45 protein-coding genes and 5 pseudogenes (1 of these 50 running past the window's edge) are annotated in these 57671 nt (G+C 51.6%); 22 read left to right on the forward strand and 28 right to left on the reverse strand.

Translation table 11 applies throughout. From position 1 onward, the window contains the following. Positions 1-82: 82 nt before the first annotated feature. The 6 genes and pseudogenes from JCM12308_RS13075 to JCM12308_RS13100 form a co-directional block, all read right to left on the reverse strand. Complete coding sequence (locus JCM12308_RS13075) at positions 83-1144, reverse strand: LacI family DNA-binding transcriptional regulator (protein ID WP_054784019.1); 1062 nt, start codon at positions 1142-1144, stop codon at positions 83-85. A gap of 5 nt (positions 1145-1149) precedes the next feature. Then, complete coding sequence (locus JCM12308_RS29880) at positions 1150-2154, reverse strand: ABC transporter ATP-binding protein (RefSeq protein WP_244271897.1); 1005 nt, start codon at positions 2152-2154, stop codon at positions 1150-1152. Positions 2155-2189: 35 nt separating this feature from the next. Continuing rightward, positions 2190-3251, reverse strand: a complete 1062-nt coding sequence (locus JCM12308_RS29885) for an ABC transporter ATP-binding protein (protein ID WP_054784021.1) — start codon at positions 3249-3251, stop codon at positions 2190-2192. A gap of 11 nt (positions 3252-3262) precedes the next feature. Further along, positions 3263-4386, reverse strand: a pseudogene (locus tag JCM12308_RS13090) (ABC transporter permease). 27 nt (positions 4387-4413) lie between these two features. Next, positions 4414-5391: pseudogene (locus JCM12308_RS13095) on the reverse strand (ABC transporter permease); the annotation flags it as partial. A 72-nt stretch (positions 5392-5463) separates the two neighbouring features. After that, positions 5464-7419, reverse strand: a complete 1956-nt coding sequence (locus JCM12308_RS13100; RefSeq protein ID WP_054784022.1) for an ABC transporter substrate-binding protein — start codon at positions 7417-7419, stop codon at positions 5464-5466. A 393-nt stretch (positions 7420-7812) separates the two neighbouring features. Here JCM12308_RS13100 and JCM12308_RS13105 point away from each other — a divergent pair, with 393 nt between their 5' ends. From JCM12308_RS13105 to JCM12308_RS13125, 7 genes and pseudogenes are all read left to right on the forward strand, one after another. After that, entirely contained in the window at positions 7813-8841 is a 1029-nt protein-coding gene (locus tag JCM12308_RS13105; protein ID WP_054784023.1) for a LacI family DNA-binding transcriptional regulator, read from the forward strand. Between the two features lie 10 nt (positions 8842-8851). After that, positions 8852-10294, forward strand: a complete 1443-nt coding sequence (locus JCM12308_RS29890; protein WP_208978546.1) for a glycoside hydrolase family 95 protein — start codon at positions 8852-8854, stop codon at positions 10292-10294. 13 nt (positions 10295-10307) lie between these two features. Then, positions 10308-10910: pseudogene (locus JCM12308_RS29895) on the forward strand (glycosyl hydrolase family 95 catalytic domain-containing protein); the annotation flags it as partial. 13 nt (positions 10911-10923) lie between these two features. Then, complete coding sequence (locus JCM12308_RS29900; protein ID WP_208978548.1) at positions 10924-11355, forward strand: glycoside hydrolase family 95-like protein; 432 nt, start codon at positions 10924-10926, stop codon at positions 11353-11355. A 326-nt stretch (positions 11356-11681) separates the two neighbouring features. Further along, the gene (locus JCM12308_RS13115; RefSeq protein WP_054784024.1) at positions 11682-12464 is read left to right on the forward strand and encodes a ThuA domain-containing protein; all 783 of its coding nucleotides are present in this window, start codon (positions 11682-11684) and stop codon (positions 12462-12464) included. Then, positions 12464-13534 (forward strand): Gfo/Idh/MocA family protein, encoded by a 1071-nt coding sequence (locus JCM12308_RS13120; RefSeq protein WP_054784025.1) that lies wholly within the window; start codon positions 12464-12466, stop codon positions 13532-13534. Before JCM12308_RS13115 ends, JCM12308_RS13120 begins: the two co-directional genes overlap by 1 nt. 434 nt (positions 13535-13968) lie before the next feature. Continuing rightward, on the forward strand, positions 13969-15657 hold the full coding sequence (locus JCM12308_RS13125) for a putative bifunctional diguanylate cyclase/phosphodiesterase (protein ID WP_054784026.1): 1689 nt from the start codon (positions 13969-13971) through the stop codon (positions 15655-15657). Here the strand turns inward: JCM12308_RS13125 and JCM12308_RS13130 are convergent. Both JCM12308_RS13130 and JCM12308_RS13135 read right to left on the reverse strand, forming a co-directional pair. Then, positions 15654-16388, reverse strand: a complete 735-nt coding sequence (locus JCM12308_RS13130) for an MBL fold metallo-hydrolase (protein ID WP_054784027.1) — start codon at positions 16386-16388, stop codon at positions 15654-15656. The genes JCM12308_RS13125 and JCM12308_RS13130 overlap by 4 nt on opposite strands. A gap of 82 nt (positions 16389-16470) precedes the next feature. Continuing rightward, positions 16471-17361 carry a DMT family transporter gene (locus JCM12308_RS13135; RefSeq protein ID WP_054784028.1) on the reverse strand — a complete coding sequence of 297 codons (891 nt, stop codon included), beginning with the start codon at positions 17359-17361 and terminating at the stop codon, positions 16471-16473. A gap of 416 nt (positions 17362-17777) precedes the next feature. On the opposite strand from JCM12308_RS13135, the gene JCM12308_RS13140 reads away from it, so the two are divergent. Together JCM12308_RS13140 and JCM12308_RS13145 are read left to right on the forward strand one after the other, a co-directional pair. Continuing rightward, positions 17778-18128 carry an ArsR/SmtB family transcription factor gene (locus JCM12308_RS13140; RefSeq protein ID WP_014290357.1) on the forward strand — a complete coding sequence of 117 codons (351 nt, stop codon included), beginning with the start codon at positions 17778-17780 and terminating at the stop codon, positions 18126-18128. Further along, positions 18112-18573 (forward strand): SRPBCC family protein, encoded by a 462-nt coding sequence (locus tag JCM12308_RS13145; protein ID WP_208609151.1) that lies wholly within the window; start codon positions 18112-18114, stop codon positions 18571-18573. Before JCM12308_RS13140 ends, JCM12308_RS13145 begins: the two co-directional genes overlap by 17 nt. Positions 18574-18632: 59 nt before the next feature. Here the strand turns inward: JCM12308_RS13145 and JCM12308_RS13150 are convergent, their stop codons facing one another. Beyond that, entirely contained in the window at positions 18633-19481 is an 849-nt protein-coding gene (locus tag JCM12308_RS13150; RefSeq protein WP_208978549.1) for an alpha/beta hydrolase, read from the reverse strand. 107 nt (positions 19482-19588) lie between these two features. Continuing rightward, positions 19589-20365 (reverse strand): alpha/beta hydrolase family protein, encoded by a 777-nt coding sequence (locus JCM12308_RS13155; RefSeq protein ID WP_208609150.1) that lies wholly within the window; start codon positions 20363-20365, stop codon positions 19589-19591. Between the two features lie 19 nt (positions 20366-20384). Between JCM12308_RS13155 and JCM12308_RS28320 the strand changes: the two genes are divergently transcribed. Next, a complete protein-coding gene (locus tag JCM12308_RS28320; protein ID WP_164845296.1) occupies positions 20385-20624 on the forward strand; it encodes a hypothetical protein in 240 nt (79 codons plus the stop codon). Between the two features lie 42 nt (positions 20625-20666). Then, positions 20667-22286, forward strand: coding sequence for an alkaline phosphatase family protein (locus JCM12308_RS13160; RefSeq protein ID WP_054784031.1), 1620 nt, complete (start codon positions 20667-20669; stop codon positions 22284-22286). Positions 22287-22319: 33 nt separating this feature from the next. On the opposite strand, the gene JCM12308_RS13165 is transcribed toward JCM12308_RS13160, so the two are convergent. From JCM12308_RS13165 to JCM12308_RS13200, 8 genes and pseudogenes are all read right to left on the reverse strand, one after another. Continuing rightward, positions 22320-23339, reverse strand: a complete 1020-nt coding sequence (locus JCM12308_RS13165) for an alpha/beta hydrolase family protein (protein ID WP_054784032.1) — start codon at positions 23337-23339, stop codon at positions 22320-22322. Positions 23340-23448: 109 nt separating this feature from the next. After that, positions 23449-24774, reverse strand: a complete 1326-nt coding sequence (locus tag JCM12308_RS13170) for a methyl-accepting chemotaxis protein (protein WP_054784085.1) — start codon at positions 24772-24774, stop codon at positions 23449-23451. After that, positions 24752-25276, reverse strand: coding sequence for a PAS domain-containing protein (locus JCM12308_RS13175; protein WP_054784033.1), 525 nt, complete (start codon positions 25274-25276; stop codon positions 24752-24754). Before JCM12308_RS13175 ends, JCM12308_RS13170 begins: the two co-directional genes overlap by 23 nt. A 366-nt stretch (positions 25277-25642) precedes the next feature. Beyond that, a complete protein-coding gene (locus JCM12308_RS13180; RefSeq protein ID WP_208609149.1) occupies positions 25643-28081 on the reverse strand; it encodes a methyl-accepting chemotaxis protein in 2439 nt (812 codons plus the stop codon). A 186-nt stretch (positions 28082-28267) separates the two neighbouring features. Beyond that, positions 28268-28726 carry an acyl-CoA thioesterase gene (locus tag JCM12308_RS13185; RefSeq protein ID WP_054784035.1) on the reverse strand — a complete coding sequence of 153 codons (459 nt, stop codon included), beginning with the start codon at positions 28724-28726 and terminating at the stop codon, positions 28268-28270. Positions 28727-28744: 18 nt separating this feature from the next. Continuing rightward, positions 28745-29901 (reverse strand): annotated as a pseudogene (locus JCM12308_RS13190) (iron-containing alcohol dehydrogenase). A 112-nt stretch (positions 29902-30013) separates the two neighbouring features. Then, the gene (locus tag JCM12308_RS13195) at positions 30014-31300 is read right to left on the reverse strand and encodes an MFS transporter (protein WP_054784036.1); all 1287 of its coding nucleotides are present in this window, start codon (positions 31298-31300) and stop codon (positions 30014-30016) included. Between the two features lie 213 nt (positions 31301-31513). Further along, positions 31514-32281: a protein kinase family protein gene (locus JCM12308_RS13200; protein WP_208609148.1), complete on the reverse strand. Its 768-nt coding sequence runs from the start codon at positions 32279-32281 to the stop codon at positions 31514-31516. Positions 32282-32403: 122 nt separating this feature from the next. On the opposite strand from JCM12308_RS13200, the gene JCM12308_RS13205 reads away from it, so the two are divergent. Further along, entirely contained in the window at positions 32404-33927 is a 1524-nt protein-coding gene (locus tag JCM12308_RS13205; protein WP_054784038.1) for an acyl CoA:acetate/3-ketoacid CoA transferase, read from the forward strand. 89 nt (positions 33928-34016) lie between these two features. Here JCM12308_RS13205 and JCM12308_RS13210 read toward each other — a convergent pair whose 3' ends face one another. From JCM12308_RS13210 to gmd, 3 genes are all read right to left on the reverse strand, one after another. Beyond that, on the reverse strand, positions 34017-34361 hold the full coding sequence (locus tag JCM12308_RS13210; protein WP_054784039.1) for a RidA family protein: 345 nt from the start codon (positions 34359-34361) through the stop codon (positions 34017-34019). A 146-nt stretch (positions 34362-34507) separates the two neighbouring features. Further along, the gene (fcl, locus tag JCM12308_RS13215) at positions 34508-35476 is read right to left on the reverse strand and encodes a GDP-L-fucose synthase (RefSeq protein WP_054784040.1); all 969 of its coding nucleotides are present in this window, start codon (positions 35474-35476) and stop codon (positions 34508-34510) included. Further along, positions 35469-36536 carry a GDP-mannose 4,6-dehydratase gene (gene gmd, locus JCM12308_RS13220; protein WP_054784041.1) on the reverse strand — a complete coding sequence of 356 codons (1068 nt, stop codon included), beginning with the start codon at positions 36534-36536 and terminating at the stop codon, positions 35469-35471. Before gmd ends, fcl begins: the two co-directional genes overlap by 8 nt. Before the next feature lie 313 nt (positions 36537-36849). Between gmd and JCM12308_RS13225 the strand changes: the two genes are divergently transcribed. Continuing rightward, positions 36850-38106 (forward strand): Hsp70 family protein, encoded by a 1257-nt coding sequence (locus JCM12308_RS13225; RefSeq protein ID WP_054784042.1) that lies wholly within the window; start codon positions 36850-36852, stop codon positions 38104-38106. A gap of 2 nt (positions 38107-38108) precedes the next feature. Here JCM12308_RS13225 and JCM12308_RS27810 read toward each other — a convergent pair whose 3' ends face one another. Further along, positions 38109-38876, reverse strand: a complete 768-nt coding sequence (locus tag JCM12308_RS27810; protein WP_128647397.1) for a glycosyltransferase — start codon at positions 38874-38876, stop codon at positions 38109-38111. 750 nt (positions 38877-39626) lie between these two features. Here JCM12308_RS27810 and JCM12308_RS13240 point away from each other — a divergent pair. The 7 genes from JCM12308_RS13240 (at position 39627) to JCM12308_RS13265 (ending at position 48683) form a co-directional block, all read left to right on the forward strand. Beyond that, positions 39627-40424, forward strand: a complete 798-nt coding sequence (locus JCM12308_RS13240) for a hypothetical protein (protein WP_208978550.1) — start codon at positions 39627-39629, stop codon at positions 40422-40424. Between the two features lie 35 nt (positions 40425-40459). Then, positions 40460-42391, forward strand: coding sequence for a DUF5801 repeats-in-toxin domain-containing protein (locus JCM12308_RS29905; RefSeq protein ID WP_208978551.1), 1932 nt, complete (start codon positions 40460-40462; stop codon positions 42389-42391). Between the two features lie 455 nt (positions 42392-42846). Continuing rightward, a complete protein-coding gene (locus JCM12308_RS29910) occupies positions 42847-45195 on the forward strand; it encodes an Ig-like domain-containing protein (RefSeq protein ID WP_208978552.1) in 2349 nt (782 codons plus the stop codon). A 132-nt stretch (positions 45196-45327) separates the two neighbouring features. Then, positions 45328-46242, forward strand: a complete 915-nt coding sequence (locus JCM12308_RS13250; protein WP_054784046.1) for an alpha/beta fold hydrolase — start codon at positions 45328-45330, stop codon at positions 46240-46242. Between the two features lie 61 nt (positions 46243-46303). Further along, positions 46304-47317, forward strand: coding sequence for a glutathione S-transferase N-terminal domain-containing protein (locus JCM12308_RS13255; protein WP_054784047.1), 1014 nt, complete (start codon positions 46304-46306; stop codon positions 47315-47317). Positions 47318-47652: 335 nt separating this feature from the next. Next, positions 47653-48045: a hypothetical protein gene (locus tag JCM12308_RS13260; protein ID WP_054784048.1), complete on the forward strand. Its 393-nt coding sequence runs from the start codon at positions 47653-47655 to the stop codon at positions 48043-48045. Between the two features lie 254 nt (positions 48046-48299). Continuing rightward, on the forward strand, positions 48300-48683 hold the full coding sequence (locus tag JCM12308_RS13265) for an LTXXQ motif family protein (protein WP_008550772.1): 384 nt from the start codon (positions 48300-48302) through the stop codon (positions 48681-48683). A 48-nt stretch (positions 48684-48731) separates the two neighbouring features. Here the strand turns inward: JCM12308_RS13265 and JCM12308_RS13270 are convergent, their stop codons facing one another. From JCM12308_RS13270 to repA, 6 genes and pseudogenes are all read right to left on the reverse strand, one after another. Then, on the reverse strand, positions 48732-49493 hold the full coding sequence (locus tag JCM12308_RS13270) for an isocitrate lyase/PEP mutase family protein (RefSeq protein WP_054784049.1): 762 nt from the start codon (positions 49491-49493) through the stop codon (positions 48732-48734). Beyond that, positions 49480-50559, reverse strand: a complete 1080-nt coding sequence (locus JCM12308_RS13275; RefSeq protein ID WP_054784050.1) for a bifunctional transcriptional activator/DNA repair enzyme AdaA — start codon at positions 50557-50559, stop codon at positions 49480-49482. The genes JCM12308_RS13270 and JCM12308_RS13275 overlap by 14 nt, the downstream gene beginning before the upstream one ends. A gap of 163 nt (positions 50560-50722) precedes the next feature. After that, positions 50723-51256, reverse strand: a complete 534-nt coding sequence (locus JCM12308_RS13280) for a GNAT family N-acetyltransferase (protein ID WP_054784051.1) — start codon at positions 51254-51256, stop codon at positions 50723-50725. A gap of 52 nt (positions 51257-51308) precedes the next feature. Continuing rightward, positions 51309-52676, reverse strand: a complete 1368-nt coding sequence (gene repC / locus JCM12308_RS13285; RefSeq protein WP_054784052.1) for a plasmid replication protein RepC — start codon at positions 52674-52676, stop codon at positions 51309-51311. 282 nt (positions 52677-52958) lie between these two features. Next, entirely contained in the window at positions 52959-53660 is a 702-nt protein-coding gene (gene repB, locus JCM12308_RS13290) for a plasmid partitioning protein RepB (RefSeq protein ID WP_208978554.1), read from the reverse strand. A gap of 340 nt (positions 53661-54000) precedes the next feature. After that, positions 54001-55208 (reverse strand): annotated as a pseudogene (gene repA, locus JCM12308_RS13295) (plasmid partitioning protein RepA). A gap of 533 nt (positions 55209-55741) precedes the next feature. Between repA and JCM12308_RS13300 the strand changes: the two are divergent. Together JCM12308_RS13300 and JCM12308_RS13305 are read left to right on the forward strand one after the other, a co-directional pair. Then, positions 55742-57082, forward strand: a complete 1341-nt coding sequence (locus JCM12308_RS13300) for a YheC/YheD family endospore coat-associated protein (RefSeq protein ID WP_054784053.1) — start codon at positions 55742-55744, stop codon at positions 57080-57082. Between the two features lie 181 nt (positions 57083-57263). Next, positions 57264-57671, forward strand: the 5' portion of a protein-coding gene (locus JCM12308_RS13305) for an SDR family NAD(P)-dependent oxidoreductase (protein WP_054784054.1). It continues 369 nt past the right edge of the window; the window shows 408 of its 777 coding nt (coding positions 1-408); it begins with the start codon at positions 57264-57266; the stop codon falls past the right edge of the window.

Raw genomic sequence — 57671 nt, forward strand, 5'->3', positions numbered from 1 at the left:
TGCCTCAGAAAAAGACAGAGGGGCTGCGGAAATATTCAATTGAAACTCCTTGTTCTTCTTGTCTGGGAAGAAGGCTGGCGCTTTATGCAGCGCTTGTAGAAAGAGGAAGGGATCCCTTGCGAGGATGGGAAACGGAACGCCGTTGTTTTAGCTCAACGGGCTTGGTCTCATGCAGGCGCTTGCTAGAAGGATTGCGTATCTTTTCAATGATATAGCGGGCCGCCGATGCTCCCATCTCAGCAATCGGCTGCTGGATGGTGGAGAGCTGCGGCGAGGTGATGCTGCTGATCGGGATGCCATCATACCCAAGGATGGAGACATCCTCCGGCACGCGCAAACCCCGGTCAAAACACGCATGCATCGCACCAATGGCTGCCGTATCCGTTATCGCAAAAAGCGCTGTTATTTCAGGGTTCTGATCCAGCAGTTCGTTGGCTGTCGCATACCCCAGATCATACCGTTTGCGCTCATTGGGTTCCGGCAGATACACCGACTTTTCAATCTGGTATTCGCGGGCAACTTCCAGCAGCCCCCGCATGCGCAGGTTGCCAACACTCTCCCGACGCGGGTCATGGTCTGCCTTGGTGGCAAGCACGCCGATATGTTTATGCCCCAACGCCACTAGGTAGCGCATGCCAATGCGCCCACCTTCAGTGTTGTCGCAAACCACAAAGGATTCGGAGCGCCGACCGGGCAGAATATCGACATAGACCGTCGGAATATCGTTCGCTTGCAAGCGTTTAACATTCTTCAGCGTTTCAGCTGCTGAGTTGGAGGGGCGTACGATTGCCCCTGCCACCTGCATCTCGATCATGGTCTGCGTGTACTTGCGTTCACGCTCCGCTTCTCCCCGTGTGCAACAGGAGAGGACTTTGAAGCCTTCCTCATGCAGGGTCTTTTCGATGGACGCATAGAGCATGGTCGCAAACGGGGATTTCTGGTTTTCCAGAAACAGCGCAACCAGGTTGGAATCCTGCCGGCGCAAGGACGTGGCCAGACGGTTGGGGCGATACCCCAACTCGTCAATCACAGCCTGAATCTTGGCGCGGGTTTCTTCCTTCACCCGCTCGTCCTTATTCAACACCCGGGAAACGGTTGCCGTTGAAACGCCTGCCTTTTCTGCCACATCACGGATACTTGCCATCGGTGCTACCCCGCCATCACTTCCAATTGGTCCGCGGGCGTATTTTGCACCACATCAGGGTGATGGCAAGCAAGCATATGGTCCGTGCTGATCTCACCAAGTGATGGATCAGAATCCTCACAAATGCTTGTGGCATAACGACATCTCGGCGCAAACGGACAGCCCTTCGGCAAGTTTGCCGGGTCTGGCACATTGCCTTCCAATCGGATGCGCGTGTCATCCGCATGGGCATTTGGCACTGGTTCCAGAATCGCACTCATCAACGCTTCGGTATAAGGATGCCGCGGGGCATTAAAGATCGCCTCAGTGTCCGCCAGCTCCACAATCCGACCCGCATACATAACCGCAACACGGTCACTGATATGCGCCACCACGCTCAGGTCATGACTGATGAACAGGTACGTGAGGTTCAGCTCTTCTTGCAGATCTTTCAAGAGGTTAAGGATCTGCGCCTGTACGGAAACATCCAGCGCAGATACCGCTTCATCAGCAATGATCACCTTTGGATACGGCGCCAGAGCGCGGGCGATGCCGATGCGCTGACGCTGGCCACCACTGAAGGCATGAGGATAACGTTTCAGGAATTCTTTTGAGAACCCGATCTTATCCATCACCTCAAGCACGCGCTTTTCAATGTCTTTGGTGCTCTTCAGCTCCTGCCCGACACGCAGCACTTCGGCTATGATGTCGTAGACCGCCATGCGCGGGTTGAGCGAGGAGTTTGGATCCTGAAACACCATACGGATATCCGCCCAGTAAGGCCGCAGCTGGCTATCCGTTTTACCGGTCAGCTCAACCTCTTCCTCCTCAGGGCGGAACATCACCTTGCCATTCGTTGCCTTGTGCAAACCGATAATGGTCTGCCCCAATGTGGACTTGCCACAGCCAGATTCTCCAACAAGACCAAGGGTTTCCCCGCGCCAAATTTTCAGTGACACATCATTAAGCGAGCGCACCGTTCCGGTCTGGCGGTTGAAGAAGCCAGAACGGATCGGGAAGTGCTTGCTCACATTTTGCAGTTCCAGAATAGGCGCTTGCGAGCGGTCTACCGGGTTTGGAGCATGCAGCAGTCATCAACTTGGGAGGTCGACGTATGTAGTGGGACAAGATCCGCCTGCGCCCCAAACCCGTGACAGCGGACGCTTTGAACGCCACTGATCGCAGTAAGCTCCGGTAGTTTCTCGTTACAAAGGCCGGCGACAAAGTGGTCACAACGGTCCTGAAACGGACAGCCTTTGGGTCTGTTCTGAAGGCTTGGGACCACACCCGGAATGGCATTCAAACGCGCGCGTCGTTTCCCGTCCGTATGTGGCAGAGAAGCCAAAAGCCCTTTTGTATAAGGGTGTTGCGGGTTGGTCAGGATCTGTTCAACCGGCCCCTGCTCCACCACGTTACCCAGATACATGATCACCACTTCATCAGCGATATCAGCCACCACGCCCAGATCATGGGTGATGAACAACATGGACATGTTGCGCGTCTTTTGTAACTCGCGCATCAGGTCCAGAATAATCGCCTGCGTGGTCACATCCAGCGCTGTGGTCGGTTCATCGGCTATCAGCAGGCGCGGATTACAGATCAACGCCATCGCAATCATGGCCCGCTGGCGCATCCCGCCGGAAAGCTCAAAGGTGTAGCTGTCAAACCGATCTGCAGCAGATGGAATCCCCACCAGCCGAAGCATCTCAATGGCCTGGAACTTGGCTTCTTCAAAACTCAGGTTTGTATGCCAGCGCAGTACTTCAACGATCTGGTTGCCAATGGTGTAGAGCGGAGACAGCGATGTCATCGGCTCCTGATAGATCATGGAGATCTCGTTGCCCTGAATGGCACGAATATGCTTTGCTTTTGCAGGGCCTTGGGCAAGGTCCATCAGATCTCCATCGGCGCGCTGGTATTCTATCCTGCCGCTTTCAATGGCAGCATGATTGTCCAGAATACGCAGCAGCGCCTTTGCGGTGACGGACTTGCCGCAACCGGATTCCCCCACCAGACACACCGTTTTCCCTTCGGGAATGGAAAAACTGATGTTGTCCAGCGCGGTTACCTTCCCATCATCACCTGAGAAGGAAACGCTGAGATCCGTGACGTTAATCAAGGGTTTCATGGTCTCGTTCCTCACTTGGAATAAGGGTCGGCAGCATCACGCAAGCCGTCACCGAAAAAGTTGAGTGCAAGCACAGCGATCACGACCATCACACCCGGCCAGAACAGCATGGAGCGTTGGCGATGGAGCGGATGTTCTGTGCTTCCTGAAGCAGAACACCCCAGCTGACCACGGGCTGGCGCAGGCCGATGCCAAGGAAAGACAGAGAGGTTTCAGCCACGATCATGCCCGGAATGGCGAGCGTCACTACTGCAATGATATGACTGATGAAACTCGGCACCATATGGCGTACCAGAACGCGCGGCACCGAACATCCGTCCAACCTTGCAGCTTTTACGAAGTCCTCCGATTTGAGGGAAATAAATTTGCCGCGCACCACACGGGCCAGCCCCGTCCAGCCGATGATCGACAGGATAACCGTGATCAGCAGATAGGTTTGCAGAGGCGGCGTATCTGGCGGAATAGCAGCGGCCAGACCAATCCAGAGCGGGATACTTGGCAGGGATTGCAGGAACTCGACAACACGCTGCGTGACCGTATCCACCCAGCCGCCGAAGTAGCCCGAAAGCCCGCCAATCAGCACGCCAAGCACAAGGCTCAGCGCCACACCAACAAGGCCGATGGTCATGGACACACGGGTGCCATGGATCGTGCGGCTCAGCACATCGCGGCCAAGACGGTCTGCCCCTAGAAGGAACATGCGGTCACGCTTCTTGACTGGCGCAAACAGGCGGCGTTCTGCGGGAATAAAGCCAAACAGCTTGTAAGGTTTGCCTTTGACGAAGAAGCCTAGCTTCACAACACGGCGCGGATCTTCCACGAAGGTGCGGCGTCCGGAGTTGTAGTCGATCTTGGACCGATACCCCAGCACATGGGGTTGGAACACAGTGCCTTCTTTTGTCTCCAGAAACCAGTTGATGCTTTGCGGCGGCGCGTAGGTGTTGCGCACGCTGAAGTCATTGGGATCATGGGGTGCAAGAAACTCTACAAAAGCGGCGATCAGGTAGATCAGCAGTGTGATGATACCACCCAGCATGCCCAGCTTGTGTTTGCGGAAACGGCGCCACATCAGGCGCCACTGGCCCTCATAAGCTCTTGAGTTTGCCGGAACTCCGGCCACGTCTACAGCACTCATCACCAGCCCCCCATTGTTGAACTGGCGGCGGATACGCGGATCAAGCCAGGCAAGTAGAATGTCAGAGAACAACGTTCCAAGAACCGTAAGGAAGCTTAGGAACATGATGAGAGCTGCTGCCAGATACATATCTTCCTGACGCAGCGCATCAAACAGCAGTGGGCCGGTGGTCTGCAGACCCAACACGATGGAAACAATGGTAGAGCCAGACACGATCTGCACAAACAGTTCGTTGAGGCTGGAAACAAATGGGTTCAGCGCATGGCGAACCGGGTACTTGGCCAGTACCCAATGTTCCGGCATGCCTTTGGCGCGGGCTGTCACAACATAAGGACGGTGCAGCTCATCCAGCAGGTTGGCGCGGATCGTACGGATCACGCTGGCCGTTCCAGCAGTGCCAAGCACGATCATCGGGATCCAGATATGGCTCATCAAGTCGCCAATACGGGCGAACGACCACGATGCGTTGACATACTCAGGTGAGAACAAGCCCCCCACACTCTGCCCGAAATAGCGGAAAGAAACATACATCAGTACGAGCGCCAGCAGGAAGTTAGGCACCGCAAGGCCGATGAAGCCGAGGAACGTGGCGATGTAATCGCCGAAGGAATATTTGCGAACGGCAGAGAAAATGCCAACTGGAATAGCAACGGTCCAGATGAAAACCATAGAGCAGATGGAGAGCAAGGTGGTCATGCCCAACCGATCCCAGATCAGCTCTTCCACAGGCAGCTCATAGCTGAAAGAGCGCCCTAAATCTCCATGAACAACCATATTCCAGACCCAGTCAAAATACTGAGCCATAACGGATTTATCCAAACCGTATATCTTCCGCAAACCGTCGGCTTCAGCAGCGGTGATGTAGTCACCATCCAACGATGCTTCCAAAACCAATCGGTCGATATAGTCTCCGGGTGGCAGCGTGATCACCAAAAACGCGACGAGCGAAATCGCGAGCAAGGTTGGGATCATCAGCAGGACCCGTTTGACAACAAACATTCCCATTTAAAGCAGATATCCTAGTTGCAAGGCTCTGCCCCTCCTCGCAGGAAGGGGCAGATTGGTTCAGGCGATCGATTACTTCTTGTAAGGATCGATGTAGAAGCTGGAGAAGTTCACCGGAGCAGGGCCCGGATACAGCCAGCCTTCCAACAGTGTGTCCGGCACGTTGCGCAGCTTGTTGCTGATGGAGCGGAAACCGCCGCCCGGTAACGCAATACCCATGGACAGGAAGTTGTCTGCAGAAAGCTGCATGAACTCTTCCATCAGCGCCGTTTGCTCATCACCCACCTTGGTTGGCACCAGATCAGCAATTTCGTACATGCGCTTCACGCCTGCTGGCGGCTCAGTTGGCACAACGCCCTCACGAACGGTCGCGTTGGCATCCTTCTTCAGATCATGCCAGGCATCCCAGCCTTCCCAGTTGCCGTGTTCTTTGAAGTTGGTCAGGCGCTCAAGGTTCACCAGTGGGAACTGGCCGCAGCCGTTCTCACCTACCCAGATGGTGATCTCTTTATCGGCACGACCCAGTGTGGCCATGTGGATCTCATCACTGGCCACGCTCACCACCACATCAAGCCCCAGCTCCTGCCAGTCTTTTGCGATGATCTGCATCATATCCACCCAGTCTGGGCGGAAGCCTTCGTTGACATGAACAATGAACTTGAACGGTTTGCCGTCAGGGCCAACACGTTTGCCATCCGGTCCCATAGGCAGGATCTTGTCCAGATGCTCAGCGGCAAGGTCAGGATCAAACTCGGTGTACTGACGGGCCAGCTGATCGTTGTAGTAAGGAGATTCAGGACGTGGGCTGACCTGATATGGCTCTCCCTGCCCCAGATACACAGCATCGATGATCAGATCCCGATCCATGCCAAGCGACAGACCAATGCGGAAGTCCTTACTCTGGAACACCTGCGCCTTGACCGGATCAGGATGGTTCATGGCGAACATGAACTGCGCGTTGTTGTAGTTACAGCTGTTTGCTGTCACGAGACGGTAGTTGCCGCGCTCTTTGTTGTCGAAGAACACTGCACGGTTTGGAGGCGTGGAGATGTTGCGCGGAGAAATGTCGATCTCACCCTGAACAGTCTTCAGCAACGCAACTTCCGGATCTTTCGCCAGTACCCAGGTGCGTTTGTCGATGTAAGGCAGCTGGTTACAGGAGCTGTCGACCTTCCAGTAGTATGGGTTGCGCTCAAAGGTGAAACGCTCTTTACCCAGAACAGCTTCGGTCGGACGCCATGCGAGCATGGTTGGACGATCAGGGTCATTGTGCTCGGCGTTTTTGCCGTAAGTGCCGATGCGACCCAGCCACCATTTACCGAAGTCAGCTTCACCCGCATCTGCCATCATCTTGGCAACACCATCCGGGTTCAGTTCTTTCATGAAGTCTTTGACGTAGTGCTCAGCAAACTGAACCACGCGCTGGCCGTATGGAGACGCCATATCCAGCAGGAAGACGCCGTTTGGCTGGCTCCAGGAGAAGCGGATGGTTGTGTCATCCAGCGCTTCAACCTTCGCTTCTTCACCATTAACGATGAACATCTTGCGAGGCCCTTTGGGGTTGATCTCGCGGTTGGTTTCAATGTGGTCCCACCAGAACTGGATGTCCTTGGCGGTGAATGGTTTGCCGTCTGACCACTTCAACCCTTCACGCAGTTTGAAGGTGTAGGTGGTTGCATCCTCTGAGATGTCCCAGCTCTCAGCGATGTTTGGCAGAACCTCGGAGCCATCCGGGCTCCAGCGTACCAGCGGGTCATATCCATAACGACGATAATCACCGATACGGGTACCCGCATAAACGTCGGTCATCTCACCGCCGTAAGTACCGATACCCTCAATCCCTTCAACAACGAGTGGATTAACCGGCAGACGATCCGCGACAGCTGGCAGACCGGACATCTGATCAAGAAGTGGTGCCTGATTATATGCTGAACATTGATTGGCAGAAGCTGCAGCTGTGGCTGCCACAAGGGCCAGCGCGCTTACTGCTCCGGCGAAAACCACCTGCCGACTACGTTTCAAACTCATTGCAAAATTCCTCCGCAAGCTTTGTGTAAAGACTACCAGCAATTGGAATCACTGTAATCCTTTTCACTTTTTTGCTTCTACACATGACACTCATATGACGAATCGGCGTCTTATATTGAAGCTTGCCAGCAGGTCTCCTCCCATACCGACATCCTTAGGTGAGCTATATAATTCGCAGAATTGCAACAGTTATGAGTTTCAATTTCACTTGTTACGCCCCGAAAATTAGTATAAACCCATAAATAGCAGCCGTGAAATATCAAAGTGTAACGTTTACATGTTTTTGATCGTATTTTTACATGACTGTTTTATGAAACTCTGATTCATCGAGACCCGCTCCCACACTTCTATGAGTGTTGCATAATAATATATTTTCGCGAGGACTTTTTTGGCATGACCGATATTCGTCGTGTAGCAGAAGTAGCAGGTGTATCCACGGCCACCGTGTCGCGGGTCATCAACAACACTGGCCCTGTAAACGCCAAAACTCGCGAAAAGGTGCAGCAGGCAATTATTGAGCTTGATTATCGCCCGAACAAACTGGCGAGCAGCCTGCGGCAGAAAGAAACCCGCATCGTCGGCATTCTTCAGACCGATCACAGCACGCATTTCAGCTCCATCTTCGCAGATGCTGCCGAAGACACGCTCTTCAATCATGGCTTCACCACGATCATGAGTAACACCTACGGCGAGCGAATGATGGAAGAAGAGCAGATTGAGTTTCTGCTGGATATGCGCGTTGGCGGCATTCTACTACGTCCATTCAAAGACACCTCGCACATCCCTTCCCTCATCCAACGTCTGGAGAAGGCAAATGTGGCCTGCGTGCTAGTGGAGAGCTATCCGGTTGATCCGCTGCAGTTTCATGCCAACCTCAACAATGTGCAGGGCGGGCACATTGCCATTCAGCATCTTCTGGAACAGGGCCATCGTTCCATCGGCATGCTGCTGCCGTTTGAACCGTGGCACACGGAAGGCCCACATGATCTGCGTTTGGCAGCTGTGCAGCACGCAATTGCCAAGTTCCCAGAGCCTGTTGAGCTGCACATCAAGCGGCACAACGCAAAGGATCAGGTCGCCTTTGGCTTTGAAGCAACGCGTTCCTTGCTGGAGGCCTCTCCTGAAATCACTGCAATCTTTGGAACCACAGACCTGCTGGCCGCAGGCGCTCTCCACGCCGCTCAGGAGATGAACCTTTCGGTGCCGACCGATCTTTCGATCATCGGATACGACGACAGCTATGTCGCCTCTTCCATGCACCCTCGCCTGACCACAGTTTCCCAACCCATCACCGCTCTCGGAGAAGCCACCGGAAAACTTCTGCTTTCCATCATAGAAGACCCGGCAATCCCACCTCGCTCCGTTTCCATTTCCAACATTTTAAAGGTTCGGGACAGCACCGGACCTGCCCGAACTTCTTAGGATAGTCATCGTGATTACAGATTTCTTCCCAAACGCCGATCCGGCACACATGCTCTGGTACGACACCCCCGCAGCTCATTGGAATGAAGCCTTACCCCTTGGAAACGGTCGCTTGGGGGCGATGGTCTACGGCAATCCGCTGAGCGCACGCATTCACCTTAATGAAGACACGCTCTACTCAGGCGAACCGACCCGCATCTATCCAGTGCCCGAAATCGCGCATCAGATTGATCACGTGGAGGCTCTGCTAAAAGACGACAAGCTGTTTGAAGCTCAGGAATTTGTGCGGCAAAACTGGACGGGTCGGCAAGGGCAGGCCTATCAGCCGGTTGGCAACCTGTTCATCACCATGGCCGATGACAGTCCCGTTTCGAACTACCGCCGGGCGCTGGACATCCGCTACTCCCTGCATCATGAGAGCTATGAGCAGAACGGCGCGACGTTCGAGCGCACCAGTTTTGCAAGTTTCCCGGACAACGTCATTGTTGTGCGACTGACAGCAGACAAACCCGGCACCCTTTCCTTCAGCCTGCGCTACGACAGCCCACACCCAACCTGCCGCACCACGCACGAAGCGGAGAATTCCCGCCTGCACCTTCGCGGGCAGGCTCCGGCCTTCACCAGCAGCCGTGTGATTGAACGTATCGAACATGATCTGGAACAACACAGAAATCCGGAGATCTTTGGCGCTGACGGCAAACTCCGCCCCTTTGCCGAAAACGAGCAGGACGGACATCGCGGAGGTATCGTCTACAGCGAGGATGGCCTCGGCGAAGGCACTTACTTTGAAGCAGGCCTTTCGGTTGAACTGGAAGGCGGACGCATTCGCCCGGAACGGGGCGAGCTGCACATTGAAGGCGCGACAGCAGTTACCCTCCGTATCGCAATGGCGACCAGCTTCAACGGGCCAGACAAGAGCCCAAGCCGGGAAGGAAAAGATCCGGCGCCGATCGTGAAAAGCGCTTTGGATACAGCAAGCTCTGTTTCCTACGAGGATATGCTGCAAAAACACAGTGAAGACGTGTTAAGACTGTTTGACCGCGTCTCGCTCAAACTGGGCAATGATGCCATCCCTGATCTGCCAACCAGTACGCGATTGGAACAGTTTCAGGAAAAAGGCGATCCTGCCCTCGCTGCGTTACAGTTCCAGTATGGCCGTTACCTGTTGATTGCCTCCTCTCGTGCAGGCAGCCAGCCGCCCAACCTGCAGGGCATCTGGAACAATCTGCGCCGCCCGCAGTGGTCCTCCAATTACACCATGAACATCAATCTGGAGATGAACTACTGGCCTGCGGAAATCACCGGTCTTTCAGACCTGCATGAACCCCTTTTCATGCTGATCGAGGAACTTGCTGTATCCGGCGCTCGAACAGCCAAGAAGATGTTCAACGCACCCGCTGGTGCGCCTTCCACAACACGACCATCTGGCGCGATAGCTCCCCTCTCCATGTGACCCTGCCTCTGCCTTCTGGCCAATGGCGGCAGGATGGCTGCTCTCTCATATGTGGGAGCACTTCCTTTATACGGGCGACAAGGAGTTCCTGAAGAACCGCGCGTATCCGCTGATGAAGTCCGCTGCAGAGTTTTACGAATGGTGGCTTTGTGAGAACAAGGATGGCTATCTGGTGCCAAAGGTCAGCACCAGCCCGGAAAACCGATATCTGGATGAAGACGGCCATGTCATCACGGTCGATCAAGGCAGCACCATGGACTGCGCCATCATCCGTGAGACCTTCGCCAACACAGCAGCCGCCGCGAAACTGCTGGGACTTGATGCTGAACTGGCAAATGCATTGGAAGCGAAGGCTGCACGGTTATTGCCTTATCAGATCGGAGCGCAAGGTCAGGTGCAGGAATGGTCTCAGGACTTCAAGGAGTTCATGCCGACTCACCGCCACCTCTCCCATCTTTACGGCCTGTTCCCGTGCGATCAGATCGGCAAAGACACGCCAGATCTGCTGAAGGCGTCCGTTCGCTCTCTGGAGATCCGCGGCGATTTGGCGACGGGCTGGAGCATGGGCTGGAAGATCTGCCTTTGGGCACGTGTGGTGATGGCGACCATGCTATAAGATCATCCATAACATGTTCAACCGGGTGGAAAATGAAGCGCCAAAGAGTGAAGATGGCGGCCTTTATGGCAACCTCATGATCGCCCATCCTCCGTTCCAGATTGACGGCAACTTCGGTTACACACGCGGTGTTGCCGAAATGCTGATGAACACCACACACAACGGCATCGAACTTCTGCCCGCCTTGCCAAGCGTTTGGCCTGAGGGTGAAGTGCGGGGTCTGCGGACGAGAGGTGGGTTTGAAGTTGACCTGAACTGGCAGCACGGCAAACCAACTCAGGCCAAGATTGTCAGCCATCATGGCGGCGAGCTTAAGGTGCTTTGCAAACTGCCGTTTGCTGGGTCTAGCTTCGATGCAACCCTGCAACTTAATGTGGCAACGCAAAATACTGTCGCGGGGGAAACGTTGACGCTTACCTTTGATGAAGCTTTGGTGAACTCCTAGTCCGTAAAACCTTCTAGAAAATGAGGTGACTAGCTATGGAATCCCCGTAAAACTTGAGGTTACTTAGAGGGGTTCCATAGTGCGCAGTAAATCGGTTGCACTGCAACAAATGTTTCGGTGAATTTCTTGATATTTCATTGGCATTTCATACCAAGGTTGAAGCAGAGTTGAAGTCAACCGCGTTCTGCGGTCCCAAGACGCGATAGCATCGCACCTACACAAATGAACAATTCCGCAGTCTTTCTCGCAATGAGGAAGGCCCTTTTCCATATGGCCGTTTTGTCTGGTCCTCAGGCAAGACACTCCACATTTATCGGAATACGCCAATGATTAAGACCATTGTCTGGGGCGAAAACGTCCACGAGCAAAAGAACAAAATTGTTGCAGACATCTATCCGGATGGCATGCACAATCACATCGCTGCTGCTTTGAACAATGATCCAGAAATTTCTGCCACAACCGCCGTTCTTCAGGACCCGGAACACGGCCTGACCGAAGAGCGCCTTGCAGACACAGATGTATTGATCTGGTGGGGCCATGCGGCACACGGCGATGTGTCTGACGAGATTGTTGAGCGTGTGTGCGAGCGCGTCTGGTCCGGCATGGGCATGATCTTCCTGCACTCCGCGCACTTTGCAAAACCATTCAAACGCCTGATGGGCGCACCTTGTAACCTGACATGGCGTGAAGCTGGCGAGCGTGAGCGTCTTTGGGTGACATCCCGCAACCACCCGATCACTACAGGCATTCCGGACAGCTTTGAGCTGGAAAACGAAGAAATGTACGGCGAGCCATTTGGTGTGCCGGAGCCGCTTGAAACTGTCTTCATCAGCTGGTTCCAGGGCGGCGAAGTGTTCCGCTCCGGCCTGACCTACAAGCGCGGTGCGGGTAACATCTTCTACTTCCGCCCGGGTCACGAGACCTATCCAACCTATCACAATGAAACCGTTCAGCGCGTTATCGCCAATGGCGTGAAGTGGGCCTACAACCCGCAGCCACGCGTGGCAGACCCAAATGCAGCTCCAAACGTTCCGGTCGATCAGGCTCCTGAAAAGATCGAAGAACGCGGCCCACGTCTGCATAAAGCTGGCGAGGAAGGTTACCGGTAATGCGTCTGGTCATTGTAGGAACTGGCGGCATGGCAAACAGCCATGCCAAGAAGTTCGGCGAAATTGAAGGCGTAGACATCGTCGGCGGTGTCGACCGCAACGAAGAGCGTCTGACTGCGTTTTGCGATGAACATAACATCGAGAAGCGCTTCACCTCATTGGAAGATGCTCTTGCATGGGGTGAGTTTGATGCGGTGGCAAACGTGACACCGGATGCCGTGCACCACCCAACCACTATGCCGCTTCTGGCTGCTGGCAAGCACGTCTTCTGCGAAAAGCCGTTGGCAAGCAACTTCGCTGATGCAGATGAGATGGCAACTGCGGCAGATCAGGCTGGTTTGATCAACATGGTCAACCTATCCTATCGCGACGTGTCCGCGCTTCAAAAAGCTCATGACCTGATTGCTGCTGGCGAGATTGGTGAGATCCGTCACTTCGAGGCTTCTTACCTGCAAAGCTGGTTGACCCAGCCTGCGTGGGGCCATTGGGACAAAGAAGAAAAGTGGCTCTGGCGCCTGTCTGAATCCCACGGTTCACTTGGCGTTTTGGGGGATGTGGGCATTCACATCCTCGACTTTGCTGGCTTTGCCATCGGTGCACCGTATCAGTCTGTCTCTTGTCATCTGAAGACCTTCGACAAAGCACCGGGCAATCAGATTGGCGAGTACAAGCTGGATGCCAATGACAGCTTCACCATGATGGCTGAAACAGCATCGGGTGCTGTTGGTGTCGTTCACGCCAGCCGCTTTGCCTCTGGCCACATGAACGATCTGCACCTTCAGATTCATGGCACAAAGGGCGGCATCAAAGTCACCAACACGGGTGACTTGGGTGAGCTGTTCGTTTGTTCTGGCCCTAATCTGGAAAAGGCAGAGTGGGAGCAGGTTGAACTGAGCCCGACGCCAAACAACTACCGCAAGTTTGCAGAAGCGGTGAAATCCGGCGTCAACGGACACCCGACATTCCGCCATGCAGCGAATCTTCAGCAGGTGCTGGACCTTGCGGTTGAGAGCAGCAAGGCTGGCGGACGCAAGGATATACCGTTATCCACGCAACTGCAGGATGCATAAGAAACCAAGGGGGAGCCTCGGCTCCCCTTTTTTTATGTGCAACCTACTCTTGTATTGTCCGGACAATTCATGGACAAAAAACAGAATTTACCCTCTATTTATAAATGTAATGGTCAATATTCTTTTCCAGCTGATCAAATAAAGCCCGTTCTTATGTTGAACCCTTGTTCTATTTTCTAAAAAACGACCGCCTACACTTAATCACCAACCTAGCCAGACCATTTAGTACTAATATTTCAAAATTATCTAAAATATAAACACATAATAATACTTGAATATACTGGGGTGTTTAGACTTCATTATTCCTAAATGAAATATTAAAGACAATTAAAACTAAATCTTTCCCTTAATTATCTGCGATGAACCATTGCGCTTATCTTTCACTTTAATTATTCAGTGCATGCAATTTAGTTTAAAGTCTTGCCGAGGATATTGTGCTCGTACCTCCTGAGCTTCTGTCAGTTGCAGTAGAACAGTGTGCTGAAACCATCATGGTTGCAGATCATGAAGGTACAATTGTCTATGTAAACTCTCAGTTTGAGAAGACCACAGGGTACTCCGCAGACTACGCCGTTGGCCGCAATCTGGATTTTCTCCGCTCCGGCAAAACCCCTCCTGAAACCTTTGAAGATCTCTGGTCCACTTTGGGCAAAGGAGAACCATGGGAAGGCGAGTTCATCAACCGTCGGCAGGATGGAACAGAGTACGTTGAGCACTCCAAAATCTCCCCGATTGAATGGGAAAGTGGCAGCGCCAACAAGAACTACTATCTGGCCATCAAAAAAGACATCACCGAGAAGAAGCAAAGCGAAGTCGAGCTCTCCAAACTTGCCTATACTGATGCGCTGACTGGGTTGCCGAACCGCGCGCACTTTCTGCAAGAGCTGGATAAGGCCGTTGAGGATACCAAACGCGGTGAGAGCCAATGTGCCGTTATCTATATGGATCTGGACCGCTTCAAGGAAATCAACGACACCCTGGGCCACGATGCCGGTGATGAGTTTCTGGTTGAAGCTGCAAAGCGCTTTGAAGGTGTTCTGAACGAGAACGGCCTGCTCTCCCGCCTGGGCGGCGACGAGTTTGTGATCCTGCTGCGCGAGACGTCCAACGCAGAAGCGGAGATGACCGTTCATCGGCTACAAACAGCGATGGTAGCCCCGATTGATCTTGGCGAGCAGTCACCGATCCTTTCAGCCAGCATTGGCGTAGCCGTAAGCCAGTTAGCCAGCGCGTCCAGCAGCACCATGCTGAAGCAAGCTGATATCGCCATGTACCATTCCAAGTATAACAATCTCGGCTTCAGCTTCTACACCTGCCAGATGGAAGAAGCCGTTGTCCGTAAGGTGCTGATTTCAGAAAAGCTCACAACGGCAATCGACGAAGGTAATCTGCGTCTAAATTATCAGCCAATTGTTGAGCTAAAGAACGACGAGCTTTCCGGCGTGGAAGCCTTGATGCGTTGGGAAGACCCGGACCTTGGTCCGATCTCACCATCTGAGTTCATCCCGATCGCTGAATGTCAGAATATGATCGATGATATCTCGGACTGGCTTTTCCGCGAAACCGCCTGTCAGTATCGCAAGTGGATTTCAGAAGGCTTTGAGTTCACCGGACGTATTGCCATCAATATCTCAGAGCGTGAACTGGCAAAGCCAAACCGTGTGACAGAAATCCTCGCGCTTCTGGAAAGCTTGGGCGTTCCGCCGGAGACCTATGAAATCGAGCTGAGCGAGTCTGCTTTCGTCAACGATACCGGCCATACGCAGGAAAATCTGGATGCCTTGGCCAACGCGGGCATGATTATCGCCATTGATGACTTTGGCACCGGCCATTCCGCCCTCTGGCAGCTGCGCACGCAGAAACTGGACAAACTCAAGATCGATCACAGCTTCGTTCAGCGCATGGAATCAGATCAGGCCACCCGTGATATCGTCGAGGCGATCACGGCGATGGCGAGCCTGCTGGACCTGAAAGTTATTGCAGAAGGCGTCGAGAACCTGACCCAAGTCGACATTTTAAGAGACATCAAATGCTGCTATGCGCAGGGCTATCACTTCGCCAAGCCGCTCACAGCAGATATCTTCGCTTCTGATTGGCTGGAGAAAGCTCAGGCGGTCGCCTAAGCCTTCACTCCGGTGAGTTCGAACTCGCGGCCGTCTTCTCCCAGAGAAAATTCAGGATACTCTTTGATCGCTTCAGCCACCGCTGGTCTGGAGGCATCATCGATGTGATAGAGCACCCAACGGCTTCCCGCTTTGCGCTGCAAGCCTTTTACATCCGCCCATGATCCATGCCCATTGGCAGCAGTCATGTACTCGCATTCGATAAAGGCCAGATCTGCCTGCGCCGCCAGTTCTTCACCTTTTGGAGAAAGCAGGCCATCTCCTGAATAGAACAGAACCTCACTGTCGCTCTTCAGCTGCAGGCTGCGGTTTGGTACAGAGTGGTTGCTTGGCGTCGTTTCTGCGCGCCATGGACCAAATTCAGTCAGCTCTTCCGAGTCTTGCCAATAAAGATCAAAGCCCAGATCTTTTTCCGGCCAATAAGCAAACTCCATCAAACGATAAAGCGCCTGATGCTGGGATGCCTGACGACAGATGGTCAGCGGTTTGGATCGCTTGAAGGACTTCATGTAGTTCAACAGCGTTGTCAGACCAAGGCAATGGTCCGGATGACAATGTGAGATGTAGATGCAGCTGATATCGTCAGCTTTCATCCCATAGGCAAACAAAGCCTGAGGCACGGTTGGGCCGCAATCGATAAGCAGTTTGAAATCACCCTCTGAGATCAGCAGAGATGAATTCGTTTTTTGCGCATCATACGCGTCGCCACAACCCAGCATTTTTACATGCATAATGTTCCCCCTCACAGTGATCCCCAGTTTTAGAGCAGAGAGATTTAACAAGCAAAACATTATGTAGTTGTAAGCGCATAATCTATGCGGCTGTTCCCAAAACTTTTTCCCGATGCCACATGTAGATGGCCGACCCAAAAATGATGGCTGCACCAGCCAGTGTCAGAGTATCCGGAAACTCACCGAAGAACATAAGGCCAATCAACATGGCCCAGATGAGACTGCTGTAGCTGAACGGCGCAATGGTGGACGCTTCCCCAAACGAGAAAGCCTTCACAATGGCATAGTGGCCCAGACCAGACACGGCACCAATCAAAGCCAGCAGCGCCCAGCCTTCCATGTCCGGTGCTTGCCAGAAGTACGGCGTGAACAGTGTAGTAACCACCGCTCCCAGCAGGGCCGTATGGAACAGCACGGTTGATGGCGCATCAAACTTGCTCGCGTATCGCGCAACGATGTGTCCGGCGGAGTAAACAACAATGGTCGCCACTGCGATCAGCGCGCCCAGATCAAGCACATCAGCGCCCGGCTTCACAATCAAAAGCGCGCCAACAAACGCAACCAGAATGGATGTCCAGCGACGAAGGCCAACCTTTTCGCCCAGAATCGGCACAGACATGGCCGTCACCATCATGGGAGAAAGCAAAGCGATCGCGTGCAGCGTCGCAACCGGGATCAACTGGGCCGCAGCAACAGACCCGATGGTCATCACCAAAACAAGAACCGCGCGCAGATAAACAACGGAACCATTGTTCGGCACCATCATGGTCTTCACCCGCGGCGCCATAAAGATCAGCATGAACAGCAGATGGAAGAACATCCGCCCCCAAACCACTTGCAGAACCGGATAGGACAAAGACAGGTATTTGCCCACACTATCGACAATGACGAACATAAACATGGCTGCCACCATCCAGAGGATGCCATACTTAACGTTGCCCTGAGCCGGGGCATGGGAAACCATCTCACTCATAACAAGCCTGCAATATCCGGGTTCATGCCGTTCGTCTCGCGGGATTGAAATCCGCGAGTGACACACCGTTCGGTTTTGAGGAAAGGCACTGAAGCTTGTGTTTCAGCGCCAAAGATTACTTGCCACCTAACTCAGTTTTTTACGTTTTTCTATTCGTTTCTATGGCGTGAGGTAGAATTAATTTTCGTCTTTGGCATCTCAATTATTTTCAACGGATTTGTTGCTGTTTATTGCCAAGATGCCGCGCAGATATATTTGAAAATTACTCAGCCTGTGAGCAACTTTTTCCTCCGGTGACGCGACAGGACCATGCATTCCATAAGGGAAGGACAAGCCAACTTGAGATGAGTCTGCAGGACTGCTTGACCGGTTGTGATTCTTCATTTAACTTTTTTATTAATTAATGAGATGGTGAAATGAATACACAAACCAACTTGCCGGAAGTTTTTGGAGCCTTAGCAGACCCGACACGGTTTGCCATCGTTGAGCGACTTTTGAAGGAAGGTGACTTGCCCGTCGGGCAACTCGCCGAGCCATTTAAAATGTCAGCTCCTGCCATCTCCCGGCATATCAAACTGCTTGAAAACGCTGGCCTCATCGAACGACGCATTGAAAAGCAATGGAGGGTTTGTGCATTGAAGAAAGACCGATTTGCAGACCTGCATCAATGGATCGAGCGCTACCGCACTTTCTGGAACACCAGTTTTGACCGACTGGAAGCACTGCTCGACAAACAGCAAGGGGAAGATGATGACAGCAGCCGATAGCATGACACAGGAAGAAACCACTCTGCGGATCACCCGCGACTTCAAAGCCTCACCTGAAAAGGTCTATGATGCCTGGACCAATCCTGAAATGCTCGTTCAGTGGTGGGGACCAGAAGGCATGACCACCCCAGAATGTGAAATGGATGTGAGCGCAGGCGGCCATTGGAAAACTACCATGACTTCGACCAAGGAAGGCGGCGCTTACACGGTCTCCGGCATCTACAAAGTTCTGGAACGCCCAAACCGCCTCTGTTTCTCGTGGGGCTGGATCAACGATGGTGTTCGCGGTCATGAAACCGACGTGGACCTCACCTTTGAAGCTATTGAGGGCGGAACACGCATGACCATGGTGCAAAAGGTCTTCGCCGATCCAGAGCAGACTAAAAACCACGATCAAGGCTGGAGCAGCAGTTTCAACGACCTGCAACGCTTCGTCGAAGCCTAAACTCCATCCCCCGGCAGCTCCCGGCCTGCGAACTTGCTTCGCGGGTTGGGCACCTCTCCCTAAAAACTACTCACCAGCCAGTTCAACAGTGCTGGCATCAACTGATGATCAAACTCATCGGGCCCTTCCAGAACTCCGAAGACATGGTCTGTTTCGAGCACTGTCAGTTGCTTCGCCCCAAGATGTCGGCGAAGCCAGATTTCGCTGGAGGTTGGTTGAGGGAAGATGACCCGGTCATGCCGCGCAGCAACCACCAGCATGGGACTGACAAACCCTGACCGTTCCAAAACCGGAGGAACTTCAGGCAAATCCTGAAAGAAACGGGCTTTGATCTGAACTTTGGTGCCCCAGGGAAATTCTGCGGAAACCAAATGATCCGGGTCTACAAGCGCGGCACATGTGCGGACCTTCTCTCCAACCAGATGGCGAAAAGTCTTTCGTGGGTGGACAGTTGGTGCCAGCAAGGCAATGCCATCAAGATCAGGCCGCTTAATCGCAGCACATCCAGCGATATATCCGCCCTGACTCCAGCCAACCAGAATGAGTTTGGAGAACGATAGGTTTCTTTGAGATCTGACCCAATCAACAACGGCGATCGCATCCTCAGTCTGGCTTTCAAAAGTGTTGTCTTCCCAAGCGCCGTCGCTGTCTCCTGACCCGCGAAAATCTATCCGTAAAGTGGCATAGCCAACCTCCGCAAGAACGCGGGCCATGCGAGAGAAGAGGCCTTCACTGGTCCCGGCAATCTCCAGCTCGTCGCGGCTTCCGTGAAAGCCGTGAAGGAGGATCAGAAGGGGCGCGCCAACACTGGTAGAGCCTGCAAGTGTTCCGATAATCTTCTGGTCACCAACCGGAATGGCAACCACCTGCTCTTTTTGCTTTACATCCAGCACCTTGCTTGCCCTCAACTCCCCCTACGTGAAGCTGTAAAGCTAAGTCGAAAGCTGGCACAAAAATACTGAAAGTTCTTCAGGAGCAGCCACCCTCAATCGACTGACTGCTCCAACAGCAACTGTTAAAGCTGCTCCTCAAACCATTCAAGAATGGCAGGTACAACCTGCTCATCAATCATCTTTGGTCCTTCAAACGCACTCCAGACATGATCCGTATCGAGCACCAGCAGTTTTTCTTCGCCACTGTGGTACCTCATCCAAGCCTCACCAATGGCAGGCTGCGGTGTGATCAGGGCATCTTTCTGAGCCATGATCACCATCAGCGGCCCATCATACTGCACAGCTGCTGCAAGCGGGCTTGTTATCGGCAGCTCCTGATAGAAGCGAGCCTTCAGCGTTGTCTCCACGCCCCAAGGCAGACTAGCCGTGATTGGTGTTTCCGGATCAGAGGACATGGCCTTCTCGACGAGCTCTTTGCCGAAGAGGCCAGTGAAGGTTATGAGGGGATTAGTCGCGGGAGCCATCAACACAACACTGTCGACATCTGATCTCGCAGCTGCTGCATGACTTGCGACCAAACCACCCTGGCTCCAACCGATCAACGCAAGTTTACCCCCTTTAAACGCATCTTGCGCACGAATCCACGCAATCGCGGTTACGGCATCTTTAATCTGGCTGGAGAAGGTCGTGTCCTCCCATTTGCCGTCACTTTCGCCAGATCCACGGAAGTCGATCCGCAAAGATGAAACGCCCTGCTCAGCCAAAAGGCGGGCCATGCGAGAGAACACGCCCTCATCCGTTTCATTCACCGGCAGCTCATCCCGCGTTCCCGTAAAACCATGTAATAGTATGGCGATAGGCGCGTTTTCTTGTGAGGCTGTTTCAAGCGTGGCAACCATGTTTTGATCGCCAACTGGTATGGAAACAATCCTCTCTTCAGCAGTGGCGCTTTGGACCAAAGAAAAGCCCAAAAGGCTGACCGCACCAAAGCTCAACCCAATTAATTTCTTCGATAAATGCATCTCAACAATTTCCCCCAAAACTCTAATTTTAAAAACACGCAATAGTATAATCAGCCAGATTTGCTCATCAATGATTGAAAAAGCCAGAGCCTATGAGGTCAAGTTAAACACTGCCCTCCCCTTGCTAATCCTGTGACAAATAAGGGAATATACCCATCAATCTGGGGAGGTGTATGAGATGGCAAATGGGCGCAATGTGCTTTGGATCATGTGTGATCAGCTACGGTTTGATTACCTGAGCTGTTATGGCCATCCGCATTTGCACACCCCAAACATTGATAGGCTGGCGGAACGCGGCGTTCGGTTTAACCGTGCTTATGTACAATCCCCCATTTGCGGCCCATCTCGCATGAGCTTCTATACAGGCCGATATGTACGCTCCCACGGCAGCACCTGGAACGGCATTCCGCTTAGGGTGGGAGAGCCAACACTTGGCGATCATCTGCAAGAGATTGGTGTACGCAACGTGCTGGTCGGCAAAACGCATATGCGTGCTGACACCGAAGGCATGGCCCGCCTGGGCATCTCACCTGAGAGCTTCATCGGCGCCCGCGTTGCAGAATGCGGGTTTGAGGTGTTCGAACGCGATGATGGCCTCCATCCGGATGGCCCTTACTCACCTAACCCAGAATATGACAGCTATCTCAAAGCCAAAGGCTATGACGGGCCTAACCAGTGGGAGCGATGGTCAAACTCGGCGGAGGGAGAGGACGGAGAAATCCTCTCTGGCTGGTTGCTTGGTCATTCCGATAAGCCAGCTCGCGTACAAGCTGAACACGCCGAAACTCCCTATATGATCCAGCGGTTTAAAGACTTTGTCGCTGTTGCTGGAGACCAGCCGTGGTGCGTGCACCTTTCCCTGATCAAACCGCACTGGCCCTACATTGTGCCCGCGCCTTATCATGACATGTACAGCGCTGAAGATGTGTTGCCTGTTGTCCGTTCCGAAGAGGAGAGGCAAGATCCGCATCCCGTGTTCAAGGCATTCATGGGAGAGCGTGTTTCGAAAGCCTTTTCCAATGATGAGACCCGCGCCAAGGTCATCCCTGCTTATATGGGGCTGATCAAACAGATCGATGATGAAATCGGTAAGCTCATGGAATTTCTCGATGAAAAGGGCCTGACCGACAACACCATGATTGTGTTCACTTCCGATCATGGTGACTATCTGGGTGACCACTGGATGGGTGAGAAAGAGCTCTTCCACGAACCTTCCGTCAAAATCCCACTGATCGTGGTTGACCCACGCCCGGAAGCAGACAGCACACGGGGAACCGTTAGTGAAGATCTGGTGGAAGCCATTGATCTTGCTCCAACCTTCGTGGAGTTCTGCGGGGGTAAACCCAAGCCGAACGTTCTGGAAGGCCGCTCTCTGCTACCACTGCTGGAAAGCACAGAACCGATCGCGTGGCGTGAGTTCACAATCAGCGAGTACGACTATTCCATGCGGAATGCGCGAATGGATCTTGGACTACCGGTTTCTGATTGCCGCTTGGCTATGATTATGGATAAGCGCTGGAAGTTCATTCATGCGGAAGGTTTCCGTCCAATGCTCTTTGATTTGCAGGAGGACCCACAGGAACTTCAAGACCTTGGCGCAAACCCTGCTTACGCAGCTGAGCGGGAACGGATGAGCGAAGCTTTGTTTGCGTGGTACCGGAAGCACCATACCCGTATCACGATGACAGACGACCAGATCGCAGCAAGCGCAGGCAAAGAACTGCAAGCAGGTATCCTCATCGGCTACACTGATGAGGAAGAGCTGGAAGAGGCCAAGCAAGAGCAAGGCCTCCTTTGAGGAGCAACGAGAGGGAGTATCAGCTCCCTCACCTCACAGCTTCAGAAAACGCGCAATCTCTTCAAGTATATCCGCATGGATTTGCGCGCGGGCAGTCCCTTCGGGGTCGTCACAAACCGGATCATCTTTTTCAGCTGCTAAGACTTCAGGCCCTTCCGTTTTACATTCTGCCAGAAACGTAAAGTGGTGACCGGGCTTGACGACTGAGTAAGTTGCGTTCTCAAGCTTCCCAATAAGATTGCTGCCCTCAGGACCGACATCAGCCGCCTTCCAAAGGTGCTCTTGTCCGATGTTGATCAAAAGAACTGGTTGTTGAACCTTTGCAAGGCTTTGCTCATCAACCGCGTAGGTAAAACCCGGATCAATGGCAACGACAGCAGAAACGCGTGGGTCTTCAGCTGCCTTTGAAAACCCCGCAGGCATGCGAGAGAAGTCGACACCGCCTTTAGAAAGAAACACACAATCAGCCTGAGACTTGCCAATGCCCTGGCAATACTCGTTGTACCGATCTCCATCAAAACGCAGACCAGCAAGGTTCAACGCAGTTGCTCCACCCAACGAGAAGCCGAGGGATGTGATGCGGCTCTTATCGACATGCTTTGCGAGATAAGGGTCAGCAAACAGTTCATCCAGAGCCGCACTCAGATCTTTAGCCCGTTCATCCAATCGCACGGATCGTCTTGGGGAAGAGTCACCGGATGTGCTGCCCTGATGATTGACCGCAAGCACCATGGCCCCTTTCAGCGCCAGTCCTGAGGAGAGCCACGATATCGTGTCCATGTTTCCTCCAGAGCCATGCGACAGCAATGCGAGTGGATGCTTACCATCTTTAACCGCAGCGCCAACATAGGCCGAAGTACCTTTGAACACCGCATTATCGCCGACCAGACCACGGTAAGTCGCTGTTTGGGCTGGGTACCAGACGGAGGCGGCAACAGCTGATGTTCGATGTGGGGCTGAGACAGTAAGGCGATCATAGCCCGCGTATGGCATCTCCGCCAAAGCGGCTGTGCAGGTGAGAGCGAAGATACTGCCGAGAATGATGGATTTCATGATGCTATCCTTTGCATTGAGATAACATCTTGGTAGATGGCAGCTCCGATAAGAGCGTCCTGAAACACGAAGTAGGTCTCCCATATCATGTTTCAGGACGGCAACCGGATCAGGTGCGCATTTCGCTGTTGCTCAGCGGGCCATTGCGCAGTTCGCTGATGTACTCGTTCACAGCGGAGGACAGTGATGCAATCTGCTGGTTCATTTCAACGGCTGAGCCAATCACACTCTCAGCGGCGTTTTCAGTCTCATTTGCATAAGTCGACACATCTGCCACGTTACTGGCCACTAGGCGGGTGCCGGAGTAAGCCTCTGCAATGTTTTGAGCAATCTCCGTCGTTGCTTCTGCCTGTTGTTTGGCAGAGAGCGAAATGGAATCCGTGACGCTCTCTATTTTGGAAATGGACTCTGCGACTTGCTTGAATGAGACAACTGTTTCTGCAGTGGCTGACTGGATGGCCTCGATCTGGCCGGAAATCTGGCCAATCGCGTCGGATGTTTGCGAGGCAAGCTCCTTCACTTCACCAGCAACAACGGCGAAGCCTTTGCCTGTTTCCCCCGCGCGTGCAGCTTCAATGGTCGCGTTCAATGCCAGCAAATGAGTCTGTTCTGCAATGGAGCTGATCAGCTCGACAACTTCGCCGATGGTTTCAGCAGCAGCACTCAGACTGCTGATCTTGGTTTCACCCGCTTCCACTTCCTGAACTGCGGTTTTGGTGACATCAGCGGTGAACTTCACTTGATTGCCGATCTCGGCAGCAGATGCGGAAAGCTCTTCAACGGCGGCAGAAACGGTTTGTACGTTGGCAGAGGTTTCTTCAGAAGCCACGGTCACGGCAGATGCGCGCTGAAGCGTCAGGTCGGCAGATTGCTCCATCTGCTGCGCGTTCTGGCTCATGTTGTGACCAGCGCTGGAAAGCGTTTCTGTTGCCGATTTTGTCAGCATCTCAAAAGCATCAGTCTGGCCGGAGAAATCGCAGATACGGTCCTGAACTTTGGAGATCGCGTGGTTGACCTGATTTGCGTAGACCAGAAACGAGCCCTGCAAACCACGTGTTACTACACGGCGGTAATACTTATTCGCGGAAAGAGCATGCGTGGACGCCACCATCTCGCGAATAAAGGAATCCATTTTGTCGGTAGAGTAGTTCACGCTGGCGAGAAGATTCTTCAGCTCACCATGGTCCATCCCAACCAGAGTGCGGGCTTCCAGATCACCGCTCGCCTGCGAAGCTGCGGTCTCGGTTATGTGTTTCAGCACACGGCGCACTTTCAACATGAAGAACAGCGCAGATACTGCTGTTAGTGCAGCTAAGGCAGACAGGAGTGAGAGCAAACCACTCTCCCCGCCCACATTCATCAGCGCAACAACAATACATAGCGCAGCCGTCAGGCAACTTAGAAGGACACCCTTAGAGAGTGAGGATAAATTCATCATAGGTCACCCGATTATCGGAGAGGTAGTTAGCGAGGAACTCAGAGCTGTTATGCTGTCCGTCTTTGCGGCTCTTAGGAGCCTGCTCAATCTCCAGCAGCTGCTGGTAAAACGGAATAATCGCTTCGCTGAGAATCTTGCGCTCTGGCACTCTGCGTGTTGAATGATATCCGATGATCTTTCCGGTATTATCAAAGGTGGGTGTGACATGCGCGAACACCCAATAATACTCTCCGCCCTTACAAAGGTTCTTTACATACGCGAAGACCTCATGCCCTTCTGCGATGCGCTTCCACAAAAGCTCGAAAACGCAACGGGGCATATCCGGATGACGGATAATACTGTGTGGCTGTCCGATTAGCTCCTTATAGGAGTATCCAGCGATCTCACAGAAGATCTCATTACAATACGTTATTTTGCCCTTTAAGTCGGTCTTACTGACAATGATGTCTGCCTCACTGAATGTTTTTTCAGTATCGGACAGATGTGCACCCGACGACATAGCTGCCTCTATGTTTTTCTACTTGGTAACTTGAATGAATAAAATTCAAGCAGACAGAACATGTCCTGAATAAATTGACGGGTAGTTAAGATAAAAATCGATTCTAAGTAATTCACAAAGTCAATTTATAGTATATTCTGCATGCATATGTTATTCTATACATATATATCACCATTTTATATTTCTCTTTGCGCAACAACAAAGACAAACTACTTACGTCTAAATTCGCAGATTCGAATTATTACAACTCAGAAACTTCATTCTCTGGGTCAATATATAGATGAAATGAATTTTCTGATTTCAGACAAAATAAAAGGCAGCTTAGAAAAACTAAGCTGCCTTAAATATTCGAGTTTTGCGTGTATGTTAGCCGACTTTTGCAACTGCTGTCAGGAAGTCGTCTACTTCACGACCAAGAGCCCGCGTACTTTCCGTCACTTCTGTAGAAGCCGTCAGCACACGTGAAGACGCCGTGTTGGTTTCACTCACAGCTTCAGAAACGAGAGTCATGTTCTCGTTCACACTGGATGTACCCACTGCAGCTTCCTGAACGTTGCGGCTGATCTCTGTAGTCGCAGCGCCCTGCTGCTCAACAGCTGTGGCAATTGCAGAGGTGAACGCAGTGACCTCATCCATCGTGTTGGAAATACCCTCGATGGAAGACACGGCATCAGTCGTAGAGTTCTGAATTGCGGAGATCTGGGAGCTGATTTCCTCAGTTGCCTTAGACGTCTGGTTCGCCAGTTCCTTCACCTCAGCCGCAACAACCGCAAAGCCCTTACCTGCTTCACCGGCACGTGCCGCTTCAATGGTTGCGTTTAGAGCCAACAAGTTGGTCTGTTCAGCGATTGCCTGAATGAGGCCAACAACCTCACCGATCTTCACAGTGGCGTCCGCCAACTCATTGATACGGTCGTTGGAAACATGCGCACTTTCTGTCGCTTTCGCCACAACAGACGTTGTCGCACTCACCTGACGAGCAATCTCTTCAATGGAGCTGCTCAGCTCTTCCGCTGCCGCAGACACCATCTGAACGTTGTTCGCTGCATCTGTAGAAGAAGCTGCTGCACGCTCAGTCTGATCAGATGTACCGCGAGCCAGGTCAGCCATCACGCTTGCTGTCTCCCCCATCTCACCCATGCTGTCATTCACAGAAGTGAGCAAGTTGCTTGCCGTGTTTCTGAAGTCAGTGATCAGTTGCTCAACTTCACGCTGTTTCTCGGCATCCTTTTCAGCAACCTGCGCCTGCTCTTCCCGAAGACGAGCACGTTCCAGAGCGTTGTCACGGAAGACCTGAACCGTACGGCTCATGTCACCAATCTCATCTCTGCGTTTCACGCCAGCGATTTCAACGTTGGTGTCACCATTAGCAAGACGTTCCATGATACCGGTCAGGCGCTTGGTTGGGCGAGTGATGGCAAGGGACAGACCCAGAGCAATCAATGCACCAAGAGCAAGACAGACAGCAACGGTGGTCGCAATCAGGTTTGTTGCCAGTTCACCAGCAGAGCTCGCATTTTCGGCTTCAGACGCAGCAATGTCGATAATCTGCCCCTGAACGGTCTCGGACTGTTCAGTCAGTTTAGTTACAAGGCTGGACAGCTCTTTCTTGCCGTTGGCCATGGAACCGAAGCCAGAACGGATCGCCGCGATTTCCTTCATCGCATCTTTGGAGGCTTTCACACCACCTTCGATGTCTTTCACACCTGCTTTAAACTCACGGCCTGCTGCACCAAGCTGATCAATCTCCTTGGAGACTTCTTCAGCCTTTACACCAGAACCTGCACGCAGGAAGGAAAGAGAGGAAGAGCTGACTGCCAGTGTCTGACGGGTGATGTTGGAAACAGATGCCAACGCAGCATCAACCTGCTGCTTGCGGTCAACCGCTTCAGCCTGCTTCTTGTTCGCGTCATCAATGGAGCGATACGTGAAGCCAATTACCAGCTGCGCGGTCTCACCAAGCACATCGATGCTTGCGGTGATGTCCTGACGCAGAGAATACATCTCAGAGAAGTCAGTGGAATCGCGCAGTGCCTTCAGCTTTTCAACCAGCGTATCGGACACATCTGCCAAACTCTGAAGAACCTTTGGATCCAAATGGGACAGCTCGATTTTCTGAAGCTTCTTGATCTCGCGGCGTGCCTTTGCAGCGCTCAGCAAGGTTTTACGCAGAGCCCCTTCTTCAGAACTAGTGGTCGCCTTCACGAAGAAGTAGCGCATATTCAGTGCCTGACTCTGAATGGTTGCTACGAGGCGCCCTGCCTTGTCCGCTTCCTTCAACTGCTCTTTCGCCAGCGTATCTTGTTCCGCTGCTGAAGTTGCAATCTTGGAAATGTCTGCCTGTACTTTCTTGCCAATCGCCTGAAGATTGGCAACCGCAGACATCATTTTCGCGATCTGGGATTCCTGAATGTCCGTTGCCATGCGAACACGGCTGAACAAACCTTTCAGAGCCCGCACGTTTTCGTGGGTCTCTTCAAAGGCGGTGCCATCCTTGCCGTCTGCAACAACCTGCTCATGCAAAGCTTCAAGATCTGCGCCCAGCAGATTCAGCTCATCAGCAGCTGCGGTTGCATCATACTTGCTCAGACTGCGCAGATAAGTCTCGCGTGCTGAGGTCGTATCATGCAGGCCCTGCATTAAACGCATGGTTGCATTCGTCATGTCGGTTTGCTTGGTGAGCTGAGAGATAGAAAAGATTCCGATCCCACCAGCTGCAGCGGAAAGCAAGAGAACGATGATGAAGCCACCGCCGATTTTCGTCGACAGTCGCAAATTAGTAAAAAGCTGGAGGACCCGCCTCATGACCTTATTTCTCCCGAATAAAAGTCGTTGCCCATGACTTGGCGGCATCCTAAGCTTGTAAATCTCAACCAGTAGTTAACCCGTAGGTATTTACGGCATTAATTGAGTAATTTCTGAAAGTTTTATCTGTTTATGCGTCCAACATAGATTTATTATAAGTGCAAATAATCATTAGATTTTTAACAATCAAGAATCAGCAACCTCTAGTAGAAGAGCTTCAAGTGCATTGCGCAGATTGAGCGAGAGTGTCTGTGGTCGGCGAGTGGCGCGATCTACGTACACATGCGTAAAAAATCCCTGTGCTGCAGCTGTCTCTACACCTTGCGCAAACAGGGCCAGCTCATAACGCACAGAGCTGTTTCCCAGATGACCGACACGCAATCCAATGTCGATCTTTTGCGGATAGGCTATCTCTGAAAAGTACTGGCAGCCGGATTCGACCACCAAGCCGATCTCGTCCCCTTCGTGAATGTTAAGTGCATCGTTTGCAATAAGATAGGCATTCACCGCGCTGTCGAAGTAGCTGTAATAGACCGCATTATTGATGTGGCCATAAATGTCATTATCTTCCCAGCGGGTCTGGACCTCACTGAAGAACTTATATTGGCTCCGTGCATCCGGCGTTGGTTTCTTAGGTTTGCTCATCTGAGTAACTCCGTGCACTTAAAGGGCTTGCATATAAATTTGTAGCGCGGCGTCTTCATCCATCTCTCGCGGATTATTAACGAGCAAACGCGTCTGTTTCATCGCTTCACTGGCAAGCTTGGCCATATGCTGTTCTTCAATTCCGACCTCCCGAAGAGTTGTTTCAACACCAAGCACCTTGGCAAGCTCAGCCAACCGATCCGCAAACACGCTGCCCCGGATATCAGAAGGTACTTCGATCAGTTCGGGAAACACCAGTGGAGCCAACTCAGCATAGGCATCCGCACAAGAAGGCATGTTGAACCGCATCACATGCGGCAGAACGAGCGCGTTGGAAACCCCATGCGGCACATGAAAGATGCCACCGATCGGATAAGCCAGCGCATGCACCGCTGCTACCGGCGAGTTGGCAAAGGCCTGCCCAGCCAACATAGAACCCAGCAGCATGTTAGAGCGGGCTTCTTTATCCTGAGGCGTGTTCACGGCCTTCTCAATGTTCGCACCGAGCAATCGCAGAGCTTCCTTGGCCAGAACCTTTGAAACCGGATTATTGTTTGCTGAAGTAGACGTATAGGCTTCGATAGCATGCACCATGCATCAATGCCTGTTGCAGCGGTCACATGTGCAGGCAGCCCAAGAGTAAGATCAGCATCCAGCACCGCCACATCCGGCAGCAACTGAGGTGACACCACGCCCTTCTTCTCAGCCTCTCCTGTTGTGATGATAGAGATCGGCGTAACTTCAGAGCCAGTACCCGCTGTTGTTGGAATAAGGATCAGCGGAAGTCGCTTTCCTTTAGCCATGCCGACACCATAGATATCCGCGAGCTGCTCCCCTCCCCCAACAAGCAGTGCAACCAGCTTTGCAACATCAAGGGATGAACCACCGCCAAGCCCGATCACACCATCGACGTGTGCAGTCTTTGCCAGTTCAGCTGCCTGCAACACGATAGCTTCGGGTGGATCAGCCACCACATCCTCAAAGAGCGTAACGTCAATTCCGGCAGCTTCAAGCCGCGAGATCACAGGTTCAACGAGGCCTGCTTGCATGAGCCCCTTATCACTCACCAGCAAAACGCGTTTGCCTATGGTGTTCAGTGTCAGTTGATCCAGCTGTTGAACCGCACCGGGTTCGCAAATAACGCTTGCTGATGTGTTGAAGACAAAGCCTGTCATGGAATCCCCCCCTCACTGCTCCCTGCAGGTGGCAGGTTTGAGCAATCCGAAGAGAATGCCTCAGGTCCTCAGGAAGGTCGAGCGCAATTAAAGTCGAACCCGCGCTGGTGGGTTACACGGCTTCTTCCGAGATCACCGGTTCAGGATCAGGCGCCTTGCCCAGGCTTAGAACTGCAATAAACCCGATAACTGCACCCACGGACATGGTCACGCCTCCAGCAAAGAAGGGCATGGAAACAAACCATTGCTCAGCCAGAAAAGCCCCGATTGGTATTGAAATAAGTGTCAGGCCCGATTGTAGCATCTCACCAACAGAAGAAACACGCCCCAGCAACTCTTCTGGCGTCTGCTTTACGATGATAGCTCCGTAAGGCACCGTTATCAGGCTGGAAAAGATACCAGCGACAAACCAAAGCGCCATCTGCTCATTAAGAGTGATAGGTTCAGGGCTGAAAGGAAGCCATCCCGCTACGATGGTCAAGGCTCCACCAAAAAACGAGCCGATAACCATCATCAGATGCAGATTTACTCGATCACCAATCTTCGCCGTGAGATAGGTGCCGACAAGCCCGCCTACACCGATAGCGCCAATGATTGGCCCAGCAGATGCTCCCGGTTGCCCCGTCTCTTTAATTAGGAGCAGCAGTACGGCTTCATACAGGAAGACACTGAATATAAAGAGGCAGATAAGAGCGATACCTAAGAGTAGGCGTGGTGTCTTCCAGATGTAAGCAAGGCCAACCTTTGCATCGCGCAGCACACTGCCGTTGCTCTCCTGTTCAGTCTCATCGCTTGCTTGACCTTTCTTCAGCACGCCAAGCAGGGTGACACAGAACAGCGCACCAACTGTAAAACAGAGCCCGCCAAGCAAAAAGACATTGTGCGGGCTCCAGATGGCAAGCAAAGCACCGCCAAGAACCGGCGCAAAAATCTTCGTAGATTGAATGACAAAATGATCAATACTGACGGCCTGTGTCAGCATATTGGACGGCACAATCTTTTTCAGCGCCAACTGCTGCGCTGGCATAAACGCTGCGGAGATTGTCGACTTCAAAAAGACAAAGGCGATGAGAAGTGCGAGAGTGTTGGCAAAGAAGAACATGCCAACCATAACAGCAGCCCGGATAACAAGACCGGCCATCAGCACGGGCCCGGCTCCAATGCGATCCACCAGAATACCCGCAGGCAACCCAAAAAGAACGCGTGGTAATGTAGCCGCCATGATCACACTGGCAACCTCGGTAGCGCCCATGCCCCAAGTGTAGTTCACCAGCACCATGATCGCGATGAAGTCGATCCAGTCCGCAAAGGCCGCAGGAACAAGAACACCAATAAACCGACGAAACGCGCTCAGCTTAAACAATGCCAAAACGGAAGTATTTACTGCCTCATCCTGCATAACAAAGCCCGCCTCAAATTCATTTCTTCAAAAAAGCCAGAAAAATCAGCGCACAAAATGCCACGCCAACGGAAAGAGCAATCCCGTTAGCTTAACCAAGCCCCTTCCAGATGCAAGGTGTATATAGGTGAAGATAATTATGCTGAACTCAGCTTTAGGTGCCAGGCTTCCCAACTTTAGAGAGAGTATCCGGTCTTCCGAAGACTATAAGGCTCAGATCTTATGTCCGCCACCTGTGTTTTTACCGCTTAGAATATCCAAATGGCGATCTAGACGCCGCCGAATTCGTTTCTTGCTCAGGTAGTCAATCTTATGAACTGGCAAAAACTGGTTGTTCAGGTAGGGTTTTACATCAAAGCTTTTGATGTATTTATTGCCTTGCTCATCAAGAACAATTCCCATGTTTTCAGGACGATCTGCAAAGCAGGAAACATGGTGGCGGCGCAAAATCCCAAAATAGTCAATCAAAGCTCGAACCAACTCGTTATCATCAACACGGCCATGGCGGCTGATGTAGTCGCGCACACTGCGAGTTTCGGGATGCCAGAAGTTCTCAATCTTTTCCGTTAGCAGAGCAGGCCCACGATCGGTTTCCACCATTCCGTAGACTTTTGCAAAAGAGCGATGCTCTTCCAACCCAATGTCCTGAATGTGTTGCCAGCCTAAAAGCTCATCCTGGTTTCCGCTCAAGCGTTGCTTCTTATAGCCAAGCTTTGCACGAACAGCACGAAACAGGTTCTTTAGCGGGCCGCGAGTTTTTACCTTGCGCTTACCAGTCTCGTAACGATCAAACTTCAGAAGCTTGGTAGTATCAGAAGCGCATTCATAAGTGTCGCGAAATCCGCCACCACGGACAAAATCACCAACCTGATAAACTTGTTTTTCCTGCAACACAGTCAATTTTGAGCCAGTCTTTTTCGTAAATTTGAGCCACTTACATAACAAATTATAATAGTTTGAAAAGCACCAATCTTGCCACACATGATCAAGCTATTGTTTTCAAACGGCTTTCAAGAGATCGATTGTACCTTAACCGGACTTTTTAGTGTTTGCGGGATAATCTCCTCAAAACAACACGGACACAAACTCCGGGAACCAGCAGGATGCAGATCTGCAGTGCGCGTGAAATTGCAGCCTTTGTGCAGGATGGCGATACTATTGTGATTGGCGGTTGCGGATGGGGCCTTGCCACGCCGGAAGCTCTGCTAGAGGCCATCGAACAACGGTTCCTCTCAACCGGTCATCCCAAGAACCTTTTCGTCATCAACTCTCTTTCGATCGGAGATGGTGACAAGCGTGGACTGAACCGCTTTTCGCACAAAGGTATGTTACGAGGCATTATCTCCTCTCACTTTGCATTGACGCCATCGCTACAAAAACTCATCTCTCAAGACAAACTGGAAGCCTATTGCCTGCCAGCCGGTGTAATTCAACAGTTGATCCGTGAAATTGGAGCGGGTCGCCCCGGTCTTCTCACCCGAACAGGGCTTGGAACATTTGTCGATCCCAGACACGGTGGTGGTAAGTGCAGCAAGTCCTGTAAGCATGATCTGGTTGAATTGCTGCACCTGCATGGTCAAGAGTATCTCCGCTATCGCCCTTTCAAGATCGATCTCGCGTTGATTTGTGGCTCAGCTGCTGACACGAAAGGCAATCTCAGCCTTGATGAAGAGGCCGTCACTTTGGACAGCTTGAGCCTGGCAATGGCAGCGCATAACAGCGGAGGCCACTGCTTTGCACAAGTCAGGAACATCGTGGAATCCGGCAGTCTACCTGCTCGTTCTGTTGCTATTCCCGGTGTATTTCTGGATGCTTTGGTTGAAACACCCAGCCAAACCATCGCTTATGACACCCCTTACAGCCCTGCCCTTAGCGGTGCCATCAAGCCGTCTCATCGGCGTGTTCAAAATGAACCCAGCGAAGTTGCTCGCAAGGTGATCGCAAGACGAGCTGCAGAAGAGTTGATTGAAAATGCAGCAGTCAACATAGGGTTTGGTGTGCCATCAGGAGTTCGCTTTACAGAACAACGCAAAAAACTGGCTGAACAGATCTGGCTTTCTTGCGAACATGGCCATCACAACGGTCAGTTTCTGGGTGATACGCTTTATGGCGCAGCGCAAGGGTCTGAAGCTCTTCTGTCTTCATTGGATCAGTTTGATTTTTACAACGGTGGCGGGCTAGACATCGCTTTTTTGGGTATGAGTGAAGTAGACCGGCACGGCAACGTAAATCTCTCCAAAATAGGCGGAAAAATTGTTGGCCCGGGCAGTTTCATCGATATCTCACAGAACGCGCGAAAGCTGGTGTTCTGCGGTCTTCTCACTGGCGTCGATACACGCGTGGAGTATCGCAAAGATAAGCTAAAGATTACCAGAAACGGAACACACACAAAGTTTGTCGAACAAACAGACCACATCACGTTCAACGCAATCAATGCCCGAAGCAATGGGCAAGAAGTGCTCTATGTAACAGAGCGCGCCGTGTTCCAACTTGGGCCGAATGGACTTGTGCTCACCGAAGTTGCGCCCGGGATAAAACCCAAGCGTGACGTCCTAGCCCACATGGGCTTTGCCTGCAAAGTAGACGTGCAACGCAAGATGCCAGAGCACATCTTCAACGCACTCTGAAGTGCTAACAACTAACACTCAATGATTTAAGAGCGACGCTTCCCGGAAGTCTAAGTAGCCCCCGGTAAGCGTCGATTTCTTTGGGAGGCTTAGTCGCAAGCTGCTGTGATGATAACTTCCACGAGCAGTTCTTGGGAAGCGAGGCGCGCTTCACCGCATGCCCGCGCTGGCGCATGGCCTTCTGGAACCCAGGCATCCCAGACTTCATTCATATCCGCAAAGTCGCGCATGTCTGAAAGCCAAACAATAGCCTGCAGGATTTTTTCGCGGCTGGAACCAGCTTCAAGCAGCAGTTCATCAACGCGGCGCAGACATTCTGCGGTCTGTTCCTTGATGCTATCACCGCGATTGCCAACCTGCCCGCACAGATAAACGGTACCATTGTGCTTGACGATTTTGCTCATACGCTGCTTGGTGTGCATGCGTTCAATCATGTTGTTACCCCTTTAAGATCAGGAGGCATGAGCTCGGAAAACTACGAGGTTTCATATCTCCAATTTCAGCGAGACAACATGACTGAAAGCACTGGCAAGTGCACTGTGACATTTGCGAGTGTCCAAGCTTTTCTGAGGGCAAGTATTTATGCCGTTGCTTTTTCAAGGTGATGTTGAAGAAACCAGTTATAAGTCTCCGCAATCCCCTGATCCAATGAGATGGATGGCTTCCAGCCCAACTGCGCCAATCGCTCCGAACTCATGAGTTTTCTCGGAGTTCCGTCAGGCTTGGTGGTATCCTTCTCAATAGAGCCTTCAAACCCTAGAATTCTCGATAGTTTTTCTGCAAGTTCCAAAATAGAAATGTCCGTGCCGAAACCGACATTAATGTGCTCTTCTGCTGAGTAATTCTTCAGCAAGTACACCAGTGCGTCTGCACAGTCGTCGCAATGAAGGAACTCTCGTCGTGGCGCTCCTGTTCCCCAAATCTCAAAGGAAGCCGCGCCATTCTCATTCGCTTCGTGCACTTTACGCATGAGTGCTGGCAGAACGTGACTGGTTGTCAGATCAAAGTTATCGCCCGGACCATAGAGATTGGTTGGCATCGCGGAGATGAAATCACATCCGTGCTGCTTTCGAAAAGCCTGACAAAGCTTTATTCCTGCAATCTTGGCAATCGCATACCACTCATTGGTTGGCTCCAGAGGCCCGGAGAGCAACGCCTCTTCTGAAATCGGTTGAGATGCATGTTTTGGATAAATACAGGACGACCCCAGAAACAGCAGCTTTTGTACGTTGGCTGCATAGGCTCCACGGATGAGATTGGTTTCTATCGCAAGGTTTTCATAAAGAAAGTCAGCGGGATACTCATTGTTTGCCCATATCCCACCGACTTTGGCTGCCGCAACAATCACCGCATCCGGCTTCGTATCCTGCAAAAACATTAGCGTTTCACTTTGAACCGTGAGATCCACCTGTTTGCGGTCAGCCGTCAAAAGCGAGCAATCCTCTCGCTCCAAACGGCGCATCAATGCGCCGCCAACCATGCCTCTGTGCCCAGCTACAAAAACCGATTTTCCCGCGAGGTCAAATTTTGTCTCCGATAAATCAGGCATCTTCCAGCACCCGATGCTCTTGAAGTTCTTTCAAATCGGCCTGCACCATCTCCTGTACCAACACCTCTAGAGACGTTTTAGGCTCCCACCCCAGCTTCTGCCGCGCCTTACTTGCATCACCTAGCAGCTCATTCACTTCAGAAGGACGGAAATACCTCGGATCAATTTCGATCACTGAACGACCGGTTCGCGCGCAAAGACCTCGTTCCTCAACGCCCTCTCCCTGCCACTCAATGTCAGTGCCACAATGAGCGAAGGCCATTTCTACAAAACGGCGAACAGATGTCATCATACCGGTAGCCAGGACATAATCATCCGGCTGATCCTGTTGCAGCATCATCCACATGCCTTCAATGAAATCGCGCGCATGCCCCCAGTCTCGTTGAGCATCAATATTGCCGAGGTAGAGCTTCTCTTGCTTGCCCAAGCTGATTGCCGCAGCTGCACGTGTGATTTTTCGCGTTACGAACGTCTCACCACGCAACGGGCTTTCATGGTTGAAGAGGATGCCGTTTGAAGCATGGATTCCATAGGCTTCGCGATAGTTTACAACGATCCAATAGGCATAGAGTTTTGCTGCAGCATATGGAGACCGCGGATAAAATGGTGTGGTTTCTTTTTGCGGAACTTCCTGAACCAGACCATAGAGCTCTGATGTTGACGCCTGATAAAACCTTGTTTTCTTTTCCAATCCAAGAATGCGGATTGCTTCCAACAACCGTAGAGCACCAAGAGCATCGCTGTTGGCCGTGTATTCCGGGGTTTCAAAACTTACCTTAACGTGTGACTGCGCACCAAGGTTATAGACCTCATCCGGTTGCACCTCCTGCATAATCCGGATCAGGTTGGTCGCATCCGTCAGATCTCCGTAGTGAAGAATAAAGCGTGCATCTTCTTCATGCGGGTCTTGGTAAATTCCTTCAATCCGCCCGGTGTTGAAACTGGAGGAGCGGCGCTTAACGCCATGCACTACGTAGCCCTTTTTAAGCAGAAAACGGCTCAGATAAGCGCCATCTTGTCCAGTCACACCCGTTATCAATGCTGTCTTTTGCAAGGTCATCACACGCCCAAAATCTTAGGGAAACAGAGCATGAACCTAGGAGGAAACTGGTTATTGTCGCAATTCTGAAAACATGCCCCCACATTCTCTAGGTCACTTTGCAGAGCAGTGTTTTTAAACGAGGTTTCAGCTTCGCCCACAAGGATATCCAAGTTCCCTCAAAATTAACTGGCAATCCCACAGCTCACCGTGTATCAAGCTCGCCCTCCCAAACGCCTTGGGGAGGTATCCCGAACCTGAATATCCAAACGCAGCCGTTACTCTGGCAATTGCACAGCATTGCCTGACAAAAGGCATGATGAGAGGTCTAAAAATGAACAGCGCATTCGCAGGCATCGATTTTGGCACCTCCAACTCCACAGTGGGCATCTACTCCGGCAAAACACCAGAACTGGTGATGCTAGAAGAAGGCCATACGGAAATGCCGTCTGCCATTTTCTTCAATTTTGAGGACGAGCAGATAGTTTATGGACGGCAGGCGAAAGAAGAGTACATCAGAGGCGATGAGGGCCGCCTTATGCAGGCTCTCAAGAGTGTTCTGGGCACATCTCTCATTCAGGAAAAAACGGCTGTCATGGGCGGTCGTATGGCGTTTCGTGACATCATTGCACTGTACCTGCGCCAGTTGAAACGCAAGCTTGATGCACACATGCAGGAAGATGTCACCAAGGTGGTTCTGGGTCGTCCGGTACATTTCATCGACGGTGATGAAGTCGCTGACCGCGCAGCGCAAAACACGCTGGAAGGTATCGCTCGCCAGGAAGGCTTTGAGCATATTGCATTCCAGTATGAGCCAATTGCAGCTGCGTTGGCCTATGAGCAGTCTGTTACCCGTGAAGAGCTTATTCTGGTGTTGGATATCGGTGGTGGTACAGCTGACTTTTCCGTTATTCGCGTTTCTCCTGAACGGCGGAATGCGGCTGACCGCACTGGCGATATTCTTGCCAACACAGGTGTTCACATCGGTGGTACAGATTTCGACCGTCTGCTGTCGCTTGCGCAGGTAATGCCGCATCTGGGCTATAAAACTCTCACCAAAGACGGCAAACGCGCGCTGCCCTCCAAATACTACTTCGATCTGGCTACCTGGCAGTTCATCAACCAGCTGTATTCTCCAAGCATTTTGCGCGAACTCGGCGAAGTCAGACGCGAAGCAGCGCAGCCTCATCTGGTAGAGCGCCTACGTGAAGTTATCCGCGCAAAAGATGGCCACATGCTTGCTACACGTGTTGAGCAAACCAAGATTGACCTATCATCTTCCGAGATTGCCAGCCTCAAGATTGAACTGGAAGAAGAAGATGTTCAGGTGGATGCATCCAATGCCGATTTCCACGCAGCAATCGCAACTTCTGTCGGGAAAATCGATACCACCATTCAGGAAGCACTCTGCAAGGCAGGTGTGACTGCTGATCAGATTAACAGCATGTTCCTGACCGGCGGCACCACACGTATCCCAATGCTTCACGATCACTTCAAGTCCCTGATGCCAAACGCTTCTATCGTGGAAGGCGACGTTTTTGGCGCCGTGGGCCTTGGTCTTGCAGCCGACGCGAAACGAAAGTTCGGCTAAGGCTAAGCTCTCGCAAAAAGTCTTTTCTTTTGCTTGTAATCCGACTTGACTGACTTGAGGAAACTATCCCATTCATCTGTCACGCGCTCAGGCGTAAACGCAGAGATTTTTTGCCGTGCTGCTGTTCCCAATTGCTTCCGAAGTTCCGGATTTCCCATCAGCGTGTCCAAAGCTTCAGCCAAACCTGCTGCGCCATCTTCAACTCTTGTCAAATAACCAGCTCCATCTTTGAGGAGCGCTGAGTTAGAAATGCAATCATCTACAGCAACGCAGGCCAGTTGATAACTCATTGCTTCCGCTAATGAATTCGAGAACCCTTCGAAATGAGAGGGAATGCAGAAGATCTCTGCATTTTGATATGCTTCAGTCAAATCCGGCTGTGCGCCATGAAGCTTTATCTGGTTGGGAACACCCAGCGACTGACAAAGTTCAACGGCCTCTTCGCTATCAGTACCAGAACCATACATATGCAATGACCAGTCGGGATACTTTTCTGCAACTTTAGCGAAGGCATTAATCAACCATTGAGGTCGTTTGGCAGTATCAAATCTGCTTGTAAAAAGAATGCGCTTCTTGTGTTTGTCTCCTTCTAATGAAGAAGGCAAATGAATACCATTTGGTATATAGCTAATCGGCTTTGCGGCATGCTTGGGAAGGTAATTAGAAAACTCTGGTAACAAAACTGAGTAAGCATCAGCGCAGCTAATTTGTTCTCGATAATTTAATCGAGCAACCGGATCTTCATAGAACCCGACAGTTTCATCAAACATATACTTCGAATATTCCGAAATGCTAATACAATTGGAAAAGCCCGATATGGAAACGCATTATCAATCAAAGAAGCATAGTCTGGTGTAAACACAACACAAATGTCAGGGTTTTCTCGTTCCAACTCTTGTCTCAGACGAGGTAATCTTCCTCTTATTCTTCGTCTCCAACGCTGTCTTCTGTAAGCTGGGAGGATTCTCTGAAGTTGCATTGATGCCGATTTTTTGGGAGTCCGATTTAAGGATTGCTGTTTCTTTTTTTGTACATCTTTGAGCGACACCTGTTTTCCAAACTCTTGAAGTGAGTGCCGGATCTCTAACGCAGGATCATGAGGATAAAACGGTGTCGCAATCTCAAGGCTATCGTTCAATACGGTTACGGAATGCCCTTTTGCAATGAGACCACTCCCAATAGCGAGAACTGCCCTTTGCGTTCCTCCGGTTTCTGCGAAGGACCATCCGAAATAAAACAGAACTCTCATTCAAGACATTCCCCGTACCCAGCTTTTACTGCAAGCTTCACTCCCAGATACCAAGGGAATTTCGCGATTTACGATACCCCTATTTTTTCACCCTTATTTTCTCATTCCTCTAATTTCAGAATTGTCACATTCAACCAATTCAGGTTCCCTAGTTGCAATTGTTAATGAAGTCTTAAGAGGGCGGCGCGCGCTGTTTTAGCTGTGTGCTGGGTTGGGGACCGGGATGTTGCAGCGGCAAAATAAGTGTTTTAAACACTGCTGGCTTTATCCGATGATTGGCGCGGTTGCCTTAGGATCAGCCGGATCTTCCGTTGAGGCAACAACTCTACGTGAAGCGCTTGAAGACACCTTGCGGTTCAACCAGACGTTAAGTTTAACAAGTTGGAAGACAGCTTCAAAACAGCAGAAAACTGAGGTTCTGCAGGAAACCGTCGATGCTTATGCTGCACTCTACTTAGCAACACAGCAAACACACGTTTATCTGAGATCGCTGAGAGATCTAAACGAGATAACCGCAGTTTTGGATAGACATTCTGAGAGCAAAACAACTCAGGTTTTGGAGCGCGTTGAAGCGTTAGAAGCACAGCGCAGCTCAATCAGTGATACTCTAAAGGCACTGCAGCAGAACGAACTTCTTTTTGCGCAAACGGCCTTCACACACTACACGGGCAGCCGCAGTTTCAACCTTCAGCCAGTGGTCACTTCATCTCTGTTGAATGGTTCAGGATCGCCTACAGATGTGCAAGCGGAAAGCAAATCACTTTCCAAAGCGATTAAAACCTATAAGCAGCTTCAGATCGGAGTAACGCGCCAGAGGCGAAACTATGAGGCCGCACTCGCACAGACTGAAGTAAATTCTGAGCATGTTCCTGCTTATCTCACCGCTCTAACCAAGCTGCAAAATACAGAACTTCAGCTCATCGCAGCTGAAGCAGAACTCATTCGCCTTCATTTTGCAGACAAAGCTCAGCGTTCGACGCTTTTGCTGCACCTCGGTCTTTCTGAGCGATTGCTTGAGAAAACCCGCAACCGAGAACTGCGGCGTATAGCGACCCAACAGATCAATTAGAACACTAACAATTTGGAACGAGGAGGAATGCAGTCATGGCTCACATCAACTCAGCGCCTAAGAACACACCAGTTTTGCAGTCCCCTCCCCCAATTCTGTTAGCTGAACCTCTGCCACATTCGCGTGGCGCAATCCTACTCAAGCGGGAAAACGGTCAGTTGGTTGATCTTTCCAACACGATCGGGACAGCCCAACTCGCGCGAGATGGAACTCAATTGCACATTCGGCAAGCAGATGGACAGATTATCGTAATTGAAGGCTTTTTTGGCGGGCCAGCCAACGAGTTCTTTATTTTGATGCCATCTGGCCCGCTCACCACACAAAGTCAGTTCTTGGCAGCAGTGCAAATCGATGCTGCGTTGGAACTTGGCAGCTTTCAGGAAGATGTCCCCTCCCCTGCCCAAAGCAGAACAAACAAACCTGCCGAAGAATCTCATCAGTCTTCGGATACGGCTAGTTTTCCAACTTTGCATCAAACACCTAGATTGGCAGAGTTAAGTTCTGCCACCAGCCACAGTCACTTTGCGGAAAGCAATAACTCCAACTTGGAAGGCGCTCCTTTTGCTCTTTCAAAAACAAGTAATCCTGAGAGTATTGCAGTTCCTCAGTTTTCTCCCGCAGACTTGTATGTTCAACCAAACTCGATAGTTTCCCGAGCAAACGATCTTCCGATACTCAAAGTAGAGGAAGCATCCTTTCGCACATCCACCGATATCTCAGTCAGCGATAGCCTCGCTATTGATTTTGGCGTGGATGGTACCAACTCCCGCGCACTGCTATTTACACTTGATGCAGCTGGACGCCCACTCGGCCGCTCAGGTGATCCGCTCGATATTACCTCCGGCGGTGCGCGGGTCCTTTTTCAGTCAGAATTTGGCCTACAAGGTCAGCATGTTCTGAAAGGGTTGAAGGGAGATGGTACGCTCGTTTTCAAAGTAACGTTGGATCCCACATCGCCCAACGGCACCTACATCTATCAGCAATTTGCGCAGTTAGATCACCCAGCTGACACTTCAGACCTCCTGCTCAGTTTCCGGTTCATTGCAAAGGATGCAGATGGAGATAGCCTGGTTTCCTATCTGGACCTCCGCGTAACCGACGATCCTATGCCTTCGGAATGGAACCTAACAGCAACCGTATCTGAGGCAGGCTTAGCGGGAGGGTCAGATGGAGATCCGAACAGCGCCTCAACATCAGGCATTCTGCCTATGGGCTCACAACAAGGCCCAGTCACACTGACATGGGATGATCCTACTCCAACATCGGGCTTCAGCTTTGCTCAAGAAGGGCAAACACTTCTTATCCTACAAGGTGGGCAAATCGTTTTATCTGTATCTCTGAATGCATCGACTGGCACCTACAGTGTGACGCAACACAACACAATCATAAACGCAGGTAACGGTGACGCGGTATTCAACCTGAACTTCTCAGCGACAAACATCCGAGGCCAAAGCGCAACTGGCACTCTTATCGTCACATCGCTAGACGATACACCTAAGGCGTTCCCACTCAACCAGATCGTTTTTGATGAAAGCCAGTTGAGCGACGAAGCTGAGCTGAGTTTCTCATCAGATTACCTGCCTCATAACGCTGGAGCAGATGGTGCAAACATCAGTTGGCAATTGCCGGAAGATCCAGACGGTCTGATTTACATCATCGAAGGGCAGATGCTCAGCGTAAAACAGGGCGATACGCTAATCCTGACGGCACAGTTTACGGATGGCAAGGGAGCCTATACAGTTAAGCAGCATAACCCGCTTCAACACACCAATGGGCTGGATCAGGAGGAAATCAAACTCCACTACGTGATCACCGACGGAGATGGTGACACGGCCCAAGGCACATCAGCGTTTCTATCAAAGATGATAGCCCTACTGTTGGAGCACCGATCGAACTCACGCTTAGCGACGAAGCGTTTACGCAAGCAGATCAAAGCAGTACATCGGCTGAGGATAGCCTTGGTCTGACAGGTGTACTCCCAGTCTCCGCTGGTGTAGATGGAGTACAGGTCTCATGGACAGAAGCCCCTCTTCCAACAGGCTTCAGCTGGGATCTTTCCGACGACAAAATAACGCTTTTGCAAGGCACGACGGCTATTTTCAGCGCGACGCTGAATTCCGCCAGTGGAGCGTATTCTGTTACACAGCATGCTCCCCTCAATCATTCTCAGAGCGTTGACCAATTTCAACTGCGGTACATAGCGGCCGACTCTGATGGAGATGCAGCAACTGGGACACTGCAGATTTCCATTTCAGATAGCGTACCTGTCGCAAGTTCTGCGCCTGAGAGTATTAGCCTTTCCGAAACAGACCTCTTTGAAGCGCGTATGAACGGAGATGCATCTATTTCCCAATCAGGCACGCTTAACGTTCAATGGGGAGCGGATGTTGGTTCAACAAAAGCACTCTCATTTTCATCCAGCATGAGCGGCACGCCTGCCCCATTTGCCGTCAATGGAGCCCAGGTCTTCTATTCCTTATCAGGTATTGGAAACGAACTCGTCGCGAAGACTCAGGATGGTACTCTCGTCTTCAAAGTCACCTTGGACTCAGGCAACACAGGATCCTATACAGTCGAGTTTTTCACCCCAATTGATCATGCAGCCCCATCAGAAATCTCGATGGTGTTCGACATCGTCGCGACCGACGGAGATGGTGATACTCTTCCGCTTTCTTTCTCATTCGACATTGCAGATGGAAAGTCCATTGCCGTTGCTGACCAGTTCACAGGCAAGGAAGACACACCGCTCGTTTTAGATCTACTGGGAAACGACATTCTGAATAGCGAAGGTTACTCCGTTCATATTGTCTTGGCACCTGCCAAGGGTCATCTGACACAGAACGCGGACAACACATTCAACTATACCGGGCATCCCAACGCCAATGGGTCTGATAGCTTTAGCTACTATATTCAGGATGCTGACGGTGAACGCAGTGAGACCGTGACTGTCTCCATCGAGCTCAGTCCAGAGAATGATGCTCCGATCTTTTCAGGTGTCGGACAAGACACGCCTTTTCATTTGACTGTCGAAGACAATGGACCTCAGGATGTCTTCACTGCGAACGCATCAGACGCTGATGGAGACAGCCTCCATTTTTTTCTCCAAGGGCCTGATGCGGCCCATTTCAACATCGATGCACAAACAGGTAAAGTCAGCTGGAAGAACGATATCTCTTATGATGTTCCGGCAGATCAAGATGGCGACAATATCTATGACGTTACGATTGTAGCCAGAGATCCATCAGGCGCAGAAGCTTCACAGGACTATCAGATCCAGGTCACCGAAGGCCATAACACACCACCCCCGCCTCCGACAGTTTACCTTCACACACGTGAAGCTGGCAGTTACCAAGTTAGTTGGGACTTCGACTTTGATAACTACACCAGCAATATCTCAGATGATATTCGGTCCGATGCGTGGAAAGAGTATGGAGACGACGGCTTGGCCGCCGCCTCAAATGATGGTTCCTCCGACATTTACATTGATGAAGCAACGGGCGGACTTGTTCTGACAGATCAATCCAGCGCTTCCGCAAATGGCGACGATAATCTTGCAAGCCTCAGCAAAACATTTGATCTGACGGGTGCACAGTCAGCGCAGCTCTCGCTTAGCTATACCGCTAACTTCAGTTCATCAGAGACAAGTAAACTCTTCTATATTGAGGTCATGATGGCCGATGGCTCCGTTCAAAGGATTGCTGAGATCACCGACACCGAAGACCATTCCCAGTCCAGAACGATAAACCTAGACCTTAGCGACCATATCTCTTCGGCCACGACAATAAGGTTGGTTGCTCCAGGTGATCTCACGTCTGCAGACACTCTCAGGATCAGCGATCTCACGGTCTCAATCGAACAACTCGCTCCTTTGGAAGAACAGCATTTAGACGCCACCTATCAAATTGATGGAGAGGACTTGGCAGTTGCCAAGTCTGCCAAGATTGACGGCTTGCAAGAACCAATAACCGGTCTAACGGTAAAACTCTTCAATGCTCAAAACGGCGATGTCCTGAACTATACAGCAATCGACGGCATCAATGGTGAGCTGCAAGATAGCGACAACGGCGTACTCACATTGAATTTCTCAGGCAACCTCAATGCTTCAATCTATCAAAACCTGATTAACTCGCTTACGTTCTCAACCAACTCAGATAGTCTTGAAGCAAGAAGTCTTTCCGTGATCCTTCATACAGAGAGTGGAAGTTCATCACCGTCCATTTCGACAATTCATATGCTCCCCAACGTTGATGGAGAGACCGGAAGCGACAAGAACCCAGTTGATGGAACCTCGGCAGATGACACACTGAGAGGCACTGAAGGTGACGATGCAATCAACGGATTTGAGGGCAGCGATCATCTCTATGCTGGTGAAGGACAAGATACTCTGACGGGTGGCGAAGGCTCAGATATCTACTTCTTTGAGCAACTGGATGGAGCAGCAGATCATATCGCGGACTATAAAGCAAACTCACAGAACGGTACTGATCGCGATATCATTGACATCTCGAAACTCCTTAAGGACTACGGTGAAGGTGGACTCGATCAGTATCGCTTCTTCACTGATCAATACGTCCGTTTGGTTAAAGATCCAAATGGGCAATACACACTACAGGTTGATCTAGATGCTTATGACAATGACCATAGTTGGGAGACATTAACCACACTGGAGATTCAGAACGCAGATGTTCCAGGAGCTTCGGTCAGCATTGATGTATTCTCTGTAGCAACCGAATTTGAGATACCAATCGAAAACGCGTTCCCAATAACCTGAGCTCGCAAGCCATGAAACTTGGCAGCTGCCAAGTCATTTCTCGCAAATAAAATTGCTATTCTGCTTTGGTAGAGCTTGCTCTCGTATACGGTATGGCTAAACTTTCTCTGTTATTGCTTCAGAGGATTTTTCATGCGTTCAGATACCCCCATTCAGAAGTTCGTTTCAGCTGGAGATCATCAGATCTGTCTTCATGAGTGGGCTGGTGAAGGACCGACATTTCTGCTGCTTCACGCGACTGGATTTCATGGACGCGTCTGGGATTACATCATCAAGCACTTTCCAGGAAGACACGTGATCGCGTGGGACATGCGCAGTCACGGAATGAGTGAGAACGCAGCTCTGCCAAAACTTTGGACCGACTTGGGAGAAGATCTTTTTGCTGTGGTCAAGGAACTTGGTCTCAAGCAAGTCTATGGAGTGGGGCACTCTTGCGGTGGCCATTTGACAATCTTGGCAGCTGCCAAGTTTCCTGAACTCTACCAAAACATTCTTTTACTCGACCCGGTTGTCTTCCCGAGGCCTCTGCTTCCGATCTTCAAAAACATCGCTGATCAAGACCACCCGGTGGCGCGTCGTCGGAACCAATGGACCAATGTTGGTGAAATGTATGAGCGGTTCAAAGACCGAAAGCCATACAACAGCTGGCTACCTGAAATCCTACAGGACTACTGCCAGCATGGCTTAGTAGAAACTGAACAGGGCGAGGGCTACCAACTTGCGTGCCCACCGGATGCAGAAGCAGAAGTCTACCGCACCTGTTATGGGGATCACATCTACCCACTGCTGGATTCCGTCAGAGTACCAACCACAGTGGTGCGTGCTCGCCGCAGAAAGCCTGAGGAGCCCTTGCATGACTTCTCGCCATCTCCGACCTGGGAACTCCTGGCAGAGAACATGCCGAATGCGAAAGACATCTACGTGCCAGATCACACTCATTTTCTGCCAATGGAAAATCCAGATGCCGTTTTGAACATGATGGTTCAGATGGAAAGGGGAGAGGATATCCGCTGGCAGGGGAATGGAGCAATCTTGAAAGACATGTAACCAATGCGTTTGGCAGGGATCATATTGCAAAGTCAAACCTGCCAAGTGAGGGGAGGGGACTATGGGAAGTTTTGAAATACACGGAGCGTTGGGCTCACCGTACTCCATGAAAGTACGAGCCGCATTCAGGGCTAAACGCATTCCACACGCATGGAAGCTCTGTGCGCCGATGGGGCCAAACAGCCCAGTCAAACACGTTAAAGTTCCGGTTATTCCCGTCGTCAAGTTCCCGGACGATACTTGGATGAACGACTCCACTCCGCTGCTGCTTCATCTGGAAGCAAAAGGGGAGGGGAGATCTCTCTTGCCTGATGATCCGCTGCTTCGTTTTGCATGTTACTTGATTGAGGACATGGCGGATGAATGGCTCGTCAAAGCGATGTTCCATTACCGCTGGTTTTATGAGGCAGATCGAAAGATCGTACCAAGCTGGCTGCTGTATGATGCTTGTTTGGGATTGGACGAAAACACGATCAAAGCCATGGGCCAGCAATTTGGTGCTCGCCAGATCAGCCGCATGCCCAAGGTAGGGTGTACTCCCGAAACAGCACCGATCATCGAAGCGTCAACCAAACGCATGCTCGCAATCCTCGAAAAGGCAGTCGTCTCCAAGCAGCACTTCCTGTTTGGCGATATAGCTTCCTTGGCAGACACTGCGATCTTCGGTCAACTCTACCAACTCAAAGACGATCCCACTCCCTCTGCCATGTTGCAGAAAGAGTTCCCATTTGTGTTCCGATGGCTCGATCACATCGACGACGCCTCTGGCTTTGAAGGGGAATGGGTTTCTGAACTGACACCAGCTCTCAAAGATTTGCTCAAAATGGCTGGAGACACCTATCTTCCATTCCTGTCAGCAAACGCCAGAGCCATCGATAAGGGGGAAACCACCTTTACCGCCGACTTACCGGAAGGGTTCTTCACGCAGGAGATCTTCAAGTACCAGAAGAAGTGCCTTGATCGGTTACGGGACGAATGGGCGAAACTTACACCGGCATATCGGGAAACACTGAGCGAGTATCTGATGGGCGGCACCGAGATCCTCGATTGCTCTCTAGCACAGCCTGCGACCTGAATAAATCGACTTGGCAGCAAATGTTGGCAGCTGCCAAGTCCAACTCTCATCTGCCAACTAGCCTTCAAAACATACTCGTCAATAGACGCTTTTCCCCAAAATTGGCGGAAAACCTTGGGTCTTTTGCATCAAACTGTATCGCAAACCGTGTTTACCCGCCCAATTTGTAACTGAGTTTGTCAGCCTCAGAGCATGACGACAGGCGATTACAAAACTCAAATTGCTTCAATTCGATCAATCTTCGATAGTCCCTCCAACGCAATCACCGCAGCCCGGCGATTACATTCCATCGCCACGCCGAGCTGACTTATTGGACGACTGAACCGGAGATCAAAATGAAAAGAATTGCTATTGCAGGCGCTGCTCTTGTTACTCTTTCAGGCGCTGCTTTCGCCGATGCTCTGACCTTTTATGACGGCAACGGCACCAAAACGATTATCCAGACAAATTCCCTAACGGGTTGTGTTGCCATTTACGACTCCGGTCGCAACCCACTCCAGATCTGTCGATTGAACACTGCGCCAAAGGCCGTTGTTGTGCCAGCCCCCGCTACAACAATTGTCACACCTGCTCCAACAACCACTGTTGTTACACCTGCTCCAACAACCACTGTTGTTACACCTGCACCGGTCGCAGTTGCCCCCAATGCATGGGACCGCCGTCAGGACAGAGCAACCGCGCGTCGTGTCATTCGCAGAACCGAAGCTCGTCAGGATCTTTTTGACTAAGCTTCATCTTTAAGTTGCCTTGATCCCCAATGCTGGCAACTGTGCCCGCCTCCTACCCGGGGCGGGCACATCTTTATGAAAAAACTAAGCAATCTGATTGGAATATTTCCCAATATTTTTAATGGGTTAGTGAAAGTGTAACGACCTGTCACAAGGCCCGGAACGAAGACGTTCTCTTACACTATTTGGTTTGCACTTACCGCTGCGTACCTTCAGAGTTTCCAAAAGCAACAGCAGAAAAAACAGGAGTCCCCATGTTCAAGGCAATTGCCCTCTCCCTGTCCGTCCTCTTTGCAACGCCACTCGTTGCCTATGCTGATCCCGGTAAAGGACAGCAACGCATGGAGATGATGGCGGAAAGGCTTCAGCTAACTGATGCGCAGAAGGAAAAAGTGCGCCCTATTATGCAGCAGGCGATGGAAGAACGTCGCGCCATCCTGAAAGGGGCTGGTATTGAGCGCGGTAAGAAGCCAACCATCGCTCAACTTCGAGAAGTGCGTGGCCCAATGCAGGAATCTCGCGAGAAACTCGATCAGCAGATGGCTCAAGTCCTGAGCACGGAGCAAATGGCGACCTTCCGCGAGATGCAGCAGGAAATGCGGGATAAAATGAGAAAGAAATTCAGAGAAGGCAAATAGGCCTCTCTTGAAAACAGAATAGGGGAGCGATTGCTCCCCTTATCTAGTTTAAAGAATGCTTTCAGCTTTGCGTTTCAGGTCAATCATCGCCTCACGATAAGGACCAGGACCGAAGCTCACACGAGAAACACCCAGTTTCCCAAGTTCGGCAATCTCTGGCATACCTTTCATCATGTAGGCGTTGACCGGTAGAGGAGCAATTTCGCAAATTTTGGCGATCTGATCCGCGTCCGAAAGGGCAGGGATGAAGAAACCGCTAGCACCTGCCTCCGCATAGCGCTTCCCACGTTCAATAGCTTCTCCAACCAATCCCCCATGTTTACTCGCATCCGGTTCATTCAGGAACATATCAGTGCGGGCGTTGATGAAGAACGGGATGCCTGCCTCATCCGCGGCTTCACGGAAGGCAGAAATTCGCGCGCATTGCTCATCAACGCTGTAAAGACCGCTGCCGTTGACCTTCTGATCTTCAAAATTGACACCAACAGCGCCTGTTTTGATGATCCGAGCCGCATTTGCTTTCACATCAGCGGGGCTATCGGCGTATGCGCCTTCGAAATCAAGAGAGAAGGGGACTTCCACGCTTTCTGCAATACGGCTTGCAACAATTTCGACCAGTGAAAGCGGGATTTTCTCGCCATCTTCGTAGCCATGGGCTGCTGCAACTGATGCACTTCCCGTTGCGACCGCCTTGGCACCTGCCTTTGTCACGGCCTGGGCAGTGCCAGCATCCCAAATGTTGTAGATGGTGATTGGCTCGCCTTTAACATGGAGAGCGGCAAATTGTTTTGCTTTGTCAGCCTGAGACATCAATAAGGCCTTTCGATCTTGCTATTTTCAGTTCCACATCAATCAATTTCTGCTTCCGCCACAAACCACCGCCATATCCCGTCAAGCCTCCATCCATTCCAACAACCCTGTGGCATGGAATGACAATGGCAATTTGATTTGCTCCATTGGCACGAGCGACAGCACGGGGTGAGTTTGGCTTGCCGATTTGCTTGGCCAGTTGGCTGTAGCTTTTGGTGGCACCAATCGGAATGCGGCGCAGCTCGCGCCAAACATCCTTGGTAAACTCCGTGCCATGCATCACCAGCGGCACGTCGAAATCCAGACGCTTGCCTTCAAAGAACTCACCCAGTTCACTTGCGATCTGATCAGTTGGTGCCGTGCGGCCAAGGCCCAGATCACCCTTCACTTGTTTGCGCAAACGGGAGAGTTCAGCGGGGAGGGCTTTACGGTCTGCAAACTCCAGCAAGTGCAGTGCACGGTCATCACTTACGGCGATCATTGCGCCAAGCGGAGTGTCAAACCAATCCGCTTTGAGAAGACCATCGCCCTTTAGTTCAGCCGGTTTGCAGCCAAGCAATCGCGCGAAAGCCTGACGGAATGCGTCCGGAGATGAAAACCCAGAAGCCAGCTGCGCATCAATCACCTTCCCGCCATCAGAAAGTGTTTCAAATCCATCGCGCAAACGGGAGAGGCGGGCCATTTCCAGAAATGTAATTCCGTATTGACGCTTGAAGCTTCTGCGCACAGTAGATGGATCCAGTCCAAGGCGGACAATATCGGCTTCTGACCATTTGTGATGCGGCTTTGCTTCAAACTCACAGAGCAAACGTGTCACCACTTCATCATTATCCGCGGACGTGCCCACCGGATGGCAGCGCTTGCAAGGGCGAAATCCGGCTTCAAAACATTCTGCGATCGTCTCGAAGAAGCAGCAGTTCTCATACTTCGGCTTGCGGGCAGGGCAGGTGAGGCGGCAAAACACGCCGGTTGAGCGTACCCCAACATAAGCCCGGCCATCATAGTCCGGATCGCGATCAAGAAGTGCCTGATAAAGCACTTTGGTATCTGGTAGTTCAAAAAGCATGATTTCTTATAGTGTCAGGAGCCATTTTCAGCGCACGGTTTTCGGGCGTTTATTAAGGACATCTGATTTTTGGTGTCTTCCGCAATGTGTAAGGCTAATTGATAGCATTCAATTGCACAGCACCGGCAAGTAAAATTATGAGGTACCGGTTGGGCTCACTGCACTAGTCCAACTTCAGGTTCCCGATCCGCGCCTGCATGATGTGTGCTGGCGTGTAGGTGTCTGGAACCACTTCCAACTCAGAAGGACCACAATCTATGAAGCCGATTTTCTGGTAGAAACGCTTTGCATCTTCAGCTTCTTTCAGGACATAGATTCCGGCAACTTGATCTGGAGAATAGTCCGCCATCGCATGCTTCATCAATTGCCGCGCCAATCCCTTGCCCTGATAGGCGCTGTCGAGATAGCAGGCCCAGATATAAACCACTTCACCACGGACAGCACAGGCAAGCGAACCAACGATCTTCTCATCAATTTTTGCCAGGTGAAGCTGGCCATCCGGCCCAGGAACCACGCCGCCCAGATCATCCGTCTCAAGCCGGGCAACCAGTCTCTTTGTCAGATCGTCGCCCAGTTCCGCAAGGTGTGCCTCAGTCCAGGCAACTGCCAGAAAATCCCGCAAGGATTGCTTGTCGCTTTCCTCAAATAAGACCACTTGGGCATTTTCAATTGCAGCTGCATTTTGAGACATATCCATTGCGTCCAGTTCTGGTTGATTGACCTTTCAGGAGCTTATGCCGAAAGGTCGGCTAGTTTTCGGCGGCCGCAGATCCACCGGAAGCTGCAAGGCCAAACAATGTGCGATGCAGAGCCAGTTTGCCATCAACCGCACGATCGATACAGGCGCGGAAATATCCAGCCGGGCGTGCAATGCTTTCCGGATCGCGCAAGGCCTTTTCAACCGTGGTGATCAGAACCGCCGCGGCCGTATAGTCGCCAACCCTGTTTCTCGCATCAAACCAGCCTTTTTGAGAGAGGCCAATCAACAGGCGCATATCATCGGAACTGTCGATCAGACTGCTCCAACTGGAAAGATCGAGCCCCAACGCACCTTGGGTTTCTTGGGTTGCTGAGCCAAGCAAACCAAGAGAAACCTCTGACAGGAGAGGGGAGAATTGATCATTTTCGTAAGGATCAGCATGTTCTGACCAGTTCAGACTTTCAGTTTTACCTGAAGCTTGAGATATGGCACGAGTTTCGCTTTTTGGATCCTTTTCAGGAGCCATTTCAAATTCGGTGCAACCGGATTTGTGGTTATATATGGATGCATCGTTAGATGCATGCTGCTGTTTACTTTTGATCCAAGAGTTTTGAGAGGTTGTATTATTATAAGGGGTGACATCGTTGTCTTCTGTGCATGACATTTCTGATTTTTCTTCAAAAAAAACAGCACTTTCTTGAGGTTCAGCACCACCCTTTTCTGAGGTGTCTTCTGCAGTTTCAAATCGCGCAACAAGAAGCTCATGAAGCATCGTCAGTGCTTCAGCTCGTTCAACGATCCCCATCGGTTGATCCATCAGCTCATTGAAGGCACGGGCGATCTCAGAAACATCGAGTTCTTCATGAGCAGCCAGGCGAAAAAGATCGGTCATCGCTCTGGAAAGACGGCTAACTGTACGTTTTGCCTCTTTTTCCTGCGCAAGGCGGGCTGCAAATTCAGCACCAATCTGCTTCAACTCATCCAAACGTTGCCGTGCTGGAGAAAAATCCAGACCATAACCACGCTCAATCTGACGGTCTTCACCCGCGCGATAGATATAGCGGCGACCTGTTGGGCTGTCTTTATAAGCAAGAACGCCAGCTTCCACCAATCTGCGCAGGGAACGAACCACAGTGCGAGAAGAGCGGCTGACATACTCGGCCAGTTTTTCATTGGAGATCGCGACCAGTGGACGGCGGTCCTGCGACCAGTCCTCTGCGGCTGTCAGGCCAATCAGAATATCGAGAATATGATAGGTGGTGCCATCAATTCCCAAGGCAGGGGCGGCCTTTTTCAAAGCCATCGCAACTTCTGATTTTGTCGTCTTTACAATGTCATTGGCCATTGCCAGTTTTTGACTGGCAACCATTGCCGGCGTCAGTTTTCTGAACGACGCCACTGAACCAACAGATTGCATAGCTACACCGTTCACCCACTAAGTCTAGTAGGTGTTCTCAAGGGTCAGGACGCAAAACATCCTCCCCAAACTGAGGATAAACGGGACAAACTGGCGATTAGCATGCAGAAAGACGCTTCAACTCCTTGCTCAAGGGTTGATTCGTACCGCGTCTCGAAGTAATTTGAAGGTGCAAAATATGGTTACATCGAGCGCTATCGTTTGTTTGTACCCAAGGAATTTCGGTCTTGTTGATTGCCGTCAGCAGGACCGTTTTTCTTTGGAAGAGACGTGATTAAACCGTCATGCATCCTCCTTCAGAACTTCTTGCTCAAACTCATCCATCAGATCCGGCAGGCGGCGCTTCAAAAATGCGGCCAGTTCAGGTTGCTTCTTCGCATCTACCTGAAAGCTCAGCGCATTTGGGCCGTCCTTCATCAGGATCTGTTTGTTGCCAATCCAGCTCTTTGCTGCTGTGGCAATGGAACCTGTGGTCGCTGTGTTTGTCTCAGCAGACTTACAGGCAGAAAGAATAGCGCTGAAACGCTCATCACTCGCAGAGAGCTCAAAGTCTGCGCTGATCATCACGGCATCTACACGCGCCTTGAACGGTTCAGGCAGTTTGCCATTGAGGAAATGTCCCGCCAGCTCTTCCCAGCGCGGACGCCCGATCTTGGGCGCAGGACCGATCTCACGGACGAACTCTTCCGGCAGTGCATTCATCAGCTTCAGCAGCTTGGATACGGTGGTCGCATCCTTGCCAATCGCCTTTGAAATCACGGTCTGCGGGAAACTTTTGGCCAAACGGGAGGCAAACAACGCAGTCTCGATGAAAGACAGGTTCTTACGCTCATGGTTTTCCTGACCCTGAGCAATCAGAAGGGCTTCATCGGAAAGCTCTTTGATGATGCCGCGAACAGGCAGACCAAGGTCTTTACAGGCGCGCCAACGACGGTGACCGAAAGCGATCTGATAACGGCCCGGAGCTTCCGGATGCGGACGCACCAGAATTGGTACCTGCTGACCGCTGGCAGAGATGGACGCTTGAGCTTCTCAAAGTCCTCATCATTGGCCACGACCATGCGGTCGGCCACGAAAGACGGGTCAAGGTCGTCCGTGCTCAACTCATGAGCAACGCTGCCATCCTCAATCATCTGGCGCAGCTTTTCGTTCTCCTTCTCCACGTCGGAGAAGGTATTGCGCATGGACTTGATCGCGCCAGAAGACACCCGCTGCTTTGTTGTTGCCGTCATGGACGGGGCAGGGTTGGGGGATTTTGCCAGTTCAGCCGGGTCTACCCCGCCGAACATGGCCCGCATCTTCTTGGAACGATCAGTAGCCTTGTTCATGGACGACCCCATACCTGTTTGATCAGTTGGAACACTTCCGTATTTGCCGCATCAACGGACTCCAGAGCACGATTGAGGGTATCGCGGGTCATATTTCCGCGCTCAACCTCGTAAAGGCTCTTCTTTTCCAGCCCTGCATTTGCGATTGCTGTGGTCTCCACGATGGAAGCCGCCAGCACATCCTCACCAAAAAGACCTCTCAGAAGTGCTGCAACGTTCACCTGCGGCACATCGTGCGGTGTGTGGCGTGTGAGCAGGTAGCGCACGAAATCGTGGCTCAGGCTGCCTCCAGCTCTTCAATCACCGCCAGCAGTTCTGAGGTCATGGAGAGGAACTGGTTCATGGATGACACGTCCAGCATGGCCGGATGCACCGTGATGACAATTCCGGTTGCTGCATAGAGCGCGCCAAGGGTGAGGTAACCCAGTTGTGGCGGCGCATCGATAAGCACAACATCATAATCATCTTCCACCTCCTTCAGGACGGTCGCCATGCGGCGGAAGAACATGCCATCGCCGCGCGAAAGCCCCTGAGCAATTGCCTGCGGGGTTTCGTGCTCATATTCCATCAGTTCCAGGTTACCGGGGACAAGATCGAGTCCATCAAAGTAGGTTTTGCGGATAACATGGCTGAGTGGAACGCGCTCTTCATCGTCATAACGGATGGCGGCATAGAGCGTCTGGTTCTCGTCTACGTCGAACTCTGGCTGGTACCCGAACATAGCAGACAATGAGGCCTGCGGATCGAGATCAATCGCGAGCACGCGCAGGCCCTGAAGCGCCAAATAGTGCGCCAAATGGACGGTTGTGGTGGTCTTTGCAGAGCCGCCTTTGAAGTTTGCAACCGCCAGAACCTGCATCTTCTCACCATGACGGCGGCGCGGGTCCAGACGAAGCGCATCAGCAGGGCGTTTTTCTGCCAGATAACGACGTAATTCGTTGATCTGCGGAAGGGTATAAATGCGTCTGCCGTTTTCCAGCCTTTCGGGGATAACTGCTTCGCCATTGAGGGAAAGCTGACGCAAACTGGATTCGGCAACACCGAGCAGCCCCGCAACCTCGCGCGAAGAGAACGTCTTCAGCTTCTTTTGAGCCTCAGGCGGATACATCTTCTCCCTTAAGGATTGCAGTTGCCGTGACAACAAGTCAGAATGGCGTGCAATCTTCTCAGCAGAAGTCTCATCATGTTCAGCAGCGAGCAGCATATTGCCTCTTACCCTTTATGACGGTTTTGAAGTGCAGAGCGATAATAATCCGTCACAGCGCATCCTTCTCCGATTCAAAGGACGCGTCAATCTCTTTATAGTTAACGCCCATTAACCAATATTAAGAGTCTGTTAACGAACTTTTGGCGGTGGCTTTCTGATTGCAACGCGAAATTACTACATATTGCGTAAGACCCGGCTTTTGCAGCAACATTTCCATAATGCAGCAAAACAATCTTATTAAGAAACGTCATTTTCGCCAAGCCAACAAAAGAACTTAAACATGACGGTTTTTGTGCAAAAATCGACGAAATACCGATTTGACAGAAGCAAGCAACGTCACCTGACCCGTTCCAAACGTGAATCAGTCATAGATTCGCACTGAGTCGCAACCCTTCCTAACACACGCAAAAACCTAAACCATTAGAGCTTTCCCAAGTTCCGCAAGGCTTTGGCGAGAACCTGTCTTGTACAGTCCCGCCGAACCGGTTTTGTCACTCTGTCCTGGCTACTAGTTGATCTTTGGGGGGCCTGTGGTTTTCGCTGTCAAACTCCATCTCTTCCGCGTGTCCAACTCAAACAATGAAGTGGTGTTTTCTAAAGGCGCTCTTCAAAAACTCGGTGCCACTCCCGGCGAGCATCTTTCCTTTAAGATCGGCGCCTGCCACCGCTTTTCCGCAAAAGCCGCTGTCTCCACTGACCGCCGGGCAGCACTGGGGCTGCCATCAGATGTGTTTGACGAACTTGGACTTGCCCTCATTGAGGGCTTGCATGTGAAGCGGGAAGGGGACACCATCCATATTGGCCCGACCATCGGTATCATGGGGGCCGGAAAGTTTGATCCGGAGCGCCGTCACCAGCAAGACATGCTCAAATACGCCCAGACACAGGGCTACATCGCCTTTCTGTTTTCGCCCGAAGACTACAACTGGGCTAACAACACGATTACCGGCGAGACCATGCCCGGCCATCGTCAGCCCGGATTGCCTCTGCCGACCGCCATCTACAATCGCATCCATACCCGCGATGAAGAACACAAGCTGCGTGTTGAGGCCATCAAGAACCGGATGCGGGCGCTTGGCTCTCACATCTACAACCCTGGCTTTTTTGATAAGTGGGAGGTGCATGAGCATCTGATGCATGGCCAGAAGCTGCGCAAGTATTTGCCGGAAACCCACCGCGCGCCCACACCAGCACTGCTCAAAAAGATCCTTGGTCGTCATCACTCCGCTTATCTGAAACCAGTCGATGGACGCGGTGGCAAGATGTTGATGCGACTGACCAAACGAGAAAAAGGCTACCGCCTTCAATGGCTGACGGACCTGTCCTGTCCTCATGCAGACTTCGTCCAGCTGGAAGATGCATTTGAGTTCGCCTTCTGCCACACTTCTCTGGATCAGTATTTGGTTCAGCAAAGCCTCGACTTTTCGTCATTTGATGGACGCTCCGTAGATTGCCGCGTGCAGATGCACAAGGACATCAGCGGCACATGGCGCTGTTTGATGATCGGCCCGCGGGTCTGTGCGCACGGCTGCATTTCCTCTCACTTCAGTCAAGGGGCTGATATTGTTGGTACCGACGACTACTTCATCAACGCCTTTGGCAAGAAGGCGGGGGCAGTAAAGGCAGCCGTCGAGGAATGCGGCTTTGCGATTGCCCACCGGATGGACGAGTACCACACATCTCCCATTGGTGAATTGGGACTGGATGTTGGCATCGACAAATCCGGCCACCCGAAGCTTCTGGAAATCAACGCCAAACCGGGCCGCATGATCTTCCTGGATCCACGCCATGCAGAAGCGCGTGTCACAACACTCGAAGCCAGCATTGATTACGGTGCTTTCCTTTCCGGTTTTGGAGAAGATCCTGAATGAGCCTTGGCGAAACATATAGATGTCGGGAAGCTCTTAGCGCTCCGGTTACTTTGTTTGCTGTTTGGCCTGTCGGCTGCGCCTCTGTTGAGCAAAAACATACGGCATCCGGTCTAGAACAACTCTTTGAGCACCAACGCGAGCAAGATCACTCAAGAGATTTCAGTCGCATCTGGAGGTCACCGTGGCGCGGAAATTGAATGAATCCTCAGCAGTCATTGTCGGAGGCACTTCTGGTATCGGTTTTGCCGCAGCCAAATCTCTTCTCAGATCAGGTCTTCAAAAGCTCACCATCTGCGCCCGTGATGTCACCAAGGGGCGCAACGCCCTGAGCAAGTTGGCTGCCGAGTTTCCCGGCGCTTACCTGCATTTCGTCCAGTGTGATGCGTCCGATCCCGCGCGCACCGAAACCGCGATCACCCATGCAGAATTGGCCATGGGGCGAATCGATGTGCTGGTCAGCACCGGTGGTGGAGGCATCATCCCCAAGCCATTGCAGGAAGTGAAAGTGCATGAGTTGATGCCCACAATCACCTCCTTGATGAACAGTATCCTGCACCCAATCCACGCCGTTTATCCAGTTATGGCAAAA

Source organism: Pseudovibrio denitrificans JCM 12308, assembly GCF_001310815.1.
In the GTDB taxonomy this organism is placed as follows: domain Bacteria; phylum Pseudomonadota; class Alphaproteobacteria; order Rhizobiales; family Stappiaceae; genus Pseudovibrio; species Pseudovibrio denitrificans.

Bases quoted from the DNA above. Each gene is read 5' to 3' on its own strand.
- JCM12308_RS13075 (WP_054784019.1), bottom strand. From the start codon at position 1,144: ATGGCAAGTATCCGTGATGTGGCAGAAAAGGCAGGCGTTTCAACGGCA.
- JCM12308_RS29885 (WP_054784021.1), bottom strand. From the start codon at position 3,251: ATGAAACCCTTGATTAACGTCACGGATCTCAGCGTTTCCTTCTCAGGT.
- JCM12308_RS13100 (WP_054784022.1), bottom strand. From the start codon at position 7,419: ATGAGTTTGAAACGTAGTCGGCAGGTGGTTTTCGCCGGAGCAGTAAGC.
- JCM12308_RS13105 (WP_054784023.1), top strand. From the start codon at position 7,813: ATGACCGATATTCGTCGTGTAGCAGAAGTAGCAGGTGTATCCACGGCC.
- JCM12308_RS29900 (WP_208978548.1), top strand. From the start codon at position 10,924: ATGTTCAACCGGGTGGAAAATGAAGCGCCAAAGAGTGAAGATGGCGGC.
- JCM12308_RS13115 (WP_054784024.1), top strand. From the start codon at position 11,682: ATGATTAAGACCATTGTCTGGGGCGAAAACGTCCACGAGCAAAAGAAC.
- JCM12308_RS13120 (WP_054784025.1), top strand. From the start codon at position 12,464: ATGCGTCTGGTCATTGTAGGAACTGGCGGCATGGCAAACAGCCATGCC.
- JCM12308_RS13130 (WP_054784027.1), bottom strand. From the start codon at position 16,388: ATGCATGTAAAAATGCTGGGTTGTGGCGACGCGTATGATGCGCAAAAA.
- JCM12308_RS13135 (WP_054784028.1), bottom strand. From the start codon at position 17,361: ATGAGTGAGATGGTTTCCCATGCCCCGGCTCAGGGCAACGTTAAGTAT.
- JCM12308_RS13140 (WP_014290357.1), top strand. From the start codon at position 17,778: ATGAATACACAAACCAACTTGCCGGAAGTTTTTGGAGCCTTAGCAGAC.
- JCM12308_RS13145 (WP_208609151.1), top strand. From the start codon at position 18,112: ATGACAGCAGCCGATAGCATGACACAGGAAGAAACCACTCTGCGGATC.
- JCM12308_RS13155 (WP_208609150.1), bottom strand. From the start codon at position 20,365: ATGGTTGCCACGCTTGAAACAGCCTCACAAGAAAACGCGCCTATCGCC.
- JCM12308_RS28320 (WP_164845296.1), top strand. From the start codon at position 20,385: ATGGAAACAATCCTCTCTTCAGCAGTGGCGCTTTGGACCAAAGAAAAG.
- JCM12308_RS13160 (WP_054784031.1), top strand. From the start codon at position 20,667: ATGGCAAATGGGCGCAATGTGCTTTGGATCATGTGTGATCAGCTACGG.
- JCM12308_RS13165 (WP_054784032.1), bottom strand. From the start codon at position 23,339: ATGAAATCCATCATTCTCGGCAGTATCTTCGCTCTCACCTGCACAGCC.
- JCM12308_RS13170 (WP_054784085.1), bottom strand. From the start codon at position 24,774: ATGAATTTATCCTCACTCTCTAAGGGTGTCCTTCTAAGTTGCCTGACG.
- JCM12308_RS13175 (WP_054784033.1), bottom strand. From the start codon at position 25,276: ATGTCGTCGGGTGCACATCTGTCCGATACTGAAAAAACATTCAGTGAG.
- JCM12308_RS13180 (WP_208609149.1), bottom strand. From the start codon at position 28,081: ATGAGGCGGGTCCTCCAGCTTTTTACTAATTTGCGACTGTCGACGAAA.
- JCM12308_RS13185 (WP_054784035.1), bottom strand. From the start codon at position 28,726: ATGAGCAAACCTAAGAAACCAACGCCGGATGCACGGAGCCAATATAAG.
- JCM12308_RS13195 (WP_054784036.1), bottom strand. From the start codon at position 31,300: ATGCAGGATGAGGCAGTAAATACTTCCGTTTTGGCATTGTTTAAGCTG.
- JCM12308_RS13205 (WP_054784038.1), top strand. From the start codon at position 32,404: ATGCAGATCTGCAGTGCGCGTGAAATTGCAGCCTTTGTGCAGGATGGC.
- JCM12308_RS13210 (WP_054784039.1), bottom strand. From the start codon at position 34,361: ATGATTGAACGCATGCACACCAAGCAGCGTATGAGCAAAATCGTCAAG.
- fcl (WP_054784040.1), bottom strand. From the start codon at position 35,476: ATGCCTGATTTATCGGAGACAAAATTTGACCTCGCGGGAAAATCGGTT.
- gmd (WP_054784041.1), bottom strand. From the start codon at position 36,536: ATGACCTTGCAAAAGACAGCATTGATAACGGGTGTGACTGGACAAGAT.
- JCM12308_RS13225 (WP_054784042.1), top strand. From the start codon at position 36,850: ATGAACAGCGCATTCGCAGGCATCGATTTTGGCACCTCCAACTCCACA.
- JCM12308_RS27810 (WP_128647397.1), bottom strand. From the start codon at position 38,876: ATGTTTGATGAAACTGTCGGGTTCTATGAAGATCCGGTTGCTCGATTA.
- JCM12308_RS13240 (WP_208978550.1), top strand. From the start codon at position 39,627: ATGATTGGCGCGGTTGCCTTAGGATCAGCCGGATCTTCCGTTGAGGCA.
- JCM12308_RS29905 (WP_208978551.1), top strand. From the start codon at position 40,460: ATGGCTCACATCAACTCAGCGCCTAAGAACACACCAGTTTTGCAGTCC.
- JCM12308_RS29910 (WP_208978552.1), top strand. From the start codon at position 42,847: ATGAGCGGCACGCCTGCCCCATTTGCCGTCAATGGAGCCCAGGTCTTC.
- JCM12308_RS13250 (WP_054784046.1), top strand. From the start codon at position 45,328: ATGCGTTCAGATACCCCCATTCAGAAGTTCGTTTCAGCTGGAGATCAT.
- JCM12308_RS13255 (WP_054784047.1), top strand. From the start codon at position 46,304: ATGGGAAGTTTTGAAATACACGGAGCGTTGGGCTCACCGTACTCCATG.
- JCM12308_RS13260 (WP_054784048.1), top strand. From the start codon at position 47,653: ATGAAAAGAATTGCTATTGCAGGCGCTGCTCTTGTTACTCTTTCAGGC.
- JCM12308_RS13265 (WP_008550772.1), top strand. From the start codon at position 48,300: ATGTTCAAGGCAATTGCCCTCTCCCTGTCCGTCCTCTTTGCAACGCCA.
- JCM12308_RS13270 (WP_054784049.1), bottom strand. From the start codon at position 49,493: ATGTCTCAGGCTGACAAAGCAAAACAATTTGCCGCTCTCCATGTTAAA.
- JCM12308_RS13275 (WP_054784050.1), bottom strand. From the start codon at position 50,559: ATGCTTTTTGAACTACCAGATACCAAAGTGCTTTATCAGGCACTTCTT.
- JCM12308_RS13280 (WP_054784051.1), bottom strand. From the start codon at position 51,256: ATGGATATGTCTCAAAATGCAGCTGCAATTGAAAATGCCCAAGTGGTC.
- repC (WP_054784052.1), bottom strand. From the start codon at position 52,676: ATGCAATCTGTTGGTTCAGTGGCGTCGTTCAGAAAACTGACGCCGGCA.